Here is a 42,661-nt window from a genome sequence, read left to right on the forward strand (position 1 = left end):
GTGTCGGGGCTTCATTACAACCTCATTTGTGCTTTAGGGGCGGAAGTCAAACATCGCCAGGCCGAAGGACCGCCTTGGCGATCGTCTGCAACTGCATGTTGGACGTTCCTTCGTAGATCGCCCCGATTTTGGCATCGCGATAAAACTTTTCGACAGGGTAATCCTTGGTATACCCGTACCCGCCGAAAAGCTCCACGCACAGCGACGTGACCGTCTGGCACACCTGCGACGAGAACAATTTCGCCATCGCGCCCTCGCGGGCGATATCGTGTCCGGCATCCTTGAGGCGGGCCGCGTTGTAGACCATCAGCCGAGCGGCCTCGAGCTCCGTCGCTGCCTGCGCGACCTGGAACTGAACTCCCTGAAATTCGGAGAGTGTCTTACCGAATTGCTTGCGCTCGTTGAGGTACGCGATTGTGGCGTCTATCGCGCCCTGTGCCACTCCGATCATCTGCGCACCGATGCCGATGCGTCCCTCGTTCAGCGTCTCGATCGCGACCTTGTAACCCTGACCCACGGGCCCAAGCACGTTCTCCTCCGGTACCTCGCAGTTGTCGAGGAGCAGCTCGGTCGTGCTGGAAGCGCGAATGCCCAGCTTGTCTTCCTTCTTGCCGACGGCGAATCCGGGAAAGTCACGCTCAACTATAAAAGCCGTAATGCCCTTATAGCCGGCTGACGGATTTGCGTTGGCGAAGATCACGAACACGGCGGCTTCGGCGCCGTTTGTGATCCACAGCTTCTGTCCGTTGAGCAGCCAGCGATCTCCCTCTTTCTCTGCGCGCGCAGCCAATCCGAATGCGTCGGAGCCCGAGCCTGACTCCGAGAGTGCGTAGGCGCCGACGACCTCGGAAGTGAGCATCGGCAGGTACTTCGCCTTTTGCTCGTCGCTGCCGTACCGCGTGATCGGGTAGTTGACGAGTGTGTTCTGAACGTCGCAGACAATCGCGGCGGAAGCATCGACTCTGCTTATCGCCTCGACGGCGAGCGTGACCAAGAACAGCGATCCACCGGCACCGCCGTACTCTTCCGGGACTTCAATCCCCATTAGGCCGAGCTCGAAGTATTTCGGAATGAGATCGGGCGCGATCTTCCCCGCTTTCTCCATCTCCATGACGCGCGGCCGCACTTCATCTTCCGCGAAGGAGTTCACGGCGTCGCGGAACATCTCCTCCTCTTCGGAGAGCGCAGTCAGAGCGGGACGGGTATCCGTATGGGTTTGCATGGCTATCTGAAAGTGACTGTCCCCAAGATAATCAGGGCAGAGCGAGCGAGCCGATGACGAACGTGTCGAGAAATTCCCGCGCCCATGGCGACGAATCGAGCTTGCCGGAGCCGAGCGGATAGGCTGACGAGAGGCCGTCGGTGTTGGCGAGGACGACGAAAGTGAGCCCTCGATCGGGCACCTTCACGATGAGCGACGAGTTTGCGGTCCCGTCGCGGTCCATCGCCATCGAGAAAGCGGCCACGTCCAGCGCCGATGAAGTAAGACCGGCCGCAGCTCCGAATGATGTCGGGTAGCTCGTCGCGGAGTAAGCACGATTCGTGTACGTATATCCGCGAGCCATGTTTGCTTCGAATGTCGTCTTGTTCAGCCCGCTGACGGAGAATGCACCCGACTGAGGGTTCGGAGCCGTGCGATTGAGCCCGAGCCGGTCGATGATTCGTTCCTCTAGCGCTGCCGCAAACGATTTTCCAGCTGCCGATGCGATGACGGTCTCGAGAAGAGCAAAGCGGTCGCCGTTGTAGCTGAACTGTGTTCCGGGCGTGCCCTCGGATGTCATGCTCAACAGATGTCGGACCTTGATGGCGGGATTCGAAAGATTGACTCCGTACTTCGAGGCGGGATCGTCGAGCGACACTTTTCCTTCCTCGACAAGCTGGAGGAGCACTGTCGAAGCGAATGGCTTGGTGAGCGATGCGAGGTGGTACGTCGTCGTATCCGCTGCGGCACGCTGAGTCGCGATATCCGCGGTCCCAAACCCCTTTGACCAGACGATTCGCTGATCCTTCGCGATTACCGCCGTGATCGCCGCGATGTTCGACCCGTCGCGAAGGTTCTCCAACCGTTGCTCGTACTCCGCCATCGAGCTCGGAGGAGTGTTGACGTTTTCGTTTCCGCATGCTGCCGCGGCTGCGAGGAGGATGCAGCAGGTTGCGGCGAAGGAGACCGGAGTTACGCGCATTGCTGTCTTGAGGTCGGGTGCGCTTCGGGGCTTTGACCGTCTGCTACCCCGAAGGCAGGCGTTTGCTACTTGTCCTTGTTCGCCATCATCGCCAGGTAGCGCGGATGACTTCGCAGAGGATCGAAATCCGAATCGTTCTCGATCCACTTCCAATGGCCGAAACCCGCGGCAATTGCGCGCTCGAGGAGAGTGATCGCCTCATCAGCCTCTCCACTGGAAGCATAGATACACGCGACGTTGTAGAGAACCGTTGCATCGCCCGGGCTGATAGCCAGCGCCTGAGCTCCCCACTCCTTTGCGCGCTTTACCTCGCCAAGTCGCGCCAGGGCCGTCCCACCCATGTACAGCGCCCGGGGATCGTCGGGGTTGAGCTCGAGCCGCTTGGTCGCGGCACCGAGCGCCCGCCTGTATGCCCGCTGCGAGTCGGCTGTTCGACCGAGTCTCGCGTAGGCCGCACCGAGGAACTCGGGGACCACGAAGTCTTCGGGCCTCAGCTCGGCCGCGCGCTCCAGGACCTTTATCGCCTTGTCAAATTTTCCCTGCGCGACCAACCCACGGCCGTACATGTACGCCGCATCAAACAGCTGCGGGTTGAGTCCCATCGCTGTCTCGAATTCTGTTTCTGCTTCGGCGTAATTTCCCAGGAGCGAAACGGCAAGACCGCGGGCGACGTGCGCTTCGGCAAGCTGCGGCGCGAGCTCCAGTGCGCGCCGGCTCGCAGTGTCGGCATTGGCGAGGTTCGCTTCCGTCGCGTCGAAATTCGTATAGAGAACCGAGCAGCAGTCGGCTACGCCCGCATAAGCAAGCGCGTATGTCGGGTCGATCTCGATTGCCTTGTTGAACATCTGCCGGGCGAATTCGATACTCTGCTTGCGGAACTGGTGGAAGAACTGCCGTCCGCGCAGGTAGCAGTCGTACGCCTCGACATTCGCTGTCGGAACCTGCTCGATCGCGCGCTTCTCGTCATCGCTCAGAATGACGCGCAGCGCTTTCACGATGTTCTGCGCAATCTCGTCCTGGATCGCGAAGACGTCTTCCATGTCGCGGTCGTAGCGCTGCGACCACAATTGATATCCGTCGACGACGTTCACCAGCTGCGCATTTATGCGAAGCTTGTTGCCCGCCTTGCGCACGCTCCCCTCGAGAACCGTCGCGACGTCGAGCTTCTTGCCCACCTGGCGGATGTCTTCCGTCGTCCCCTTGAACGCGAATGACGACGTGCGAGACGCGACACGCAGCGCCTTGATCGTCGTCAGAGCGTTGATGATCTCCTCCGCCATGCCGTCAGTGAAATACCCGTTCTCCCGCTCTGCGCTCATGTCGGCAAAGGGGAGAACTGCGATGGACTTCACCGCGGCCGCCTGCGGCTTCACGGTAGTCTGCTCCGAAGGTGTGGAAAGCTTTGGCCAGATGAGCGCCTTAGCGAATTCCCCGGAAGTCATGTATCGCTCGGCGGGTTCCTTCGACATCGCTTTCCCGACAGCTTCGTTTATCTCGTCGGGGACAGTCGGCTCGACTGTCCGCAGCGACGGCACCGGATCGGTGAACCGCTTACTCAGCACCGACTGGGCGGTTGAGCCGGTGAAGGCTTTCTTCCCCGAGAGAACCTCGAACAGCATGCATGCGAGGCTGTACTGGTCGCTCCGGCCGTCGATCTCGCCTTCGCCCGCCGCCTGCTCCGGGCTCACGTACGCCGGAGTGCCGACCATCATTCCCGTTTGAGTGAGCGTGTCACCCGCCGCAACGCTCACGGCCTTGGCGATTCCGAAATCCATCACCATCGCTTCGCCTTCGTGAAGCATGATGTTCTCGGGCTTGATGTCACGGTGTACGACGCGCTGGCGGTGCGCGTAGTCGAGCGCGCCTGCAATTCCACGCGCGAGGTATAGGGCCTCGTCGAGTGGAAGCTTTCCCAGACGATTGAGCCGCGAGCGGAGCGACTCACCTTCGACGTACGGCATCACATAGTAGAGGAACCCGCTCGCCTCTCCTGAATCGTGGAGCGGCAGGATGTGCGGGTGATTGAGCCGGGCCGCGACTTTTATCTCACGGAGGAATCGATCGGGCCCAAGCGAGGAGGACAGCTCGGGATGCAGAACTTTGAGCGCGACCGCGCGATCGTGTTTCCGGTCCTGCGCGAGGTACACGGTGGCCATGCCGCCGCGCCCGAGCTCGCGCTCGATGTCGTACTTGTCGGATAGTGCTTTTTCGAGGCGGTCCAGCACGCGGTCGGTACCCTTTTAGCGGGGATTGCAAACCTACAGGTTGGGCTTCAAGCGGGCTACTCCGGAAAGGTAAACCCCAGCCGCGGGCGCATTAAGTTCTTCCAGCCACCCACGGAGCACGCACCCATGGAACAGAAGATCGGCCTCCTCGTCGGCCGGGAATGGTCCTTCCCGCCGGCGTTCACCGGCACGGAGCTGTGAAAGCCGAACTCCGCGCAGAAGTAAGCAATAGTCTTCGGCCTTAACTCGGGATGCACGCGGCTGAACCAGGTGTGCTCGAACGACGTCTCGGCGGCGAACCACCGCATGACCGCGTCGTACCGCTCGAGAAAGTGTGGATCCGTGGCGAGCGCCTCCAGACGCCGCGGACTGATGTTGCGGAGGTTGCAAACCTACAGAATAGGCATCGCCCGGGCTCCTCCGAGCCTGGCGAACCGCTGGTTAGACAAGGACAACCAGTCAGCGCAAATTGAGAGCATGCCTTACGATCCTCAGCGTGCCGCCGGAGCGAGAGGAAAGCTCTCGGAGCTGCAGCAGATTCAGGTCGAGCGGTTGCTCGCAGCGATCTGTAAGCCTCATCCCGATCCGAAGGTCAACGCGATGGTTCGCAAAGGCTATCGCGTCGAGGGCGCAGCGGTTGTTCTCTTTGAGAGTCGTCCCGCCTTTCTCGCTCCGCACGACTGGCAGGACTTGGACGTGGCGAAGTTTCGGTTCAACAAGTCTCGTGGAATCTGGCAGTTGTTCTGTCAGTTTCGCGATTTGCGCTGGCGTGCGTACGAGCCGTTGCCGGAATCACCTGATCTAAGCGAGCTTCTCGCAGAGGTCGAGAAGGATCCGACCGGCATCTTTTGGGGGTGATGTTGTCCCCCTACGCAATTATGGACGCGTCTTTCTGGCGCTGCGATCGAGCCGAGGCACAGGCTTCACCGGTGCGCCGACGTGACCCTTGGCAAAGTTACCCATTGACCGATCCATCCTATCCATCGATCGCCGAGAGATGGAGGCTTTGGCGAGAGCTGCCTGCGCCCATTTGTTAATGCTGAGGCCGTCACGGTCGGCGGCCTGGGCGATTGCTCGATGCACGGCAGGGTCAATACGAAGCACAAACTTCCCGGAAAAGGGTTGTTCAGGTTCATCCCCTTCCTCGCGGCAAAAGGAGAAATACTCCTCCATTGACTTCGCGAATTCGCGCTTCAGCTCGGCCATCGAGCGGCCCTTGAAGTTCACAACGTCGGAGATGTTGAGCACTCGACCGTGAAAGCTCTCGCTGTCTTCGTCCGTCTCGATTCGAGCGACGTACCCTTTGTATTCGAGTGTAGCCATCGTCTGTCTCCGAATTCGCCAGCCGGATGATCGTGACGCCCGATTCGAGCCACTATTGGGCTCAAGACTTCAAACCAGCCCTTTCCAGAAAGTCCCTCAAATCTCTAACCGTGTTTTTGTCTGTATCGCGCTTCGCGTGCGGCCTGTGAAACACGGCGTGGACTCCATTGATCTTCAGTGCTACGCGTGAGCCCTCTCGCTCCCGAACTGTCCCGCCCAACGCGCGAATCAGTGATTCTACGTCCGTCCAGCGGATGTTCTGCGGTACCGGGTTCTTGAAGACCGTCTCGAGTGTTGCGCGCTGTTTCTTGTTCACACGCATGATATCATAATTGATATCGAAACGGGAGGTGTGTGCCGCCAAGTGGTACTGGGTTCTTTTGCCCGAGCTGTGGCCGCAGAAAGTGAGGCCCGGCGAGAACTTGCCGACCGAACTTTGCCCGAGCGTCATCGAACCCTTACGCATGATCGCCTTCGAACGCGCGTCAGCGCCCTTTACACAGTCGCGTCACGATCGTCTCGCAACCTTTTCATTCGCCGACGATTCTCAATCCATGAGCGACAGCGAAATACACTCCGATACTTTTAGGCACGGCAGCGGCTGGTCCCGCGCGATACGGACGACTCGCAAGCTCGATCGCGTCGTCGTTGCCCTGCTCGAAGGGATTCGCGCGGAAACCGTTCAATCGCTCCACCTGAGCAATCTCCGGAGCCTGCTCAGCCGCGGAGCGCAGGCGCCTTTCACGCTCCCGGACTCGCATGGCATGACCAGCCTCGTTCTCAGCTCTTTGCTCACCGGGTTTGCATCAGACGATCAACCTCTGCTCGGCGATGGTCTGTACATCCCCGAGGGTTCTTCGCGCGTACGCTCGGTACCCAGGCTTCTTCACGATGAAGGTTTGTCCACCGCGGTTTACATGGCCGATCCGGCAACTGCAGCGGGGGCGATGAGTGCGTCCCTCAAAAGAGATCTCCGCCTCGACAAGACACACATCACCAGTATCTACTCGGCCCAGATTCTGAGCGAGGCGCTACGTGTGATCACTTCACGCGCGGCCGGCCTGACGCTGCTGCATTTCCCAGAGCCCGCCCTGGCAGGCCGTCGGGCTGGCTGGGATTCGCAACAATACGCGGACGCAGCGCACCGGCTGGATGAGACGGTCGGTTTCCTGTCGCTGCTCGTAGCCGCGAAGAAGGATCCGGGCTCGCTGTTCGTCGTCGTTCTCTACGGCGGTGCGGAATGCGCGAACCGTTCCGAGGGCTACAGGGCCGATCTGGCGAGCAACGAGGGAGAGGTAGTGCTTGTCGGCCCCGGCGTCCATGCGACGCGGCTTCAGCAAGCGCAGCTATGCGACCTCGCCTCGACGATCGTGTGGGCGCTCGGCCTGCCGGTACCGTCGAGCTACGAGGGGCGGGTCGTGACCGAAGCATTCGCGACGACCACTGAGCGCGCGCTCGGCTTTCCCCCGGCGACCCACCCGGCTTTCGCGTCGGTGTAATCCCAAAAAGGGCAGGGCCTTGACGGGCTCATAGGCCGTTTGTAAAATAGGTAACAGAAACGTTACCTTTTTCCAATTATGCCACGCCGAGCCGCAGCATCCGACGTATTTCTCGCAGTTGCCGATCCAACGCGACGGTCGATCCTCGATCGGCTTCGGCGCGGTGATGCGCATGTGAACGAGCTCGTCTCCGGATTTCGTGTGAGCCGTCCGGCAATCTCGCGGCACCTGCGCGTGCTGCGCAAAGCGCGTCTGGTCCGCGAGAGAAGGGAAGGGCGTCAGCGCATCTATCAGCTCGAGCCGGATCGGATCGAGCACGTTGCGCGCTGGGCGGAAGAGTATCGGCAGTTCTGGCAGCAGGGCCTCACCAACCTCAAACGCCATCTCGAGAAAGAGGTGGAGGACGAATCGAAATGACAGCAGTCAACACCGAAACATCGAAGGCCGGCGCGATCTCCGTCTCCGCCGACCCGAAGCAGGGAATCGTCCGCGGAACGGCTGACATCAACGCGTCGCCCGGGCGGGTTTTTCGCGCGCTAACGACGGAAGAGATGGCCGAGTGGTGGGGGCATGAGGGCGTGTACCGCACGCACGATTACGAGATCGATCTGCGTCCGGGAGGCAAGTGGGGCTGCAAGGCAACCGGGGCGGACGGCTCACCGATGAGCGTGGGGGGCGAGTACATCACGGTGGATCCGCCGCGTGTCCTCGAGTACACGTGGAAGCCGAGCTGGGACAATTTCGCGGAGAGTCGCGTTCGGATCGAGATCACGCCAATGGGCGCGGGCTCGCGGTTGAGCATTCTGCACGCGGGGTTCGAGGGTCGCGAGCCAATGACCAAGAGTCACTCCGAGGGCTGGACGCAGGTGTTCGGCTGGTTGGCCGAGTATCTCGCGGGGAAATAGCGCCTGCTTCGCGCGGCAGTCCGTGGTCTAGCGCGCGTATTCGACTCTAAGGGAGGCATAACGATGCAGCCGGATGACGATATCCGGTTGACTTCGTGTCTGAGCGCCAGCGGCTGATCGCGGTGATGTTCACCGAAAAAAGTGGTAGAATCCGTCTGATAAGTGCCCGTCCGGTAACCCGCGCAGAGCGCAGAGCCTATGAAGAAACGTCCCGTTAAATCAAAAGCGGTTCGCGAAGTTGAGGGTGACGACGTACTTCCCGAGTACGATTTCAGCAAAGCCCGCCGAAATCCGTATGCCGCTCGTTATCGTGAGGGCACCAACGTAGTCCTGCTGGACGCCGATGTCGCGAAGGACTTTCCCGATTCCCAATCAGTCAACGAGGCACTGCGCGCCCTGAGCGCGATTATCCAACGGCGTCGCTAAGAGTGGCCCGCCGGCCGCCGCCCCGTCGACTAGCGACGATAGCGAGTCGCGCCTTGCCGTTCTCGCTACGCTATCAATCGACGAGCGCGATGGTGAATCCGTCGTAGCCTTTGCTCCCGACAGTCTGAAGAGTGGTTGCGGTCACGCTCGACTCCAGCGCGAGGTAATCGTTGAGACGACGAACACCCTGCACGCTCGCATCCTCGCTGTCGGCGTTGATCACCGCGCCTTCCCTGATGACGTTGTCCACGATGATGATGCTCCCTGAGCGCGACAGACGCAGCGCCCAGTCGAAGTACTCGGGAATGTTCGGCTTGTCCGCATCGATGAAAGTGAAGTCGAATGGTCCCACGTTCTCCGCCGCAATATCAGGCAGCACATCCAGTGCCTTTCCAAGCCGGACGTCGACCGTCTCGCCAAACCCCGCCGCCTCGATATTCTCTCTCGCAACCTCGGCGTGCTTCGGCTCGGATTCGATCGTGATGATCCGGCCATCGGCGGGAAGCGCTCGAGCGAACCAGATGGTGCTGTATCCGCCGAGCGTGCCGACTTCGAGGATCCTGCGCGCGCCCTGGACGCGCGCGAGCATCATCAGGAATTTCCCCTGAGTTGGCGAAACGCTGATGGCCGGCAACCCGGCGTCGGCGCTCCGGGCAAGCGCCTGATCGAGTGCTTCGTCGGACCGAACGAGCAGCTCGTTCAAGTATGAGTCAACGGCGCTCCACTGCTCGAGGTCCACGTCAGCTCGGCACGCCGGCGAGAGTGTCCCTGAACACCTCGAGCGCCAGCTCCACTTTTCCAAAAGGCGCCGACACCTGAACGCCCTGCACGGACGGTCGAACTCTCTCGAGCATCTCCCGTCCTATTGCGATCCCTTCCTGAACTCCGTGCTCCTTCGACTTGGCCGACGCACGGCGCATACGCTCGATGATGTGATCCGGCACGACGACGCCCGGCACTTCGTTCGCCATGAACTCCGCGTTGCGCAGAGATAGAAGTGGCCAGATGCCTGCAACGATGGGAATCCGGAATCCATCGATGCTCGCCAGGAACCGCTCCAGCTGCTCCACGTCGAACACCGGCTGCGTTATCGCAAACTCGGCCCCTGCGTCAACCTTCCATGCGAAGCGCTTGAGCTCGTGTGCGACGTCAATCGCCCCGGGATTCACGCCGACTCCAATCGTGAAACACGTTGGCGCTCCGATCGCGTTGCCGCCGGGATCGAGGCCGTGGTTGAGCTTGTTGACGAGATTCGTCAAGCCAATCGCGTCGATGTCAAACACAGCAGTCGCATTGGGATATGGTCCCATCTTCGGCGGATCGCCCGTGATCAACAGCATGTTGCGCAGTCCGATCGCTGAGGCTCCGAGCAGGTCGCTGAGCATGCCGAGGAGGTTGCGGTCGCGGCAGCAATAGTGGATGACCGTTTCGATTCCCACCCGCTGCTCGATGAGCAGAGCGGTGAGCAGCGCGCCCATGCGACTCTGCGCGCGCGGACCGTCGGGGACGTTGACGGCGTCCACGCCCGCGGCTTTCAACGCCTGAGTGTCGCGGATCATCTTCGATGCATCGACTCCGCGCGGCGGAACGATTTCAACGGACGTCACGAACTCGCCGCGCGCGATCTTGCCGCCCCACCTGGAGCGTTCGGCAAGCGGTACCGGCTCCACGCCCTTGTCTTCGGGAGGAAGCGACGGCTCGTTCTTGCGCCGCTCGCGTGTCGGAACGCGTGCCTGGCGGGGTGAGAGCGGACGAATCCCTTCGACGATTGCCGCGATGTGCTCGGGTGTCGTCCCGCAGCAGCCGCCGACGATCTTCGCGCCCGCCTGCACGAGATGATGCGCGTAAGTCGCCATGTACTCCGGGCTCGCCATGTACATGCTGCGCCCGCTCACTTCGCGCGGCATTCCTGCGTTCGGCTGCGCGGAGAGCTTCTTCCGCGTGACCTTAACCATTTTCTCGATTGCCTCGAGAATGAGCTGAGGGCCAACCGAGCAGTTGAGTCCGATGACATCCGCGCCGAGTGCGTCGAGGGTGCGCGCGATGTCTTCGACCGAGACGCCGTAAGGGGTGCGACAGTCGGCGGTGATCGTCATCTGCGCAATGACGGGTATCGATGAATCGACTTCGCGCGCGGCGAGGAGTGCCTGCTCGATCTCCTGGATGTCGGCGAATGTCTCGAGGAGAAAAACGTCCGCGCCGCCTTCCTTCAGTCCCGTGATCTGTTCGACGAAGATTTTCCGGGCTTCCTCTAGCGAAGTCGGGCCGTATGGCTCGAGACGAATTCCAAGTGGGCCAACGGCACCGGCGACAAGGACGTTCTCGCCGGCTTCCTCCCGTGCGATCGAGGCTGCGGCGCGATTGATCTCGTGCACCTGCGATTCGAGTCCGTACGGAGTGAGCTTGGTGCGGCTCGCGCCGAACGTATTGGTCTCGATTATCTCCGCGCCGGCGCGCACGTATGCGCGGTGCACTTCGCGGACGAGGTCGGGCGCTCGAAGGTTGAGCTCGTCGTAGCACTGGTTGATGAACACGCCCTTCGCGTAGAGCATCGTTCCAGTCGCGCCGTCGAATACGACTACCTGCTGCGGATCGAGCAGGCGCTGGAGGAGCTGACTCCGGTCCGTCATTTGAGCAGCTCTCGAACGGCTGCGCGCGATATGCCTTGCGTGTCGGCAAGCTGAGGATGCGCCGCGATCGTCTCGGCCAGCGCCACACGTCCCGGCCCGCGTGTTCTCTGGTTGTACCAGACAAACAGGCCGATCGTGGCGTAGGAGATTCCCGGCAGGCCGAATTGGAGCCCGACGCCACTCAGTGCGATGAGTATGGAGACGACACCAGCGGCGACAAAACCGAGGTAGTGGCGGCTCCAGGTGACGGCGTCGTATGCCTCGAGCGGAGTGAGGCGGAGCGAGTCACGGGTGGCGTTTGCGCGCTGGTAGAGCCATGCGAAAAGGAGGAAGATGAGTATCCACCCGACCGCGTAGATGATGAAGAGGTTCGCGAGCTGATCCCACGACGTGACTGCCGAGCCGGCGCGGCGCGTGAAGAGTGAGACGAACGATGTCGCGAGGAATCGCAGCGGCTGGACGTAGAAGAGGACTGTGAAGAGGAGGATTCCGTTGATGAAGATCGACGGCTTGTCCTTGAGCGGGTATCGCCGGAAAAGGATCGTGTGAGCGACCCAGATGTAGAACAGCGCGATGAAGCTGAGCCCAAACGGAATGAATCCGAACAGGTTGGTGATCAGCTCGTCGTAAGAGCGTGGCGGGTCGAGACTGACGACGAGAAGAGTGGCGGCAAACGCGAGCATCCCATCGCTGAACGCCTCGACGCGGGTGATCTCAGTCTCGCGGGCGGGGATTGTAGGTATCAAGTGTCCACCCGAGCCTCGGCGAGAGAAACCTCCCCGCTTGATGCACGATCGAGGGCAGCGGAGCCATCAACAGTCTCGGCGGCTTCCCCCTCAGCAGCACTCCCGCCCTCGCGAGGCGGCCGAGCGGAGTCCGAATCTTCAGCTGCGGGGGTTGCCGCCGAGCCCGCCGCGCCCGCCGACCCCCGCACTGCGAAATAATGCGCTTCCGGGTGGTGAATGATGATGGCCGCGGTGCTTTGCTCGGGTATTAACTGCATCGCTTCAGTTAGATTCATATCTAACGCCTCCTTGGCAGGCAGAAGCTTGAACACCGTTGCATGATCGTCCAGATCCGGACACGCCCCATAGCCCCACGAGTACCGCTTCCCTATGTCGAGCCCAAGCTCCGATTTTATCCGCCGATGCATCCACTCCGCCACCGCCTCGGCCGACTCGACGGAGAGCCCGTGGGAATAGTAAGCCTCCGTGTACTCGTTCGCGCCCTGGAGCTTGTCGAAATGATGGGTCGCTTCGTTCCCGACGGTGACGATCTGGAGCGGGACGACATCCACATCTCCTGAATCGACCGACCGAATATAGTCGGCGAGGCACAGCCGCTCGCGCCCGACCATCCGCGGGAAATGGAAGCGGGCGATCTCGCGGAGCGACGCACCGTCGCTGGAATACGCGGCGGGATCGTAAATGATGACGTCGTTCCCCTGCGACTGCGCCGGGAAGTATCCGTAGACTGCCGCGGGCTTGATCCACCCGTTGGCTTTAGCATCGGCTTTGAGTCGGGCGAGCGCGGGCTCGAACTCGTTCTTGATAGTCGAGTCGTACTGCTCACCCGATCCGCGCGCGCCCCACTGAAGGCGGTAGAGCTCGTCGAGGTCGAGCAGCTCGAACACCTCTTCTATAGGTATGTCGCGCAGCACGCGCGTTCCCCAGAACGGCGGACTCGGCACCGGATTGTTGGCGGCGACGTCGCTCCGCGCACCGGCTTCGTCGCCAACAGCGATGTCCTTGCCGACAGTCGTCCGCAGGAACACGTCATTGCGCGCGTCCGTGAGATTTTTCTCGACGAACACATTGCGCTGCTTGGGATCCTGGAGAATGTCCATCGTCTCCAGTCCCTCGAATGCATCCTTGCAGTAGAAAACGCCCGCGTCGTACGCACGCTCGTCCTCGACGAACAGTGCACGCCGGCCGAATCGCCGATTGATCGCCGCGCCACCGATCAGAACGGGAATCTCCATCCCGCGCTTGTCGAGCTCCTTCACGCAGAGGGGCATCTGCTTCGACGTCGAGACGAGCAACGCGCTCAGCCCAATGGCGTCGGCGCCAACTTCGACAGCCTTGTCGAGAATCGTGTTGACCGGGACTTGTTTGCCGAGGTCGAAGACAGTGTAGCCGTTGTTGGAGAGGATAGTGTTGACGAGTGACTTGCCGATGTCGTGGACGTCGCCATACACCGTCGCGAGGACGACCTTCCCCTTGGTGTAGCCTTCGGCCTTCTCGAGGAATTGCTCGAGATGCTTCACGGCTTTCTTCATCACTTCGGCCGACTGGAGCACGAAGGGAAGGATGAGCTCGCCGGCGCCAAACTTGTCACCGACTTCCTTCATCGCGGGGAGCAGGACTTCGTTGAGAACTCTCACCGGATTTTCCCGTACGCCTGCGGCATCGAGGTGGTCTTCGATTCCTTCCTTCTTGCGGTGGAGGATCATCCAGTGAATGCGCTGATCCGGCGTCATTCCCGCAGTCGGATCTTCCTTTTCGGCCGAGCTCGACGTCTGCTCGCCGCCTGTGTTGGAGAAATATTCGATGAATTTCTGGAGCGCGTCCGGACGCTTGTTGAAGACGAGGTCGTCGGCCATCTCACGCTCTGCGGCGGAGATCTCGGCGTACGGCCGGATGTGCGCAGGATTGACGATTGCGGCATCAAGGCCCGCCGCGACGCAGTGATGCAGGAATACCGAGTTGAGCACCGAGCGGGCCTCGAGCGTAAGCCCGAAGCTCACGTTCGAGACGCCGAGAATGGTCGAAACGCCGGGCAGGTCCCGCTTGATGAGACGAATCCCTTCGATCGTCTCTTTCGCGGACTCGATCCACTCCTCATCGCCCGTCGCCAACGTGAACGTGAGCGCATCGTAGATCAGGTCTTCGGGAGCGAGACCGTACTCATCCACTACTATAGAATAGATCTTCCTGGCGACCTCGAGCTTCCGCTCGCGGGTCTTGGCCATTCCGATCTCGTCGATCGTGAGAGCGATAACAGCCGCGCCGTGCGTCTTGACCAGGGGCACGACCGCGTCAATGCGCACCCGGCCGTTCTCCATGTTGATGGAGTTGACGATACCGCGTCCGGGAATGTGCTCGAGTGCCGCCTGGATGACGTTGGCTTCGGTGGAGTCGATGACGAGCGGAGTCTCTACAGACATCGAGAGCAGCTTGACGACACTCGACATCTGCTCGGCCTCATCGGCCCGTTCGGTGAGAGCGACGCAGACATCGAGGACGTGTGCGCCTGAATCCACCTGATCGCGAGCGACCTCGAGGATTCCCTCGTAGTCGTCGGCGAGAAGCAGTCGCTTCACCTTGCGCGAGCCCTGAGAATTGACGCGCTCGCCGACCAGAAGTGGTGGGGGATCTTGGTGGAGAGTGATCGCGCGCATCGCGGAGCTGACGCGGGGCACGTGACGCGGACGCGGACGCGCAGCTTCGACTGCATGCACCGCTTTCACGACCGCATCGAGATGCTCGGGCGTGGTTCCACAGCAGCCGCCTACGATGCGGACACCGAAGTCTTTCACGAATTCAGCGAGAGCGGCCGCCATGGGCTCCGGCTCGAGCGGATACACAGCTTCGCCGACGCCCGTGTTGAGCGGCAGGCCGGCGTTGGGAATCACAGACAGCGGGAGCGTCGCGTTCTCGGAGAGATAGCGAATCGGCTCGCGCATGTGCTCGGGTCCGGTGGAGCAATTGAGACCGATAACGTCGACGCCGAGCGACTCGAGAGTCGTCATGGCGCTGGCGATATCGGTGCCGAGGAGCATGCGGCCGCTGACGTCGAGCGTGACTTGGGCCTGGAGCGGGATTCGTCGGCCAAGCTCTTTGAAGAGCTGCTCGATGCCGGCGACGGCGGCTTTTACCTCGAGGATGTCCTGCGACGTCTCGATGAGGAGGAGGTCAACGCCTCCTTCTATAAGGTATTGGGCCTGGTCGTGGAAATTCCGCGCGAGCTCGTCGAAGGTGATGTTGCCGAGTGCGGGGTCGGAGCTCGAGGGGAGCATGCCCGTGGGGCCCATCGAGGCGGCCACGAACTTGGGTTTGTCGGGGGTGGAGTATTTATCAGCAGCGGCGCGAGCGATCTGAGCGGCGGCGATGTTGATCTCGCGGACTTTGTCGCCAAGTCCCCATTCGGCGAGCCGTCGTGGTGTCGATTGGAAGGTGCAGGTCTCGACCACATCCACGCCGACCGCGAGAAATGACTCGTGAATCGCCTGAATGACGTCGGGCCGGGTGAGGACGAGGTTGTCGTTGCAGCCTTCTAGGGATTTCCCGCCGAAGTCGTCGGGCGTGAGGTTGAAGCGCTGGATGCTCGTCCCCATGGCGCCGTCGTAGATGAGGACGCGCTTTTCGAGCTCTCGAAGGTAGGGTGAATCGACTTGGGGACGTGCCATGGGTCTTACCGGATACGAAAAAAGCCCGCGAGTAGGCGCCGGGCGAGCGCTTTAGCGGAATGTTTAACGTGGCCGCAAGTTGCCATAAATCGCCACGAACTCTATCGAACTGTGTTGTATTGTATTGACCTTTGCAACCAGCAGCAAGTGGCGCGAGCGTGCTACTAGGACATCCAGGAGGTTAGTGACATCTTGTGCGGCGGTGCAGCCTTCACGCGTCCGCGGTGGCTCCCGCCTCGATGGCAAGCCGGCAACGGGAGCCAATCCCGCTGTAATGCTTGCAGATTCTCTTCCCGAAACTCGGAAAGAGCGGAATCCCGCAAGGTCTAGAAATGGGACACAGACAGATTTCAGACATCTCACACGTAAGCAAAGAATGATAGCTAGAGCAGCAGGCGCTGAGTATCGCAATGCCTCGAACCAGTCCAAACTCACATCAAACGTTGCATGAAATATGGGGGCGTATCCGCCAAGCCGCAGAGATGGAAGCAGGCACATTCGTAGATACCGTGCTACTTTCTGGCGTCCCGCATGTTTTCGGCGACAGTCGAACCGAATACGATGACGTCAGGAGCGAATTGGGGGCGAAATTGGAGATTGCAGAAGCAGACATTCACATGATCGGCTCTGGTAGACTCGGATTCAGTCAAAACCCAGATCACTTGTTGCGCTTGTTTGGGCGCCACAGCGACTTGGATTTTGTAGCCATCTCAAGCTCACTGTTTGACGAGACCGCACTTGAGCTCGTCCAGCGTGCGCAAGAAATCATGATGGTTGGCGACGATGAGAAACGCAAACTCAAAAAGACGCGAGATAATTTGTTCTACGGCCTACTACGCCCCGACCAACTCCCGGTGAGTTGCTCCCTTTCGCAATCGTGGTTCCCTCGACTAGCCGGCCCGTTTCTTCATGAGGTTACGCGACAGTATCCTGTTAAGGCTTGGCTATTCAAGTCACATTCGCACGCACGCCATTTCTATACGGCTCACCAAGCACGCATTCAGCCGGCTATTCAACAGCTCCTTAGCTCCGGCATGGCCTAAAAGGATGTCCATACGCGTAGAGCAGTCAAGTCAAACCATAAGCTGGTTCAAAGATAGACTTGCCGAAGAGCGTCTCGAGTTCAAACCGCCATTTCAGAGAAATCCTGTGTGGTTGGACAAACACAGGGCGTACTTAATCGATACCGCCCTCCGAGGTCTACCGATCCCTGAAGTCTACATTCAGAAAGAGACCGATGAAACAGGCAATACTGTCTACGCGCTGGTCGATGGACAACAGAGAATACGAGCCCTCATCGATTTCACGCGGGGGGAGGTGGAATTGATGGAGGGGTTCACGCCAGGGCGCGGAGGAGACACATGGGATGATCTCACAGCCGATGAAAAGAAAGCCTTCTGGAATTATCGTCTTGTAGTCCGAGAGATTGAGGGAGCAAGTGAGGCTGACTTGCGTGATTTGTTCCAGAGACTTAATCAAAATACGGTAACGCTAAATGCCCAAGAGCTTCGAAACGCTAGGTACAAAGGGGATTTTATACGGACTGTCACCGACTTGGCTGATCAACGATTCTGGGCCGAACAGGGAATTGTGACCGCGACCGAAATTCGGCGAATGGTGGACATCGAGTTCATGGCAGAGTTGCTCGTCGGACTAATGCACGGACCGCAAAATAAGAAGGCCTCTCTCGACGGAATGTTTGCATCCTACGAGGCAAAAGTACCGGACAAGCAGGTTTGGCTTAAAGAGTTTGAAGCTGCGCGAGCATTAACTGAATTGCTCGTCCCTGATCTACGCGCATCTCGTTGGCGCGGTAAGAGCGACTACTATTCACTCTTCCTTGCATCGGCTGAGATCAACTCGACTGGAGGACTACTTGCTCGTAAACTTAAGAAGGCTCAGGTAGCACTCGGCAATTTCGAGAAACAGGTAACTGCTCGGTTATCCAAAGACGGCAGTTCGCGGAAGGTGCCTAGAAATGTCCGGCGTTATGTGACTGCAGTTGAGAAGGCAGCCTCGGACAAGGATAGGCGGGAAACCCGACACCGCGTTTTGGTCGATTTGCTGGGTCAATTCCAGGAAGGACAAGCCTAGAATGGCCATGGCGTTGGATCCACGATCAGGTCGGTGTCAGAGATCCTTGATCGAGAATCGGATATCGTTAGCTAGTCCACGGCTTTGTGGCGCGCCTATTAGAACCCTCTATCGCACCGACGAGCTAAGCAACATCGCGATCTGTTGACCGCGGCTTTACGGTTTCATACCTCATGGACAAAGTTCGAGCCGCATGACGGGCCAAGTGGGATAATACACCCTACAGATCGAAGGCAGTTTCACCGACAAGCTTGGGAGATCGAGGGTGAGTTGGCTCGCATTTACTGGTCTCATGGCTTTGGCCCTCGCGTGGCCGGTCACCTGTTTGCGACAGGTGGGAAGCCCTCCCCGATTAGAGCGATAATGGCCTAGACTATCGGCGTCCTCGGCAACGTGACCTTAGCCCAGGATCACGCTCTCGCGGCAACTGAATAGATAACAGAGCATATGATAGAGGCAGCGTAAACCACTCTTGGAAGAGCGTAACAATGTGTCGAATGATCGTCAGTATCGGCCGCGCAAAAGTTTCCGACGTTGTCGCAGCAGCGCGATTGATGGGCGCAGGGCTGACAGCTCGTCACGAGTACGCTCAAGTTGGCCCCACTGGTGCTCCTGGTGGGATTACGCATTTAGACGGCTGGGGACTCGTCTTCGCCGCGGACGATGGAACACTCCGATGCTATCGCTCCGCGACTGGAATCACGGCAGACGATGCGGTAGAGGCTTTCCCTGAAGAAACGAGTGATGTTATTGTCGCGCACGTTCGAAATGCGACGAATCCTGATCAAATCGGCATGCGCTTTGTTCATCCGATTGAGTTCGAGATCAGCGGCAATCCCGCGTTCTTTTTTCACAACGGATTCGCACCTGATATCCTTGGTAGTGCCTGTGGAAGTTCGGATTGGGATAGCCTTAATCTGCTAGAATGGCTCAAGCCAGCGATCGAGGCCGACGACACAACAGATGCTCTTGAGCGTCGCCTCGGCTTACTCCCTCCCACTACGACATCGGCCAATTTTGTTCTGGTTCAGTCAGGCCGTCTAATTATTTGCAACTGGTTCGACTCTTCCACAAGAACTCCGGAATACTACACGATGCACCGCTGCGATGGGCCTAACCGCATCGTAATTAGCTCCGAGCCGATTCCCGACATCGAGGATGTCGGGACCTGGCAGCCCCTAGGAAATCGAACACTGCTTGAGATTCCCTTTGCGACCTTTGGGGATCATGAACAATTAAGACCACATTACTAGTGGCTTGTCGGGGGACCGGAATCCCAAGAAGAAGCCGCAGGTTGAGCGCGGTTCTGAGCTTCCATGAATAGCGTGAAGCTCGCTGTTTCGAAATACTATGACATCGCCTGTCGTAGGTTTGATCGTCCAATCCGGCAGTCCAATCTGGGCACGGTTCACGCCGTAGGAAAGCTTTGGTTCGGAATTGCGCATTGAGTCATATTCCGCAGCGGAAAGTCGCCGTCGCCAGCCTTCGAGCTCTCCTCCGGAGTTAGGCGTTTCAACGTAAAGATTTACTCCCAGCTGTACCGACACTTCAGCCGCGACGGCGTGTCCCGGTAGCTCTTTGGCGATATTGTCGTCGTGAGGCTCCGCACCTCCGCCAACGATTCGGCGGCCCACAAACCGGTGCAGCAGTAAACCGTCAAATGTCAGGGTCTCGACGCCCGCTGGCCAAGAAGCGGCAATTTGTCCATAAAGCCGGGCGATTACGGGACTGCTCAATAGGAATTCCTCAAGCACATCCTTTTCGGAGTACAGCTCGCGGACCCGGCCGGTCTTTCTTATGTCGCTGAACGAGCTCCCGACTCTAGTGATGCCTGCCGCCGTGGAAAAATCGACGGAGCGTGGATGAGATACGAGTAGGGCTGCGAGCGTCTCACATTCCGCAGGAGTAGCGAATTGCGCAAGCCGTATCGCATCCGTTTCACCTGTCAGCAATCCCGACCAGTCTGCATAGGATGTAAGGACTGAACCAATACTAGTAGCCACTGCTATTCCTCTCTCGACGTTGACGCGCGCGACACTAGGTTTCTTGAAACAAACATGATTAACGCTCATCCCTGGGGCAAATACGATTTGTTCTTACTCGGTAAACTCCTTCGCGAGAAGGCGAACTACATCGGTGAGGCTTTCGTTGCGGCGATATTCCACCGTTTGGCGATTCGAACTTGTTCCTTTATCCAATATTGTTAAAATATGGTGCGCCTCACTACGTGACCCGAGGTCGTCGAGTACGTCGTCGACAAAGTCCAGCAGCTCGAGAGCTGCGTATCGGCAAGTGACTTCGCGCTCCGTCCGTTCATCAATAAAACGTGCCCGCCTGCCGTATCTAGCCGCCCGCCACTTATTCTCTTCGATGATTGGCTTCCATTGAATGCGCAGGGTTTGACCATCGTGGAGCAATCGAGCCAGTTTTGCCACTACAGCCTGACACAAAGCGGCGATACAAACGGTGTCGACGATTCTGGAGCAGGCGTCGCAGATGCGGAATTCGATTGTCGGATACTTGGGATGCAAACGAACGTCCCACCAAATCTTTGTAGGATCATTGGATCCCTTGCTATCAAACGACCGCGTGGTGGCCAGAAGATTTACGTAGCGTTCAAAGGCATGGTTGTTCGGAAACACTGGGGGAATGCCGGTGCGTGGAAGTACAGCGAACACTGAACTGCGATAGGATTGAAATCCCGTGTCTCGGCCTTCCCAATACGGTGAGCTGGAACTTACTGCGAGAAGAAGTGGGATTATTTGACGAGCGGAATTCATGATCTGAATCCGAAGCTCCGGATCGTCCACTCCAATGTGAACGTGTAGCCCAAATGTCACCAACCGGCGGACGGCATCTTGCATATCGTGCACGAACAGATCCGTTCTGGGAGTATGATGGGGCTGTTGAGCATTCCATGTGGAGAACGGATGTGTTGCCGCAGAAACAACCGCTAGGTTTTTAGGCAGTGCGCTCTGAAGCTGCTCCCTCAACCTGCGAAGATCATTCGCGAGCGCTGGAATATCGCCTAGTGGATCTGTCTTCATTTCTACCTGAGATTGATACACTTCACGGCTGAAATGCTTGGCATCATCAGCGCGTCGGAGCACCTCGTCGGCCTTGGGGCTCAGCGCCCAGTTTTTTCTTGAAACAATCTGGTATTCCTCTTCAACCCCGATGGTCAGTGGAACCGAATGCCAGTACCGACGCTTTGCGGCCATATATGGAAGTGTGCTACGCTCACGTATCATGACAAAAACATCGTCCTGCTGGAAAAGCAGTTCTAACAGCTCTTGTGTGAACAAATCTCGATACATCTCGACTGAGACATCTTGCCCGCGCCGTTCCATACGTATGTAGGTACTAATTTCAATCAGGTTGGAGCGGAGAAGATTGTTGTCTCTGGGTGACAAGTAGGCGCCGTGATTGTCGATTGTGCGCTCTATCCATACTCGATATTCTTCAGCGACCCCGTTTGCTTTTAGTGCATCTTTACCGGGGAGCAACGCTCGCACACTCCGGTCAGAGCCGGGCTTTCCAGGCTCGGGCTTAACCAGCTCAATTTTCTTGAGGAGGCTGCACGAGAATGCGTGTATTTCACGATGCTTGGTTTCGCTAAGGGCGTCAGGAGAGCGAGGCTCGTGATCGGGCGACGTAATTGCGCGCATCGGCTCAGGAGGTAAACGGGGTGCTTTCTTCACTCGCAGTTTAGAACTAGAGCTCAGTCCCGGGCGGGCTAGCTATTGGACGGTGCGCGGGAACGAATAAGACACTCGTGTGACCCCCTTCTTTGCTCGGACCTTTTCAATCCGCATGCCGGCGAGTTTCCCAAGTGTGAGGACGTGAGTGCCGCCACATGGTTGAGCGAAACCGTCGATTATTACTATCCGGCTGGGTTTGTCCATCGGAACATTTGCAGGCACGTTTCGACAAAGACTTTGGAGTTCGTCTGGGCGAACGATGCGGGCAACGACCGGCAGATCGAGAGCGATCAGCCTGTCAACCTCTGTTTGTAGCTGGGCAGTGAGTGTGTCGCGCTCGTTTTCTGGAACGATGCCATCAAACTCAACGTATGGACCGTCTGGAAAGTGATACCCTTTAGTCGCCACGAAAGGTTGATCTGCGTTGGCCATCGCATTGAGGATGAGATGGCCACCTGACTGCAGTCGCGAATTCTCTTCGCGACGCGCCGGGTCCACATTCAGCATAACGGAAAGCCCTGCAGTCGGTTCTCCTTGTACAATATTCCCGATATGCTGCACTTGCCCATCTGCGTAGCGGACTTGACGGACGGCGAATCGGAAATCGTTGGCCGTGATAAAACCGGTATCCGACGGCTGACCCCCTCCCTGAGGATAGAAGATCGTGCGATCGAGCACCAGCCACGTACCTGTGGCATCAATTTGAACTGCTTCAATCGTCGCAGACGTTGAATAGTTAAACATCTCCTCCAAGTAAACGAGCGAGGTATTCGACATAACAGTGCGGGTCGTGAGGAAGGTGGTCAGGCCGTCGAACGCGGCTATCGGCGAGGACCGGGAGGCATTTCGCAGTAAGCGAGCGTCTGTGACCAGCGGGTCAACTATAGCTGGTTGTTAGGCCGCCGTCAAAACTATTGGCAATGCGACGTTGTAAGCCGCTGCGTAATGCACCTTAGGACAGAGTTTCTACTCTTGCGCGGGCTTCTGACTCCCAACAGCTTGGGCGCTCAATACCTAGTTAAAAAAACTCTTAAATGGAGAGCTAGGTGGGAGTCGGCGAAACGGCTAACGTTCTTGATTTTGCGATCATAGGTGCCGGGTGCGCAGGCAGTTATGCGGCTTGGAGATTGGCTAACGCCCCTGAGAGTGAACTCACGGAGCACCTCGGCGGGGAGTCACGTGCTGCATCAATTCGGCTCTTCGAGTCAAGCGGCCGGGTTGGCGGTCGGCTCTTGACGATAAAGGTCCCCGGCAGCTCGCACTTGGCTGAGTTGGGCGGAATGCGGTTTACTAGCAATCAATTGTTGTTTCGTGGTCTGATACAAAAGATTGGTGAGCGCGAACGCTCCTTCGATTTTGAGACGTCGTTCATGTATCTACGCGGGCGTCGCCTTCCTTCATCTATCATGTCAAGCGGCGTGTGCGAAGCATGCAAGGGTCCGACGGGTTTTCCATATCTCTTATCAGACGGCGAGCCCTATGATCCGATCCGACTCGCCAAACTCGCAATTCTGTCGGGCTTGCTGGACATCACTTTCGACCACCCTAGCGGAGCTGTGACAAAAGCGAATCAGGAATCAGCGCGTGAGAAACTCCGCTCGTTGAGTTCTGCCGACGGGGATCGTGACCTGAGATTGGACCGATTAAACCGCCTCTTCTTGTCAGCCCGCGAATGGGCTGCAGTGAAGCGTACCGGGAGAATTGATAACAAACCCCTGTATGAGCTCGGCTTCTGGAACTTACTCCAGAAATACCTGAGCAACGAAGGATTTCTCTTAGTACATGACGCCCTTGGATACGAATCCATTCTTGCAAATTGGAATGCGGCGGACGCGATTCCCTGGTTCTTGTCAGATTTCGGGGTGGATTATCTAACGGTCGATAGCGGAATGGCTCGTATTCCAAGAGCGCTTGTCGCGTCATTCAGCGGGGAAAGCGGCGATGCATTTTGCGATCGCCACTCGCTTAAGACGGTTGAGCGAGTGTCTGCAGATGACCGGCCCGCGCTACAGCTCTCGTTTGATTCGGGGCAGTCCGTGGTTGCTAGAAACGTTATTCTGGCTTTGCCAAAGTACGCTTTGAAACAGTTAGAGTTTAAGATCACGTCGAATAGTTCCATGGCGGCGTTTCACGAGCGCTTGGAAGACGTGACTGCGCACCCCCTTTTTAAATTGTTTTTGGGATATGAGAGGGCATGGTGGGAGCGAGCAGAAGCATTAGGCAAGCCGTCAGGCCGCACAACTACGGATCTTCCGATCCGTCAAGTTTACTACTTCGAACGCCCTCCCGAGCAACCTTCGGTTCGCAGGATTGTGATGGCGAGCTATAGCGATGAGCACTACGTTGATTTTTGGAGGCCATTGCACAAACGTGCTTCCAAGCCGATCTATCGGTCGGTCGATAATCTGTCTGCAGATGAAGAAGACAACTTGGAGGCGTTTGGCGCGTCACATGCCATGGCCGAGAGCGCACATCGACAGATCGCCCAGCTAAGTCCCGCGGTTCAAGATATTCCGGAGCCGTATGTTGCACTCGTAAAAGATTGGACTGAAGCTCCATTCGGGGGCGGCTGGCACTCCTGGAATGTTCATGTCAAATCTTGGGAGTCCATAGAAGCACTCGTTCAGCCCTTCGGTGATGTCAACTTGTTCGTGTGCGGTGAGGCATATTCGTCCGAGCAGGGCTGGGTTGAGGGCGCGCTCAAGTCCGCTGAGCTGGTATTAGACAAACTGGGCATCTCTCCACCGGCTTGGATCGATCAGGCTGAGTACTCTCGCCTTCATTGCATTGACTACCGCGACTACATCCGAGATTGATGTTTTTGTTCTTGGATTCAGGCTAAAACACCCTTCCCGATCGGCGCATAAGTCCTTGTTCCGTAACAGTTTAGATGATAGACCTTGATCCGGGAGCGGAAGTTGCTAAGAGAACGACAGACGTCCCAGCAAGAAATTAGGCGTTGCGCACGGCGCACAGTCTCGTTGATTAAGGGCGCCGCAGTTTGACGGTAGCGGAACCAAGGGGTTGAACCGACTGTCGAATAACCACCCCTCTTATTGGAGAAAGAAAGATGGCAACCAAGAAACCCAACGCAACGAAAGCCCGTCCGAGCGGGGATGTAACGTCCAACCGGAGTCGCGATATTTTTGAACGCAATCTTGCTGAGCTGGAAAGAAAGGAGCGCGAATGGATCAGAGAAATCGCGGAAAAGAATCGAGAGCAGCTGCTGACGCACTCTAATGGACACTTCAGATAAGGTTTTCCAAGCATTGAGAGAGACATGACTGTCTCTCTTCTTTTTATGGCGAGCCCGACAACCGCCGAGGGTTCGGCCGAACCTCACCGCAACCGGAACGCGAGCGCCTGGCCGTTACCAAGTACTCTGTGAGAAGGGGTGGGGACCGCGTTCGGCACTACACCCGCAAGTGGAACGACTGCCCATCGCAGGCCAGACTGTTATTTCTACGGAAAGTGTAGCACCGCCTCATCCGAGCCTACCTCAAACGTTGAGGCTCGAGTGGGAGCCTTGCCGAGGTCATGTCGGAGCGCGACTATAGCTTTCTGCTCGACGCGAACCGATGACCGGCATCCCCTTCTTCGATCACCCGATCCTGAACTCGCCCTACGAGTACCCAGCTCGTCACTGGGAACTCGACGAGCACGGACAACCGACCCAGCAAATCATCGAAAATCGGCGGAAAGCGGAATTCATCACTCCGATCCCGAAGCCGAAACGACGCAGGGAATCAGCAGGCGAACAGCACAAGCTCATCTTCGACGAGGGCGCAGGCGTCTCCACCTCGGCCCAGGAATACGATCCCACACCGATCATCAACGAGCTCCGCCACAGAGTCGATCAATGGCGAGCCATCCCAAATGCGAACAGCTGGGGAGTAACACCGGAAACCGCCCGTCTCCTCAAGCATTGGCGGGAGCACAACTTCACCGGCGTCCGACCCTTCTTTGCCCAGATCGAAGCAGCCGAAGTCGCGATCTGGCTCACCGAAGTCGCGCCAAACGATCGCGAAGGCAAGCGCTTCCTCGAGCACCTGAAGAACGCGAACAACGACGCGAATCCGGAGCTCTCTCGGCTTGCACTAAAACTTGCAACCGGCGCCGGCAAAACGACTGTCATGGCGATGCTCATCGCATGGCAAACGATCAACACGGTGCGTCACCCCGGAAGCAAGCGATTCACACGCGGATTCCTCGTCGTCACGCCCGGAATAACGGATCAAGGATCGCCTTCGCGTCCTGCAAGCAAACGATCCGGACGCTTACTACGCTGATCGTGAGCTCGTCCCCCATGACATGCTCGAGGATGTGAATCGCGCGAAGATCGTCATCACAAACTACCACTCATTCAAAATGCGAGAGCGTCTCGAGCTTTCGAAGGGTGGCCGGTCGCTGCTGCAGGGTCGAACAGGTCCTGACCTTCAGACGCTGGAAACCGAAGGGCAGATGCTTCAACGTGTCATGCCGGAGCTGATGGCGATGAAACATATCCTGGTGCTCAACGACGAAGCCCACCACTGCTATCGCGAAAAACCCGGCGACGAAGAGGAAGAGGCTCTGAAGGGTGACGAGCGCAAGGAAGCCGAAGAAAACAACGAAGCTGCTCGCCTGTGGATTTCGGGACTTGAGGCGGTCAATCGAAAGATTGGTGTCTCACGCGTGCTCGACCTTTCTGCGACGCCGTTTTTCCTCCGCGGGTCAGGCTACGCCGAGGGAACGCTGTTCCCGTGGACGATGAGCGATTTCTCGCTAATGGATGCGATCGAAAGCGGCATCGTCAAACTGCCTCGCGTTCCTGTTGCGCAAAACATTCCGGGTGATGAGATGCCGATGTTCCGGAATCTCTGGGAGAACATCCGCAAAGACATGCCGAAGAAGGGCCGCGGTAAGGCAGCGATTCTCGATCCGCTGGCGCTTCCCGTCCGTCTCCAGACAGCGCTCGATGCACTGTATGGTCACTATGAAAAAACCTTCGAGCTCTGGGAAACGGCGAAGATCTCGGTTCCACCCTGCTTCATCATCGTCTGCAACAACACGTCGACGTCGAAGCTGGTCTACGATTTCATCTCGGGCTTCAATCGCGAGAACGAAGACGGATCTACCACGTTTAACAACGGCCGGCTCCGCCTCTTCCGCAACTTCGACGAACACGGCAATCCACTTCACCGGCCGAACACGCTTCTGATCGACAGCGAGCAGCTCGAGAGCGGAGAAGGTCTCGACGACAATTTCCGAACGATCGCCGCTGACGAAATCGATCGTTTCCGGCGGGAAATGGTCGAGCGATCGGGCGATCAGCGCGCCGGAGAATCGATATCCGACCAGGAGCTGCTCCGCGAAGTAATGAATACAGTCGGCAAGAAAGGACGACTCGGCGGATCGATCCGCTGTGTAGTATCCGTGTCCATGCTCACCGAAGGTTGGGACGCCAGCACGGTCACCCACGTACTCGGCGTGCGTGCGTTCGGCACTCAACTTCTCTGCGAGCAGGTAATCGGACGCGCGCTGCGCAGACAATCGTATGATCTCAACGATGAAGGACTGTTCGACGTCGAATACGCTGACGTGCTGGGAATTCCATTCGATTTTACCGCAAAGCCTGTGGTAGCACCGCCGCAGCGACCCCGCGAAACCGTTCTCGTCAAGGCGATGAGACCTGAGCGCGACACGCTCGAGATTCGCTTCCCACGCGTCACGGGTTATCGCGTGGAGCTACCTGACGAACGCCTCACTGCGCACTTCACCGACGATTCGACTCTCACGCTGACGCCGGAAATCGTCGGGCCGTCGATCACGAGAAATCAGGGAATCATCGGAGAAGCGGTCGATCTCAATCTCAAGCATCTCGATCAGGTCCGAACATCAGAGCTGCTTTTTCATCTGACGAAACGGCTTCTCTACACGAAATGGAGAGACGCCGGCGAAGCCCCGAAGCTTCACCTCTTCGGGCAGCTCAAGCGGATCACTCGGCAGTGGCTCGACAATCATCTGGTTTGTAAGGGCAGCACATATCCGGCTCTCCTCATGTATCAGGAGCTCGCTGACATGGCGTGCAACCGCATAACTGCCGGCATCACGGCCGCATTTGCAGGCGAGCGACCGATCAAGGCACTTCTCGATTCATATAATCCGGTCGGATCGACATCCCACGTCCGCTTCAATACCTCGCGACCCGATCGATGGGAAACAGATCCTGGAAAGTGTCACATCAACTGGATCGTTCTCGACAGCGGCTGGGAGGAGGAGTTCTGTCGGGTGGCCGAATCTCATCCGAGGGTCATGGCGTATGTGAAGAATCACAACCTCGGCCTCGAGGTGCCGTATCGTTTTGGCTCTGAGGCAAGGACGTACCTGCCGGATTTCATCGTTCTCGTGGATGACGGCCATGGCCCGGATGATATCCTTCACCTCGTCGTCGAGATAAAAGGCTACCGTCGCGAGGATGCGAAAGAAAAGAAGTCGACAATGGACAACTACTGGGTTCCGGCCGTAAACAATCTCGGGACCTTCGGCCGGTGGGGTTTTGCCGAGCTGAGGGAGGTTTATGAGATCGAGTCGGATTTCGAGAAGAAGATCCGGAAGGCCTTCGACGAGGCCATCCGGGCCATCCCAAGCGCGCGGATAGAGGCGGCTTAAGTAGGGTTTCTTTACTTATCGGCCAGGATGTGTATAGTTTTCCTTGTTTTCTATACATATCCATTCCAACCTGTATAAAGAAATGGCCGAACCTGAACTAAATGAATTAGTTCGCCTGTCCAGCGAGCGATTCGAAACCCCCACGATTCTGAAACGACTCGCTGGGGCGACGCGCCAGCTTGCCGAGCTCAAGGGGGTGGCCCAATCCATCCCCAACCAGGCGATACTGATCAATACCCTCGGCCTTCGCGAGGCAAAGGACAGCTCGGCTATCGAAAACATCGTCACGACCCATGACGAGCTCTTTCGGGACGACGCCTTTCCGGCCGAGGCAACCGGGACTGCGGCCAAGGAAGTGCTGCGATACCGGCAAGCTTTGAAGGTAGGCTTCGACGCGGTTCAGGAGAGTGGCCTGCTGACTGTCAGCCACATCTTGAATATTCAAGAGACTCTCGAAGGGAACAGGGCTGGTCTTCGAAAAGTTCCAGGGACTGTTCTTAAGGATCCCGCCGGACGGATCGTCTATACACCGCCCCAGCATGCCGAAACTATCAAGGATCTCATGACTGATCTCGAGCGTTTCATCAACGATGATGGAGCGTTCGATGCCGATCCTCTCATCAAGATGGCAATCCTGCACCACCAGTTCGAGAGCATTCACCCCTTCTACGATGGCAATGGACGCACTGGTCGGATTGTGAACGTTCTTTACCTGGTGCAGAAGAGCCTTCTCGACATTCCGGTGCTTTACCTCAGCCGGTACATCGTCAGGACCAAAGCAGAGTATTATCGGCTGCTACAGAAGGTGCGGGACAAAGATGCGTGGGAGGAATGGGTGCTCTACATGCTGGAGGGCGTCGAGGTCACTGCGCGTGATGCAATATTGACCATACGACGAATTTCCTCAGCGCTTCTGTTGACAAAGCATCAGATACGAGGAAGGTACAAATTCTACAGCCAGGATCTGATCAACAATCTTTTTATGCATCCTTACACAAAGATTCAATTCCTCGAGCGCGATCTCGGCGTCACACGGATCACGGCGACCAGATATCTCGATGAGCTCGCGGCAGGGGGATTTCTCCGAAAGGAGAAGATCGGGCGGACCAACTACTATATGAATGTAGCTCTGCTCGAAATTCTTACTGGAGACTCGATGGTGGCGGGTGGGAATTGAGCGCAAAACGCGGCGGAGCCAGAAAGAAGCCGGGGAAAGTCGTCGAGACTCTCCTCCATGACGACGCGACGCGGAAAAACATCCCGACGGCCGAGTATCAGAGTGTAATCCAGAAAGAGGCGGAGAATCCGGTTCGTGTTGCGTATGAGCGCCGGAACCGTGATCTCGATCCCCAGCTCGTGTGGCGCGGGAAGGATCAGCAGGACTGGAGCGATCTCGTAGTCAACGCGCCTCCGCTCTACATCCAGGAGAAAGTTCATCCGAAGGCGCTGATCGACGATCTGCTTCGTCAGACTCGCGAGGATCGTCACGAGTTGGGGCAGATCGAGGCGGATCTCTTTTCTGATTTCAACGGAATTCCGAAGGGCGTCGACAAGACCGAGTTCTACCAGCACGATCAGAACTGGTCGAACCGCATGATACTCGGCGACTCGTTACAGGTGATGGCAAGTCTTGCTGAGCGTGAAGGACTGCGTGGGAAGGTGCAGTGCATCTACATCGATCCGCCCTACGGGATCAAGTTCAACTCGAACTTTCAGTGGAGCACAGGCTCGACGAAAGTAAAAGATGGAAATCGTGATCACATTACACGCGAACCGGAACAGGTAAAAGCCTTCAGAGACACATGGAAGGACGGGGTTCATTCATATCTAACCTACCTGCGCGATCGTTTGGCCGTTGCACGAGATCTATTGACTGAGTCGGGGTCGATCTTCGTTCAGATCGGCGACGAAAACATTCACCGAATCCGCGCCCTTATGGACGAGGTATTTGGAGATCAGAACTTCGTCAGCCTCATCACCTACAAGACGTCCATAGGTCTCGGTTCAGAGCTAATTGATAACACCGCGAACTATCTCTTGTGGTACTCGCGCGACATCGATGCGCTAAAATTCCGACCGCTGCACAGAGTACTTCAGGCCGGAAAGGAAGGTGCAAGTCGCTTCAAAACGCTCAGATTGCCTGACCTAAGCGAGCGACGAGCAACCGACGCCGAGCTTGAGGAGCCGAGCACACTACCAACGGGAAGCCGGTTGTTTCGCGACCAAGGACTAACTTCTCGATCAGCATCGGCAACGACGTTGTTTCCCGTTGAATCTCGGGCCCGAAAATACGAACCCTCGAGTGGCGGTTGGCGGACATCTCAAGTCGGGATGACACGCGTCCTACGCGCCGACCGGATTCTGAAGACGGGAGCAAACATCTCGTATCGAAAATTCTTCGATGACTTCTCAGCACTATCAGTGGACAATTTCTGGAACGACGTTTCTGGTGGGGTCACTAGTCGAGCCGACCCCAAAGTCTACGTAGTGCAAACAGCAACGACGGTGATCGAACGATGTGTCTTAATGGCCACAGATCCCGGAGATCTCGTTTTGGACCCGACGTGTGGCGCGGGCACCACCGCCTACGTTTCAGAACAATGGGGGCGACGCTGGATCACGATTGACACATCTAGGGTGGCGCTTGCTCTCGCCCGCGCAAGAATCATGGGCGCGCGATACCCATTTTACCTTCTTGTCGACTCTGCGGATGGACAGAGGAAGGAGGCTCAGGTCACGCGTACCGCTCCGTCCTCTCAGGCCACGCGGAGAAACATCCGGCAGGGATTTGTTTACGAACGCGTCCCGCACATCACGCTTAAGTCGATCGCGAATGACTCTGAGATCGACGTGATCTGGGAAAAGTGGCAGCAGACGCTCGAGCCGCTTCGCGACAAACTGAATTCCTATCTGCACAAGAATTGGCAGGACTGGGAAATTCCCCGCGATGCCGACAGCCACTGGATCAAGACCGCGAAGGATATCCACACCAAATGGTGGGAGGCGCGAATCGCTCGGCAAAAAGAGATCGACGCTTCGATCGCAGCTAAAGCCGAATTCGAATTCCTCTACGATAAACCGTACCAGGACAACAAAAAGGTCAGAGTTGCCGGCCCGTTCACCGTAGAGAGCCTTTCACCACACCGTATGCTTGCCGTTGATGAAAACGACGAGCTCATCGATCGCATCTCCGAATCCGAGGCGGAGTACCAGGCAAGGCAAACATTCCCCCAAATGATCCTGGAGAATCTCCGCACCGCCGGAGTTCAACAGGTGCATAAGGAAGACCGCATTAGCTTCACGGCCCTCGCTCCCTGGCCAGGTGAGTTCGTTGCCGCTGAAGGTAGATACATCGAAGGATCCAATGGATCAGCCGCCGAGAAACGCGCAGCAATCTTCATCGGCCCGGAATTCGGTACCGTCACTCGCCCCGATCTCGTCGCAGCAGCACGCGAAGCCGGCGACGCGAACTTCGATGTTCTGATTGCATGCGCCTTCAACTACGAAGCGCACGCAACGGAATTCAGCAAGCTCGGCCGCATTCCCGTTCTCAAAGCGCGGATGAACGCCGACCTCCACATGTCGGATGACCTCAAGAACACAGGGAAGGGAAATCTCTTCGTCATCTTCGGCGAGCCGGACATCGATCTGCTTCCACAGAAAGACGGAAGAGTAAAAGTGAAAGTGAACGGCGTGGATGTATTCCATCCGAGCACTGGAGAGGTTCGCAGCGACGGCCCCGACGGAATCGCATGCTGGTTCATCGACACTGACTACAACGAAGAAAGCTTTTTCGTCCGACACGCCTACTTCCTCGGCGCGAACGATCCTTACGGCGCACTCAAGACGACACTTAAGGCCGAGATTGACCAGGATGCGTGGGAATCACTCCACAGCGACACGTCTCGTGCGTTCGACAAGCCAAAATCAGGACGAATTGCCGTCAAAGTCATCAACCACCTCGGCGACGAAGTGATGAAGGTGTTCAGAGTCGAGTAGTGGACTTCAGAATCGCGGAGGTCCTTACCGGCGGTCTCTCGCGACTCGCTCTCCTCCGCGGCTCTCCGTGACTACACAGGGACGGCCGGGGAATAACGACGCGGCTGCCATCGTCGGCCATGCCAGCGATATCTGGATCCGCCGGCTCATCGACGATACGCGAGCAAACTCTCTTCTGTTCTATCGCGATCTGCAGGTAGGAACTCTCGATCTTACAGCTGACCCGCTAGTGCTCGCCAACCTGCTCCGCGGCGACAAGCTCTCAGTTGAGCAGATCGTCAATCCCCTCATAGTCCGCGATCCCGCCGATCCTCCTGACACAATCGCCCAACAGCGAAAAGTCATTCTCGAGAAGCGAGCTTCGGCCACGAAAGCCCTGACGGCGATTCGGCGTAAAGCAAAAGCGAACATGGAGGAGAAAGGAATTGACACCCTTTTCCTCGCCGTAGGGATGGCTACATGGCCGGCTGCCGACGGGGGCCGACCCTACGCTGCGCCCGTCGTCCTCGTGCCGGCAACGATAGAAGTCATGGGCAAAGATGAAAGCAACCTCCGCGTTCGCGTCAACGGAGAGCCAAAGCTCAACCCGGTACTCGTCTACATCCTCGAGAAGAATTTCCGGGTGGTTATCGATGCGGATTCGGTAATCAAGGAATCTGCGCAGGAAGACGACTATGGGGTTTGGCGCGTTGATACAAACCGAGTTATCGGTAACATCCTTCGGAGCATGGGCGGAGAGAGTGACTTCACCGTCAACGAAAAGGTAGTCCTCGGGAATTTTTCCTTTGCGAAGATGGCGATTGTCGAAGACATTCGCCGGAACAAGGTTGCCCTTGCTGCAAGCGAGCTGGTTCGCGGCATCGCGGGCGAAACGCAGTCGCGCCAGAACCTGGGCAAGTCTGTCTTCGACGTCTCACCGTCTGAGCTCGACGAACGCCCCGCATCGAACGAATTCCTTGTGCTCGATGCCGATTCGTCGCAGCAGCGCGCGATCATCCGTGCTGCTGCGGGGCAGAACGCCGTAATCCAGGGCCCTCCCGGCACCGGGAAAAGTCAAACGATCGCGAATCTAATTGCCCAAACGGTCGCTGAAGGGAAGCGTGTTCTTTTCGTTGCCGAAAAACGTGCCGCGTTGGAAGCCGTGATGAAGCGACTGAGCACGAGCGACGTCGGGCTGGGACACATTACTCTCGACCTGCACGGTGCATCGGTGTCGCGAAAGGAAGTAATGGCGCGAATCGCTGAGACTCTGCAGCAGATCAGAACCACTCCCCCAGTGCAGGGGAACGAACAGATACAGCAGGAGTTCGAGGCGAAGCGGAGCGCGCTTAACGCGCATGCAAAGAGCATCAACGAGCCGCGACTCCCAACCCATATGTCGCTCATTGGAATGCTGGGAGCGCTCCTTCGACTGCCAAAAGAAGCGGTAACGAAGGTAAGGCTCCGCGGGCCGATCCTCGAAAGGCTCGATCTTGAACATGCGGCCCTCGCCCGCCGATGGCTCCGCGAAGGCGCCGCTCATGCGTCGCTCATGCTTGGCATTGACCCTTCGCCCTGGACAGACGCTGAGATCCGCGACGGGACAACGGCCCAGCGGGCACTCGACGAAGCGAATCACATCGCCGACGACCTATGGCCGAAGTTCGAATCAAGTCTCAACAAGCTCACGGGTGATCTGGATGTCGCGCTGCCGGGAAGTGTGGACGATGCAAAAGAACTTCTGACGTTACTCGACGATGTGCGCTCGATTCTTTTGAGCTACGAATCCAAAGTGTTCGACGTGGCAAGGAATGCTGCGGCGGCATTAGAGCCTGCCCGGAAAGGGAGGTTGCACGCGTTCTGGGCGTTTCTCACTCGCGCGGATTACCGCGACGCTCGAAAGCTGATGCGCGGATTGCGAAAGACGCCTGCATCCTCTGTCGTTCTTCTCCAGGACGCAGACAAGGCTGTGGAAGCGTCCCGTCGATGGTCAGGGCGAACACTGAGTGGGAATCCACCTCGCGATTCCATATTCGCCGCCGAGCTGCAAGCATCGTTTGCAACTCTCTCAAAGAGCCTCGACCCGCTGGATGCGTTGCTCGTAATGCCAGCAACCACGGCACGCCCCATTGCACTTGCGCGTGAACGGCTGCGACGCCTGGCGGACGATCGCCGAACTCCGCTGCTCATGCCGACGATTCACCGGCTGCGTGATAGTATCAGCGAGGCCGGGCTCTCGGTGCTGCTCAATGATTTTCGCGCCTCCAGTCTTCCGGGTAGTGTCTGGGTAGAGCGCTTCGAATACATCTGGCTCTATTCAACGGTAGAGTCAGTCGAGGCATTGGATCCCGACCTTGCTGCGTTCAAAGGGAAAACTCATCAACAACTCGTTGATGAGTTCGTCGACATAGATCAAAAGCGGCTTCGGCTCTCGGCTGATCGTGTCAGAAGGCTCCACGCGCAGTCGGCGACTCTGGCGATGAATGAGCATTTCGACCAGGCGAACCTTATCCGGGCGGAGGCGGCCAAGAAGTCTCGACATATCGCCCTCCGCGACCTGCTGCGGCGGGCGCCCGATGTTCTCACCCGAGTGGCTCCTTGCTGGATCGCGAGCCCGTTGTCGGTCAGTCAGCTGCTGGAAGGTGGAAAAAAGCATTTCGACCTCGTGATCTTCGATGAAGCCAGTCAAATCCTGCCAGAAGAAGCGATCCCTTCGCTGTATCGCTCTGAACAGGTTGTTGCCGCTGGGGACAAGCACCAACTGCCGCCTACGACGTTCTTTTCTACCAGTGATGACGACGAGGAGCCGGACATTGATGACGAAGAGCGGGATGCGAAAGCTTTAGCTGGCGAAGCGGTTGGTGGATACGAAAGCCTTCTCTCAACCCTTGAACCTTTTCTCCCACCGATGCCGCTCGATTGGCATTACAGAAGCGCCGACGAGCGGCTGATCGCATTTTCCAATCAATACATCTACAACGGACACTTGATCACTTTTCCGGCTGCAACTGACCGGGAAGTCCTACGCCTGATTCATGTGCCTCACGACCCAGGACTGGGAAGCCAGGAGGAAAGCTCCTCTCGTGAGGTTCAGCGCGTCATCCAGGAAATTCTCAAGCACGCCGAAACGCGCCCCAATGAGTCACTTGGTGTGATCGCGATGGGCATCAAGCACGCGAACAGAGTTCAGGCGGCGCTCGATAGAGAGTTGGAGATCAGGCCGCAACTCGCCGAGTTCTTCGCTCTCGAGCGGGAAGACCGCTTTTTCGTCAAGAATCTCGAAACCGTCCAGGGCGATGAGCGGGATGCGATCATTCTTACGATCGGGTATGGAAAGTCGCCAGACGGCACGTTGCCGCACCGGTTTGGCCCGCTGACGCAGGACGTCGGTTATCGCCGCCTCAATGTCGCAGTGACACGTGCTCGCAGGCGCATGACCGTCGTGAGCTCGTTCCTCGCGCATGACATCGATCTCAACAGATCAGGCAAGAGAGGAGTCCAGCTGCTCAAGGCATACCTCGAGTATGCCGCAAGCGGAGGGCATCGCCTGACGAATCCTGAGATCGCAGGCGAAGTAGAATTAAACTCATTTGAAGCGGATATCCGGGACGCATTGACAGCGAGTGGAATCGAGACGCGGCCACAGTTTGGAGCATCGAGCTACAGGATTGATCTGGTTGCAATGCATCCGACGAAACCCGGGCGTCCTGTTCTCGCCATAGAGTGCGATGGGGCTTCCTACCACTCAAGCGCGACCGCGCGGGATCGAGATCGACTTCGACAGGCGCATCTACAGCGGCTCGGCTGGCGATTTCACAGGATATGGTCAACCGATTGGTTCTTCTGCCGGGAGGAAGAGATCGCCCGCCTCGTGGAGGCATACCGCGAAGCGGTTGAAAAGGCTGACCGAGACGATGCTGAGGATAGCCGACGCTGGCAAGCCGAACCCGCGTCGGAACCCCCAGTTGCCTCGAAACCGAAGGTGGAGCAGCCGACCCGCTCGGAGCCTGAGCCGGCGCTGCCAGAGCGCGAATCTATCGAGCATTACTACGATTCGGAGCTAAGGCGATACGCCGAATGGATCGAGTCGGACGGGTTGCTTCGCACCGACGACGAGCTGTTGCGCGAAGTGTTTGAGGCGTTGCCGTTCAAACGCATGGGGCCAAGAATTCGGGAGCGGCTGACCCGAATCATTTCCGCGCGCCGCAGACAGAACGCACCAGGATGATGAAACGATGAAGGTCTTCAGGCCGACCAGTGGATTTTAGAATCGCTGACAGTTTCACCAGCAGCCTTTCGCGACTCACTGCTGACGAACAGAAAGCAGCGAAGACTACCGCATTCGACCTTCAGATAAACCCGGCGCATCCCGGCCTCAAGTTCCACAAGCTCGATAAAGCGAAGGATCCAAACTTCTGGTCGGTGCGCGTGAGCGGCGACATTCGGCTGATCGTTCACAAGACGGCGAAGGACATTCTCCTCTGCTATGTGGACCACCACGACAAGGCGTATTCGTGGGCAGAGCGGAGGAAACTCGAGGCGCACCCGAAGACCGGTGCCGCACAGATGGTGGTCATCCATGAGCGCCATCAGGAAGTGGTCAGGCAGATTTTCAAGGAGCCGACGCAGCCTGAGCTCAAGAAGCCAACGCCCTTTGCTCGCCTGTCCGACGACGAGCTACTCGGCTATGGTGTGCCGAAGGAATCACTGGCCGAAGTCCGCGCTGCAGACGAAGACAGCATTCTCGACATCGCGACTCAGCTACCGGCTGAGGCGGCGGAAGCCCTGTTAACTATCGCCACAGGTGGAACTCCTCAGCCGCGCGAGGTCACGGTTGGCGCGGATCCATTCGAGCATCCCGATGCGCAACGGCGCTTCCGCGTCATTACAGATATCGACGAGCTGGAGCGCGCGCTCGAGTACCCATGGGAGCAGTGGACGACATTCCTGCATCCGGTTCAGCGAAGTCTCGTTCAGAAAGAGTTCGGCGGTCCAGCGCGCGTGGCGGGATCGGCGGGAACAGGCAAGACAATCGTGGCTATTCACCGCGCCGCTGTTCTCGCGCGAAGGAACCCTGATGCGCGCATTCTCCTCACGACTTTTTCATCTACGCTTGCGAGCTCACTCGCGATCAAGCTCGGCCGTCTTGTAGGAAGCGAACCCAGAGTGCGGGAGCGGATCGATGTGGAGTCGCTCGATGCTGTAGCATCGCGATTGTATCAGCGAACGATCGGTCCGGTCCGCAACGTTTCCCATGATCAATTGGGCCGCGCGATCGACGAGGCCATTAGCCGTCATCCAGACAATTCCTTCAGCGCGGCTTTCGTGCGTTCTGAATGGAACGACGTCGTTGACGCGTGGCAGCTGCGAACGTGGGACGAGTATCGCGACGTAGAACGGCTTGGACGAAAGACGCGCTTGCCTGAAAAACAGAGAAGGATGTTGTGGTCGATCTTTGTGGGCGTGAGAAGTCAACTGGCCGACAGTGAATCGCTCACAAGAGCCGAGGTGTATGCTCGCCTGACTGCTCACTACACTGAGGGTGGCAAGCCGCCGTATGATTTCATCGTAGTCGATGAGGCGCAGGACGTAAGCGTGCCTCAACTCCGACTGCTTGCGGCGATGGGCCGAGGAAGATCCAACGCGCTCTTCTTCGCCGGCGATCTTGGCCAACGGATTTTCCAACTACCGTTCTCGTGGAAGTCGCTCGGCGTTGACATTCGCGGGCGGTCGGCGACGCTACGAGTGAATTACAGAACGTCGCATCAGATTCGAATGAAGGCCGATCGGCTTCTCGACTCGGAGACATCGGATGTCGATGGTAATGTGGACACTCGAACCGGCACGGTTTCAGTGTTCAACGGACCTCAACCTGTCGTCAATGAGTTCAATGACGAGCAACAGGAGATCCAGGCTGTAGGGGAGTGGTTGTCACAGGTTGTGCGCGACGGAGTCAAGCCTGACGAGATTGGCGTCTTCATTCGCTCGGAAGCGCAGATTCCGCGGGCAGAGGCTGCTGTGAGAGCAGGTGGATTGAGCGCGATTGTGTTGCGCGAGGATGTGAAGTCGAGTCGCAATCATGTTTCGATTGCCACTATGCACCTGAGCAAAGGGCTGGAGTTTCGCACAGCGGTCGTGATGGCATGCGATGACGAGGTCCTTCCATTGCAGGAGAGAATTGAGTCGATAGCTGATGATGCCGATTTGGAGGAGGTCTATGAGACAGAGCGGCATTTGCTCTACGTAGCTTGTACTAGAGCGCGGGACTGGCTTTTCGTGTCGGGGGTGAAGCCAGTTTCCGAATTTCTTGATGATTTTAGAAGCGAGGTTGGCTTGCTTCGTGACGCTTCTTAGGATGCCGGAAATGCCTCCACTGGATAGCGTCGACTTAACCTCTGATTGCTTCCGGCATTTCGGCCACAGCAATTTCGATCCGAGCTGCGTTCCTTCCAGCAAGTGGGAACAGTGCCCCATAGAGAAATGCTCAGCCCATCTCGTTGATGTTGCATTCGGCAAGAGCAGCAAACCGTATTGTTCCGCTCATGGGCTGCGTCTCCATTCGAAGACGTTCGTGTATTGGAACGGCGAGAGCAGAGTCAACGAAGCACGTTTGCGCAATTTCCGAATTCGCCCTGAGCTCGCCGCGAAACTTGCCCTAGGAAGTAGCGGAAAAGTCGAGAGCCATCGCTTAGGCTATGAAATGTCCGAAGACGCTCTCAGCTGGAACGTCTTTGTTGGTTTGGCCGAAGCTGGGAAACTTCGTGAGACCACGCATTTCCTGACTGGCCGCGTGCTTCAATCCGAGCCCGTGCTATACCTCTGGGGCAAGCGGATCGACCTGACCGGGAAAGAAACTGGTCGTTTCACGCCGCTGAATGCTGCTAGAGTAATCCTCGAGCGCGGAATCGGCACTTACAAGACTGAGCCGGATATCATGCTGGTTGCGGATGGAGAACTGATCGTTTGCGTAGAGGCAAAATTCGGATCCGGCAATCCGGTCGCTCACGAGGGTAGCATCAAGCCTGATGAAAAACCGACATCTCGCGAAGGCCTGCTAGAGCGTTACCTAAACCAGTCTTCGGCAAGGACCAAGGCGGCCATCGTAAGTGAGCAAATCGGCAACGAGTTCCACAGCCAACTCTTTCGAAACGTCGTCTTTGCGTCCGAGATGGCGGATGAATCCGATTGGCATGTGGTCAATCTGGCGAGCAGCACTCAATGGAAACAGGCCCGCGTGGCCAAGGGATACTCTTATTCGAATCCAGAAGACAGTGTCCGGTGCTATCTGTCAAAGAATCACAAGGACTGCTTCAGCTACCGGACCTGGGAAAACCTTCACCGCGCCCTGATCCGTAACGATCCGGCTCTTCGCGAACTGGACGCATACCTTCGCTCCAAGAGCGCTCACTTTCGGCCCGCCTTCGAACTCGGATGAGTCAGAGGCGCGGGCACATGATTTTCGCGGAGTAAACCATCCCGGATCTTCCTGACCCGTCGCAGGCTTCGCTCGTTTCTCGAACGGAATACGCACCCGACGCTCACCCTTGGACCGGAAACGCCGATGAAGCTGACGAGCACCATGGCGCGCTAAACGCCAATGAGGTCCCGTGTTACATCAATCTGAACTGGCAATCGAAGCGCGCGGGGAAAACCCTGCACGTTGGAACTTTTAAGCTGAATCTTCGGGCTTTGGCGAGGGCTGGGTTCGCACGCATGGAAAACTCTCATAAGGTGCGCCTGCGCTTTGTCCGTGAGGACGACGGAACTGTGGTGATTCAGATCAACGATGCGGGCGAGGCGCTGCCAGTGGGCTTTTGCCATTTTCAGTTAGGTCAGCAGGTCCCCCTTGGGACGATCCCAGACCCGGCCCAGTAGGAGAAACGTTCGGCCGCAGGTACAATCGAAGTCGTCCATTGCAGGGCCACAGGCGGCGGTAACGCTCTCCGCGCGCACTAGCTTTTCTTATATGGCAGGAAACGATGTAGAGCTGTTACACCGCCCGACGCAAAAAAGGCCCCCCAAGTCCACCTGACAACTTCCATCTCAACTGGCATCAACTTTAGTCCTGCGACAATCGACAAGCCAATCCCAACGAGCATCGCTAGACTCGTTAAGGTTAGCATCGTGTAGTAGCCATACTGCCATGCCTTATGCTTGTCAGTGTCCCGCCCCAGCGTGTCTGATAGCGCCCGTTTCGCAAAGTCCTCAAGCGCATCCTTCTGAATAACGTTAGCGAAATCCCTGAAAAGCTGCGGGTCAACGTCACCCATTACTAGCACTATTTTCGGAGACGTTGCGAAGCCCTTGAGCAGGCACGAAGACCAGTTGGACGTCTTCGGGTTGAACCTGAAACATTTCGCCTAGTGCGTCTGGATGGAGCCATGGGATGTCTTCCGCCGACCTGTATGTGCCGAGCTCAACGCCGCCCCGACTTGAGTCACGGACCTGTAGCCGCACCTCACCAAGCCCCGCCTCCTGCAAGATTTTGAGTATGCCGAGTGCCTGCCATGCAGGAATGCCCGCTTCCCTGGCGATTTCCCTAGGCTTGAGTCGCCGGTCTGGACTCATTCGCTCTACCTGCGCAGCGAGAGCCTCCAACGGGCCGGACCATTCGGGATGGCTGCTAAGCAACTGCACGGATTTGGGAGAGGACATACCCGACTTCATTCGAAAGACAATCGCGCGAGAACCGGACCATGCCTGGGTCACATTGGAGGTCCGTCGGGACCGAGCGAAGGAGTGGAATCTCACCCGAATATACACCGAATCGCCCAAACTGTACCCGCGCCTTATCCGCGGGTAACCAATCATAAAGCCCGCGCTCACGACCTGTGACGAATCTCTCAACTCCAGGAGCTACGCCCATTTCCCGGCAGTCAACTCCGTCTCCAGTTATCTGGACGGAACCGTCGTTGGTATCTACAACCAAATGTCGCGGCTTAACGAGAGGACTCGATTGAAGAGATTCCATTGCACGAGCCAATCCCAAGGCGCGAAACGTCACGCCGAGTAAATGTTCAGACCGTTGCAGATACGATCGGTAATAAGCTTCCTGTGACCCGTGTCTCATGATTCGCGATGGCGGGTCATAGCTGAGCGTCACCCACCCATTGGATCTGTCCACTTGCAGCAAGATGACATTGGTGACTGGAATCGTGGTAACGTGTCTGGCGGGAACGTCTACGACGACATCCTGCTGTTGCTCCACGAAGCAAATCCGCACAGTCGACGCATCTACATAGGAGTAGGCGATTTCTCCCGCCTCCGTACCGCGGCGGATACGAGCTGAGGCCAGATTAGACACGGCACGCTCAAATTCTGTCGCTAGTCCCGGTAGTTCTCTTCGGCTGATCGAGTACAGGTATACTCTCTTATTTCGATTCTCTTGAAGTTCGCGAAGCATTATCAAAACGTCTGAGCCTTCGAGCGCTCTATCGTGGATGTAGCCTCTGATGCGTTCGACCAGCTTCTCTTTCACAACTGCGCCGACTGAGAGCCCTTGGTACTTCAGGTAGTATTGAAGGACAACGGCAGAGGCACGCTCAAAGCCGAGATCCAAATCATGAAGTTGCGTGGCGTTTAGTGTCGACACCGGTAATCCGGAAGCTGAGAACCCTGGCCAGCCGTGCGGGGGCTGTAAACATAGAACCACTCAGTTAGCACAATAGGCTGGTTTTCAAGCAAACGAAGTGCTGGATTGCCACGCGACAATGCCGCGTTGCGCAGCGGAGAAGTCCGCGTGATGAAAACCCCGTCCGTCCCGGACCACGTCGCTCCGATGTTAAGTCGCGACTCTGGTGCTGCGCTCAACATTCCGTTCGACTGCTCGCAACCGAGCCCTGCCGCAGCGTCACGCGGGCGTAGGTCGACCGCGTTCGCTCGTAGTGCCCGCGCCAAGTGCGGCGAGAACGCCGGCGACGGGCGCCACAACTCGAAGGTCCAGCCCCAACGCGGAAGCGGCGAAGGCTGCCAATGCTCCGGCAACGGCACCGAAGACGACGTACCGTCTGATCGAATGAGCCTCGCCAGTCAAACGTTCGCTCATGGATAGGCTCCTGTGCCTGACGTTGTGAGAAGGGTCGTGACGCACGCAATTGCGCCAGCAGCAATTCCTCCCGCGAGACCACCGCGCGTGGATTTTCCGACGTCGTCATCCTGGTACTTGTTCTGCAATGCAGCCGCCACAGCCGAGGCTACCACGGTGCCTATAAAGATTATTGACAGCTCTAGCCAACGAGAGAAGAACAGTTCCATGCGCCCCTCGTGAAAATTGTGATCGCTTCACAGTTTCTGTCCTCGAGCGGATACGTCACGGCAACACATTCGATTGAACACGTTTGTGGTTTCAGTAGGAACCCCGTCTTTGATATCGATCGGTTGCGGATTGCGACGGGCGGTGACAAACGGGACGATGATCCCGATGAATTGCGCAATCCGTTAGCGAGTGTGCTTTGTTGCGGACATAGACACCCTCCTCTAATTGCGATTGTCTTCACGAAGAAACTATGTAGGCCTGGTGGCGAACGAGTGCACGAGCCGCCACCGTAGACACTTCACCTTCCTCACGAGAAGAGTCTATGCCTACGATGACGACCCGCACATCTGCCCCGACGTTACTCCTCGCCCTCGATCTCGGCA

General features: G+C 57.5%; 33 protein-coding genes and 1 riboswitch. Of the genes, 16 read left to right on the forward strand and 17 right to left on the reverse strand.

Features of this window, described 5'->3' with window-relative positions; genetic code table 11:
* Positions 1-46 precede the first annotated feature (46 nt).
* The 4 genes from VES88_11300 to VES88_11315 form a co-directional block, all read right to left on the reverse strand.
* Positions 47-1,222 carry an acyl-CoA dehydrogenase gene (locus tag VES88_11300; protein HYN82080.1) on the reverse strand — a complete coding sequence of 392 codons (1,176 nt, stop codon included), beginning with the start codon at positions 1,220-1,222 and terminating at the stop codon, positions 47-49.
* A 31-nt stretch (positions 1,223-1,253) separates the two neighbouring features.
* Complete coding sequence (locus VES88_11305; GenBank protein HYN82081.1) at positions 1,254-2,183, reverse strand: serine hydrolase domain-containing protein; 930 nt, start codon at positions 2,181-2,183, stop codon at positions 1,254-1,256.
* A 65-nt stretch (positions 2,184-2,248) separates the two neighbouring features.
* The gene (locus VES88_11310; protein ID HYN82082.1) at positions 2,249-4,408 is read right to left on the reverse strand and encodes a protein kinase; all 2,160 of its coding nucleotides are present in this window, start codon (positions 4,406-4,408) and stop codon (positions 2,249-2,251) included.
* Between the two features lie 56 nt (positions 4,409-4,464).
* On the reverse strand, positions 4,465-4,782 hold the full coding sequence (locus VES88_11315; protein ID HYN82083.1) for a DUF3417 domain-containing protein: 318 nt from the start codon (positions 4,780-4,782) through the stop codon (positions 4,465-4,467).
* A 103-nt stretch (positions 4,783-4,885) separates the two neighbouring features.
* Between VES88_11315 and VES88_11320 the strand changes: the two genes are divergently transcribed.
* Positions 4,886-5,266, forward strand: coding sequence for a DUF3024 domain-containing protein (locus VES88_11320; GenBank protein HYN82084.1), 381 nt, complete (start codon positions 4,886-4,888; stop codon positions 5,264-5,266).
* Positions 5,267-5,284: 18 nt separating this feature from the next.
* On the opposite strand, the gene VES88_11325 is transcribed toward VES88_11320, so the two are convergent.
* Both VES88_11325 and VES88_11330 read right to left on the reverse strand, forming a co-directional pair.
* A complete protein-coding gene (locus VES88_11325) occupies positions 5,285-5,731 on the reverse strand; it encodes a type II toxin-antitoxin system HicB family antitoxin (protein ID HYN82085.1) in 447 nt (148 codons plus the stop codon).
* Positions 5,732-5,792: 61 nt separating this feature from the next.
* A complete protein-coding gene (locus tag VES88_11330; GenBank protein ID HYN82086.1) occupies positions 5,793-6,047 on the reverse strand; it encodes a type II toxin-antitoxin system HicA family toxin in 255 nt (84 codons plus the stop codon).
* A 238-nt stretch (positions 6,048-6,285) separates the two neighbouring features.
* Between VES88_11330 and VES88_11335 the strand changes: the two genes are divergently transcribed.
* From VES88_11335 to VES88_11345, 3 genes are all read left to right on the forward strand, one after another.
* Positions 6,286-7,230: an alkaline phosphatase family protein gene (locus tag VES88_11335; GenBank protein HYN82087.1), complete on the forward strand. Its 945-nt coding sequence runs from the start codon at positions 6,286-6,288 to the stop codon at positions 7,228-7,230.
* Positions 7,231-7,308: 78 nt separating this feature from the next.
* Positions 7,309-7,647 carry a metalloregulator ArsR/SmtB family transcription factor gene (locus VES88_11340; protein ID HYN82088.1) on the forward strand — a complete coding sequence of 113 codons (339 nt, stop codon included), beginning with the start codon at positions 7,309-7,311 and terminating at the stop codon, positions 7,645-7,647.
* Positions 7,644-8,135 (forward strand): SRPBCC domain-containing protein, encoded by a 492-nt coding sequence (locus VES88_11345; GenBank protein ID HYN82089.1) that lies wholly within the window; start codon positions 7,644-7,646, stop codon positions 8,133-8,135. The genes VES88_11340 and VES88_11345 overlap by 4 nt, the downstream gene beginning before the upstream one ends.
* Before the next feature lie 219 nt (positions 8,136-8,354).
* Here VES88_11345 and VES88_11350 read toward each other — a convergent pair whose 3' ends face one another.
* The 5 genes from VES88_11350 to metH form a co-directional block, all read right to left on the reverse strand.
* On the reverse strand, positions 8,355-8,507 hold the full coding sequence (locus tag VES88_11350; GenBank protein ID HYN82090.1) for a hypothetical protein: 153 nt from the start codon (positions 8,505-8,507) through the stop codon (positions 8,355-8,357).
* Between the two features lie 127 nt (positions 8,508-8,634).
* Entirely contained in the window at positions 8,635-9,300 is a 666-nt protein-coding gene (locus VES88_11355; GenBank protein HYN82091.1) for an O-methyltransferase, read from the reverse strand.
* Position 9,301: 1 nt separating this feature from the next.
* The gene (locus VES88_11360) at positions 9,302-11,191 is read right to left on the reverse strand and encodes a bifunctional homocysteine S-methyltransferase/methylenetetrahydrofolate reductase (protein HYN82092.1); all 1,890 of its coding nucleotides are present in this window, start codon (positions 11,189-11,191) and stop codon (positions 9,302-9,304) included.
* Positions 11,188-11,937: a TMEM175 family protein gene (locus VES88_11365; protein ID HYN82093.1), complete on the reverse strand. Its 750-nt coding sequence runs from the start codon at positions 11,935-11,937 to the stop codon at positions 11,188-11,190. The genes VES88_11360 and VES88_11365 overlap by 4 nt, the downstream gene beginning before the upstream one ends.
* Positions 11,934-15,599, reverse strand: coding sequence for a methionine synthase (metH, locus tag VES88_11370; GenBank protein ID HYN82094.1), 3,666 nt, complete (start codon positions 15,597-15,599; stop codon positions 11,934-11,936). Before metH ends, VES88_11365 begins: the two co-directional genes overlap by 4 nt.
* 30 nt (positions 15,600-15,629) lie before the next feature.
* Positions 15,630-15,705: riboswitch (SAM riboswitch) on the reverse strand.
* 337 nt (positions 15,706-16,042) lie between these two features.
* Here metH and VES88_11375 point away from each other — a divergent pair.
* The 3 genes from VES88_11375 to VES88_11385 all read left to right on the forward strand — a co-directional run bounded on the left by VES88_11375 (position 16,043) and on the right by VES88_11385 (position 18,946).
* Positions 16,043-16,642 carry a hypothetical protein gene (locus VES88_11375; GenBank protein HYN82095.1) on the forward strand — a complete coding sequence of 200 codons (600 nt, stop codon included), beginning with the start codon at positions 16,043-16,045 and terminating at the stop codon, positions 16,640-16,642.
* A gap of 4 nt (positions 16,643-16,646) precedes the next feature.
* Positions 16,647-17,693 carry a DUF262 domain-containing protein gene (locus VES88_11380; protein HYN82096.1) on the forward strand — a complete coding sequence of 349 codons (1,047 nt, stop codon included), beginning with the start codon at positions 16,647-16,649 and terminating at the stop codon, positions 17,691-17,693.
* A gap of 497 nt (positions 17,694-18,190) precedes the next feature.
* Positions 18,191-18,946, forward strand: a complete 756-nt coding sequence (locus VES88_11385; GenBank protein HYN82097.1) for a hypothetical protein — start codon at positions 18,191-18,193, stop codon at positions 18,944-18,946.
* A gap of 843 nt (positions 18,947-19,789) precedes the next feature.
* Here the strand turns inward: VES88_11385 and VES88_11390 are convergent.
* Together VES88_11390 and VES88_11395 are read right to left on the reverse strand one after the other, a co-directional pair.
* Positions 19,790-21,361, reverse strand: a complete 1,572-nt coding sequence (locus VES88_11390; GenBank protein ID HYN82098.1) for a carboxylate-amine ligase — start codon at positions 21,359-21,361, stop codon at positions 19,790-19,792.
* A 72-nt stretch (positions 21,362-21,433) separates the two neighbouring features.
* Positions 21,434-22,138, reverse strand: coding sequence for an alanine--tRNA ligase-related protein (locus tag VES88_11395; protein HYN82099.1), 705 nt, complete (start codon positions 22,136-22,138; stop codon positions 21,434-21,436).
* 302 nt (positions 22,139-22,440) lie between these two features.
* On the opposite strand from VES88_11395, the gene VES88_11400 reads away from it, so the two are divergent.
* From VES88_11400 to VES88_11440, 9 genes are all read left to right on the forward strand, one after another.
* A complete protein-coding gene (locus tag VES88_11400) occupies positions 22,441-24,210 on the forward strand; it encodes an FAD-dependent oxidoreductase (protein HYN82100.1) in 1,770 nt (589 codons plus the stop codon).
* A 254-nt stretch (positions 24,211-24,464) separates the two neighbouring features.
* Complete coding sequence (locus VES88_11405; protein HYN82101.1) at positions 24,465-24,650, forward strand: hypothetical protein; 186 nt, start codon at positions 24,465-24,467, stop codon at positions 24,648-24,650.
* A gap of 322 nt (positions 24,651-24,972) precedes the next feature.
* A complete protein-coding gene (locus tag VES88_11410; protein HYN82102.1) occupies positions 24,973-25,683 on the forward strand; it encodes a hypothetical protein in 711 nt (236 codons plus the stop codon).
* Between the two features lie 22 nt (positions 25,684-25,705).
* A complete protein-coding gene (locus tag VES88_11415) occupies positions 25,706-28,045 on the forward strand; it encodes a hypothetical protein (GenBank protein ID HYN82103.1) in 2,340 nt (779 codons plus the stop codon).
* An 82-nt stretch (positions 28,046-28,127) separates the two neighbouring features.
* Positions 28,128-29,222, forward strand: coding sequence for a Fic family protein (locus VES88_11420; protein ID HYN82104.1), 1,095 nt, complete (start codon positions 28,128-28,130; stop codon positions 29,220-29,222).
* Positions 29,219-32,044, forward strand: coding sequence for a site-specific DNA-methyltransferase (locus VES88_11425; GenBank protein ID HYN82105.1), 2,826 nt, complete (start codon positions 29,219-29,221; stop codon positions 32,042-32,044). Before VES88_11420 ends, VES88_11425 begins: the two co-directional genes overlap by 4 nt.
* Positions 32,045-32,111: 67 nt before the next feature.
* The gene (locus VES88_11430) at positions 32,112-36,251 is read left to right on the forward strand and encodes an AAA domain-containing protein (protein HYN82106.1); all 4,140 of its coding nucleotides are present in this window, start codon (positions 32,112-32,114) and stop codon (positions 36,249-36,251) included.
* Between the two features lie 29 nt (positions 36,252-36,280).
* Positions 36,281-38,377, forward strand: coding sequence for a 3'-5' exonuclease (locus tag VES88_11435; protein ID HYN82107.1), 2,097 nt, complete (start codon positions 36,281-36,283; stop codon positions 38,375-38,377).
* Positions 38,334-39,458 (forward strand): hypothetical protein, encoded by a 1,125-nt coding sequence (locus tag VES88_11440; protein ID HYN82108.1) that lies wholly within the window; start codon positions 38,334-38,336, stop codon positions 39,456-39,458. The genes VES88_11435 and VES88_11440 overlap by 44 nt, the downstream gene beginning before the upstream one ends.
* Positions 39,459-39,975: 517 nt before the next feature.
* Here VES88_11440 and VES88_11445 read toward each other — a convergent pair.
* The 4 genes from VES88_11445 to VES88_11460 all read right to left on the reverse strand — a co-directional run bounded on the left by VES88_11445 (position 39,976) and on the right by VES88_11460 (position 42,277).
* Positions 39,976-40,293, reverse strand: coding sequence for a hypothetical protein (locus tag VES88_11445; protein HYN82109.1), 318 nt, complete (start codon positions 40,291-40,293; stop codon positions 39,976-39,978).
* 353 nt (positions 40,294-40,646) lie between these two features.
* Positions 40,647-41,615, reverse strand: a complete 969-nt coding sequence (locus VES88_11450) for a hypothetical protein (protein HYN82110.1) — start codon at positions 41,613-41,615, stop codon at positions 40,647-40,649.
* 258 nt (positions 41,616-41,873) lie between these two features.
* The gene (locus VES88_11455; GenBank protein HYN82111.1) at positions 41,874-42,068 is read right to left on the reverse strand and encodes a hypothetical protein; all 195 of its coding nucleotides are present in this window, start codon (positions 42,066-42,068) and stop codon (positions 41,874-41,876) included.
* Positions 42,065-42,277 (reverse strand): hypothetical protein, encoded by a 213-nt coding sequence (locus VES88_11460; protein ID HYN82112.1) that lies wholly within the window; start codon positions 42,275-42,277, stop codon positions 42,065-42,067. The genes VES88_11455 and VES88_11460 overlap by 4 nt, the downstream gene beginning before the upstream one ends.
* Positions 42,278-42,661: the final 384 nt, after the last annotated feature.

The sequence above is a fragment of the Gemmatimonadaceae bacterium genome (assembly GCA_035633115.1).
GTDB lineage: Bacteria > Gemmatimonadota > Gemmatimonadetes > Gemmatimonadales > Gemmatimonadaceae > UBA4720.

Bases quoted from the DNA above. Each gene is read 5' to 3' on its own strand.
- VES88_11300 (HYN82080.1), bottom strand. From the start codon at position 1,222: ATGCAAACCCATACGGATACCCGTCCCGCTCTGACTGCGCTCTCCGAA.
- VES88_11305 (HYN82081.1), bottom strand. From the start codon at position 2,183: ATGCGCGTAACTCCGGTCTCCTTCGCCGCAACCTGCTGCATCCTCCTC.
- VES88_11320 (HYN82084.1), top strand. From the start codon at position 4,886: ATGCCTTACGATCCTCAGCGTGCCGCCGGAGCGAGAGGAAAGCTCTCG.
- VES88_11325 (HYN82085.1), bottom strand. From the start codon at position 5,731: ATGGCTACACTCGAATACAAAGGGTACGTCGCTCGAATCGAGACGGAC.
- VES88_11335 (HYN82087.1), top strand. From the start codon at position 6,286: ATGAGCGACAGCGAAATACACTCCGATACTTTTAGGCACGGCAGCGGC.
- VES88_11340 (HYN82088.1), top strand. From the start codon at position 7,309: ATGCCACGCCGAGCCGCAGCATCCGACGTATTTCTCGCAGTTGCCGAT.
- VES88_11345 (HYN82089.1), top strand. From the start codon at position 7,644: ATGACAGCAGTCAACACCGAAACATCGAAGGCCGGCGCGATCTCCGTC.
- VES88_11360 (HYN82092.1), bottom strand. From the start codon at position 11,191: ATGACGGACCGGAGTCAGCTCCTCCAGCGCCTGCTCGATCCGCAGCAG.
- metH (HYN82094.1), bottom strand. From the start codon at position 15,599: ATGGCACGTCCCCAAGTCGATTCACCCTACCTTCGAGAGCTCGAAAAG.
- VES88_11380 (HYN82096.1), top strand. From the start codon at position 16,647: ATGTCCATACGCGTAGAGCAGTCAAGTCAAACCATAAGCTGGTTCAAA.
- VES88_11385 (HYN82097.1), top strand. From the start codon at position 18,191: ATGATCGTCAGTATCGGCCGCGCAAAAGTTTCCGACGTTGTCGCAGCA.
- VES88_11390 (HYN82098.1), bottom strand. From the start codon at position 21,361: ATGCGCGCAATTACGTCGCCCGATCACGAGCCTCGCTCTCCTGACGCC.
- VES88_11395 (HYN82099.1), bottom strand. From the start codon at position 22,138: ATGTTTAACTATTCAACGTCTGCGACGATTGAAGCAGTTCAAATTGAT.
- VES88_11405 (HYN82101.1), top strand. From the start codon at position 24,465: ATGGCAACCAAGAAACCCAACGCAACGAAAGCCCGTCCGAGCGGGGAT.
- VES88_11410 (HYN82102.1), top strand. From the start codon at position 24,973: ATGACCGGCATCCCCTTCTTCGATCACCCGATCCTGAACTCGCCCTAC.
- VES88_11415 (HYN82103.1), top strand. From the start codon at position 25,706: ATGCTCGAGGATGTGAATCGCGCGAAGATCGTCATCACAAACTACCAC.
- VES88_11420 (HYN82104.1), top strand. From the start codon at position 28,128: ATGGCCGAACCTGAACTAAATGAATTAGTTCGCCTGTCCAGCGAGCGA.
- VES88_11440 (HYN82108.1), top strand. From the start codon at position 38,334: ATGATTTTAGAAGCGAGGTTGGCTTGCTTCGTGACGCTTCTTAGGATG.
- VES88_11445 (HYN82109.1), bottom strand. From the start codon at position 40,293: ATGGGTGACGTTGACCCGCAGCTTTTCAGGGATTTCGCTAACGTTATT.
- VES88_11455 (HYN82111.1), bottom strand. From the start codon at position 42,068: ATGAGCGAACGTTTGACTGGCGAGGCTCATTCGATCAGACGGTACGTC.
- VES88_11460 (HYN82112.1), bottom strand. From the start codon at position 42,277: ATGGAACTGTTCTTCTCTCGTTGGCTAGAGCTGTCAATAATCTTTATA.